Here is a 54,668-nt window from a genome sequence, read left to right as displayed (position 1 = left end):
CGAGTGGATCGTGAACAACCAGTTGCCCTTCACCAATCCCTACGACTCGTCGGGAAGGGGGCGTTTCTGGCCGCAATACACGGTGCGCCATTCGCTGCCGGAAAACCGCAAGAGCCAGTTCGTCTATCTCAGGCCCGATCTCGGCACCAAGGTCTATCCCTACAGCGGGCTCGGCACGCTCTATCAGGAGCTCGGCATTGCCGATCTGTTCCGCACCAACTCAACGCCGCCGTCACCGGCACCGCAACTAAGCGACGAGGCCAAGGACCACGTCAGGCGCTTCTTTGCGTGGGACTTCGCCGCGCTGCGCAACAACCGCATTTTGGGGCGCGTTGCATGATCTGCGAAAGCCTCGTCCAGGAGCGCGCAACGTCGATCTGGCTGGCCGCCCGCGAGGGCCGGCGCTGCGCCCGCAACGGCGTGCCGATAGCCGCTACGGCATGGATGGACGAGCTTCTGGACATCCGCGGCAAGGGGATCGCTAGGCGGTTGCCGTCGCTGCATCGCCTGCTCGAGGACGCGATCCGCGACATTTCCGAGATCCTCGGCATTCCGGTCGATGCGCATGCAACGGAGGTCAGGTGATGGGACTCAGTGACGGACAGGCGTGGGATGCGGAGTTCGGTTGGACGAACGATCGCCAGGAAGCCCGCAAAGAGCAACAGGAAGGTCGCAAACAGAGAGGCGCCCCGAAATCAGGCTGGACTCGCTATCTGCTCGATTTCGCCTGCCATGCCGCGACCAAGTCGAAGGACACGACCAAGGTCGGCGCAGTGCTCGTCGGTCCGGAAGGCGAGGTCAGGCTGACCAGTTATAACGGCCCGCCGCGTGGCGTGCAGGACCGTCCTGAGCGCTTCGAGCGCCCGGCGAAGTACCTTTATGCCTCGCATGCCGAAGCCAACCTCGTGGCCTTTGCCGCTCGCGAGGGCATCCGCACCAAGGGCTGTGCGGTCTACCAGACGCATCACCCATGCGCCGCCTGTTGTCGCACGCTGATCCAGGCAGGGATTTCGGCCGTCTACTATGACGCAAGCAGCGCGCTTGATCCGGCCAAATGGGGTGATGAGATGGAGGCCGCCGCGACGATGTTCCGTGAAGCCGGAATCGTCTGCGAAGGTATCGCCGAACCGCAGGCACCGCGTGAAAGGCAGAGCATCACGGAACAGGTACAGCGCGTCGCGCTCGACGGACTCTGGGAGATGCTTGGAGCCAAGAACCAGACGGAAGCAGTGATTGCCCTGCGATCGCTGCTCAATCGTGACCAGAGATTCAACCGTGAGGAAAGGTGATCAACCACAATGGGATATCGAGACAGGGACGATTTTATTGATGACGTGCGCGAGGACATCATGCGTGCCGAGTCAGCCGACCGCATCAGCATGGCCGATCTTGGCCTCGGCGAGCGGCCGACCAATCTCAACCAGTGGATCGACGACGAAGCCGCCGAGCTCGCCACGCGGCTCGCTTACCTCGAAAAGCCGATCCACGTCGGCACCGTCCAGAACATGATTGCCGAGCTTGCCCGCGGTGCCGTGCTCTACGTCATCAGCGACAAGGCATCGCTTATTACCAATCTCGCCAATGCGGTCCACAAGGGCAACGTTGAGCGTGGCTGGTGGAACGATCCTAAGACCGGCGAGGATCTGCACGGCAAGCGCAATTTCGGCGAACTCATGGCCCTCTGCCACAGCGAGTTGACGGAAGCGCTCGAGGCGCGCCGCAAGGGCGACAAACCCGACGACAAGCTGCCGCATCGACCTGGCTGGCGCGTCGAGTTGATCGACGAGATTATTCGCTGTCTCGACATCCTCGGCAGCGAGGGCAATGACGAACACCCTGCCGGCGTCATCTTCGTCGAGAAGGACGCCTACAACGCCACCAGGGCCGATCACAAACCAGAGAACCGGCTCAAGGAAGGCGGGAAGGCATTTTGATGCGCGGGTCAAGGGGACTTCATCTCGCCGCTCTTGGTGCCATGGCAGGCCTGCTTATTTCGGAACCACCGAGAAGGCCTGTCGCCACGTCGAACATCGATCCGGATGCGCCGCCGCGCCGGCTGCGGCTCAGCGATTCAACGCGCGACATCTGCAAGCGGGTCGGCGTTCGCTTCAACGGCATCGGCATGCCGGGCAACGTCTATGCCTATGACGTCGATGAGGATTGGATCGAACTTAAGGACGGTCGGCGTCTGCGCGGCTTGGTCGAGCCGTATTGGAAGCAGTCTACGCGTGTCGATCCGGCTCCCTCGATCATCGATCCACATCCCTCTTTCGTCGACCCGCCTGTGGCGGCGAACGTTGACCGACTTTCTGCAGCCGAAGAGAAGCGCGCCCGCAAGGCCGCAAAGCGGGCTGCATCGCTCCGATGAACTACGCAGTGCCTCTACTCACCTGGCTCGGCTTTCGAAGCTGGCAGGACGTCGATCACGACGGCGGCTGGACGCTGCAATGCTGTTCCTGGACGGGCAAATTTCGCACCGTCGTCTATGGCAGGAGCATTCGCCAACTCAAGCCCGGCCACGTGCCCTGGTGGGAATTGCCGGAACGGCAATCCTGAAATTCGGTCCTCCCAAGACCGCATCTTGCCCGGCCACCGTGCCGGGCTTCTTTTTTGTTGGAATCGCTGTTGACAAAATCAACCGACTGTTGATTATGAGAATAGATCGGTTGAATCGGAGGGAGCGGATATGTCGAAGAATATGGAAGGCATAAAGGGCGTCGCGGTCGGCCGTTCCGACACCTACCGCCTTGCGCCGGCAGACATCCACGTCAAGGACGGCTGGAACTGCCGCACCGAGAACTTCAATCCCGACGACCCTGACGACCTGGCGCTGGCGCAGTCGATCGCCGAGGTCGGCGTCAAGGCGAATCTCACCGTCTATTGGCTCGACGGCAAGGCCTTCGTCTCGGATGGTCATAGGCGCCTTTTCGCGACGCAGTACGCGATCGAGCATCTCGGCGCCGAGATCAAGTCGCTGCCGGTGCAGACCGAGGACCGTTACGCCAGCGAGGCCGACCGCGTCTTCTCGCAGATCGTGCGGAACTCCGGCAAACCGCTGCGGCCGATCGAGCAGGCGAAAGTGTTCAAGCGCCTCGTCGATCTCGGCTGGACGGAGTCCGACATCGCGCAGAAATCCGGCCTGACGCGCCAGTGGGTGGTCGACCTTCTCAATCTGCAGGCGGCACCCGAGACGATGACCCGAATGGTCAGGGACGGCTCTGTCTCGGCAACGCTCGCCGTCAACGCGCTCAAGCAGAGCGCTGGCGATGCAGCGGAGGCCACGAGCAAGCTCACCCAGGCCGTCGAGACGGCGCGGGCCGAGGGAAAGACACGCGCCACGGCCAAGCACATGGGCGGCGAGAAGAAATCCAGCCTGAAGCAGCAGTTGCAGGCGCTGTTCGGTGCCGCCGAGATCCGCGAGGCGAAGGACAACAGCGGACGCTACGTCGTCGTGCTGGTGCCCGACGCCTATGCCGAACTTCGTACGCTGGTTGGATTCTGAGCCATGAAGCCGCTCAGGAAGTCCCTTTCCGTGCTGCTCGAGGAAGCCAAGGCGCGCGTCGCCGCGATGTCGCCAGAGGAACGCGAAGCGATGTGGCAGGCCCAACGCGAAAGTTGGGTGCGCGGCGAGATGGCGATGGGTGAGAGCAGCGTCGTGATGAAGCCAACGCAGCCGGCCGCGCACCCGCTGACGGACGAACAGATCGCCGAATTCTGGCCCGACGCCGATCCGGTCGATATCCGGCGCCAGTTCGACAATCTCATCGCGCATCATCTCGCGACCCCAACCATCGATCTTCATGCCGCATTCTGGCACCAGATCATGGAAGCGGCTAAGCAATCGAACTGGATGCCGGCCGAATACACCATGAACGATTGGGTCAGCGACGTTTGCGCCTTCCTGCGCGAAGGGGGTGCTGCATGAGCGGTTTCAAGACCTGCCGGGAATGGCCAGCGTGCGCGTGCGGCCGAGGCGGTCCCGACTTTTGCAAGACCCCTGCGAAATCGGAAGGGTTGGAATTAACCGAGGCACAGGTGCTGTTGGCGGTCAAGCAGGCCTGCGCACCAAGGAGCGCCTATATTGGCGACGTCCTCTATCGTCGCTACGCCGACGCCGTGCGTAACGGTGCAGCGGGCTACCTGCCGACCCGAGCGCGCATCTTGCGGCGTCTTCGCTCGCTAGAAAAGAGCGGCTTGATCGCATGCGTCGGCGGGCCTGATGGTTTCTATGGGTACGAATGGCGCATCACCAAAGCAGGGCATCTCGCACTTGCCGAGATCGCGCCATGAACCGCCTGACGCTCCTCATCCTGTTGCTCCTGGCAGGCTGTGTCAGCACACCGGACATGCCGCGCGATACCGCCATCGGCATTACCGACACCCTACGGCGCGCCGTAGGTGGCGAATGAGCCTTCTGTTTTCCCAGGTGCCGGATAGTCCGTACTGGAAGCGGACGACAAGGGCGGGAGGGTGTTTCCAGGCCCTCTTAAACCGTTTTTCCGGCATCGCGGAAAGCAGAAGCCTCATTCGCCGCTCCGCACCACCTTGGCCTCTTTCGCGGCTGCCTCGAAGGCGGCGCGGCACTGGTCGACCGTGTGCGAGCCGTCCATCACGCCGTAGCAGATCGGGTAGGCCTCTTTCATCTTCTTGCCGACCTTCGGCCATGTCCGCATCTGCTCGATCGCCGCTTCGACCGACTTCACGCCGAGCGTTTGACCGGTCGACAATTCTCTCACGTAAACGGGCGGCCAAAACCACAGCATGCCTGAATATGTGTGCCCGCTAATGCATTTGGCAAGATCAGTTTTCAACCAGCAGAAGGAGACAAATTCCATGAACATGGGCAGGGTCATCACCATCGGAATCGCGGCTTTCGTCGGGCTCATCGGCACGCTTACGCTGTTCGGCAGCTTCTACACCGTCGACCAGGGACAGCGCGGCGTGCTGCTCACCAACGGCGCGTTCACGTCGATCGCCGAGCCCGGCCTGCATTTCAAGGCGCCGTTCTTCCAGTCGGTCGTGAAGCTCAGCACGCAGCAGCAGACGACCTATTGGGGCTTCAAGGACACCCGCGACGTCATGCAGGCCTATTCGAAGGATCAGCAGGCCGCCGACATGCGCGTCAGCGTCACCTACCACGTGTCGCCGGACCAGGTCGAAGACGTCTATGCGCAATACGGCTCGCTCGAAGTGCTCGAGGAGCGCACGGTTGCCCGCACCGCGCCGCAGACCATCAAGACCGTGTTCGGCCAATACGATGCCGTGTCAGTCATCCAGAGCCGCAACAAGTTCAACTCCGAGGTCTCCAGGGCGGTAATCGAAGCGGTGCGCGGGCCGATCGTCGTCGACTCCGTGCAGATCGAGAATATCGACTTCTCCGACGCCTACGAACAGGCCGTGGAGGCGCGCATGACGGCACAGGTCGAGGTCCAGAAGCAGGAACAGACCCTGCAGCAGGAGAAGATCAAGGCCGACATTGCCGTCACTCAGGCCAAGGGCCGCGCCGACAGCGTGAAGGCGGAAGCCGACGCCGAGGCCTATAAGGTCAAGGCCGAAGGCGAGGCACAGGCGGAAGCCATCCAGGCGCGTGCCGCGGCTCTCGGTTCCAACCCCACCCTGGTCGAACTGACCAAGGCCGAGCGGTGGGACGGCAAGCTTCCGACGTCGATGCTGCCGAGCGGCACGGTGCCGTTCCTCGAGGTCGGCCGACCCTGATTCCGCTTGACTTGAAATTCAACTTACTGTTGAACAGATCAACCATGGACGAGAGATCCTACACATTCAGCGACGCGGTTACTGGCCTGGACCTGAAGGCCATGCTTGGCGTCGAGCGTACCGGACACGCCGTCGCGTTCAGGCGCGACACGTCCGCGCTGCGCAGCCCCGCAACGAGAAAGGACAAGGACGATGGGCAAGAGCGTTGATGACGACCTGATGGGCGGCGACGGTCGCGGCGTGTCCAAGGAGGACAACATTACCGAGACCAGCCAAACCGTCGCGGCCGGCCAGTTGCGCGCTTTCATCGAAAGGGTGGAACGGCTCGAGGAGGAGAAAAAGACGATCTCCGACGACATCCGCGAGGTCTTCCAGGAGGCACGCGGGACCGGTTTCGACGTCAAGGCGATGCGCGCCATCATCCGCCTGCGCAAGAAGGACCAGGCCGAGCGGCAGGAAGAGGAGTCGATCCTCGATTTATACAAAGCCGCGCTCGGGATGGTGTGACGATGAGCATCATCGGCACGCTCGTTCTCGGGTCCTTTGTCGGCTGGATGATCAGCGACATGATTTCCGCTGCCCTGGAATTCGTCGTCAGCAGGATCGACCTCTGATGAGCACCGGTTCGCTGCTCGCGGAGATCAAGCGCCGCAAGCTGCTGGTGTCCAATTTATACGAAGGCGTGGACGGCCTTTGGCGCTGCTTTCTGCGCGACAAGCGCAACGAGATGCCATCGCCCTACCGCGGCGAAGGACCTACCGCCGAAGCGGCTTTGCGTGCCGCCATGCCGGTGGCTCATGCTCAGATACCGAAAACCGAATTTGCCGATCTCCTAGGATAGGACGACTGACATGAAACTAGGCGAACTGCGCGGCGCGATCCGCAAGACCAAGGGCAACCCCTGGTTCGACTGTTACCCCTTTCCGGGCACCGACAAGACCTTCCGCTTCTACTTGCAGAAGACGCCGCTGCTCGAGGAACTGGACAAGGCCTATCCGGGCGGCAAGGCGAGTGAGACCGGCCTGAGCTTCGACGTCGAGACTGGCCAGTTGAAGCCCGACAAGCACGATTTCCAGGGCATCGGCAAGGACAATCCGGCGATCAAGACGCCGGCACCGCCGCACGATGATACGCCAGCGCCGAAGGACGACTTCTCGGACCTGCTCTGATGACACCGTTCGAACGTTTCTTCGAGCAAGACTTCCAAGCGATGCTCGACAGCGTCAAGCACGAGCCCGGCCTGTTCACCAGTCCGACATTGCGTATCGAGGACGCCAGTTGGGACCGCAAGGCGGCGCTGCTCATCTGGCGGGCCGGCGAGCGTGAGGCGAAGAAACAGCGCGCCACGGTTTTCGAGGATCTGTTGGGATGAAGGCGATCACGCTTCATGAGGGCGACGCCCGCGCCGTGCTCAACGGTATGATCGAACGCGGGGAGCAGGTCGACTCGGTCTGCTCTGACCCGCCATACGGCCTCAAGAGCGTTGTCAAGCGGTTCGGCAAGGAGAATGCCAAGCCGGCCAAGCCCGGCCGCGACGGCGCCTTCCAGCGCCAGTCCAAGGGATTTATGGGCCGGACGTGGGACGGCACCGATATCGAGAACGATCCCGAGTTCTGGCATCTCGTTTTCCAGGTGCTCAAGCCTGGCGGCTACATCGTCGCCTTCTCCTCGAGCCGCACCTATCACCGCATGGCGACGGCGATCGAGGACGCCGGCTTCATCACCCATCCGATGATCGGCTGGTGCTTCGCCAGCGGATTTCCGAAAGCCCACAACGCCGCTGTTGCCGTCGACAAGGCGCTTGGCGTCAAGGGTAAGACAGTGCCGACCGGCGATCCTGTCCGTCGCATTCGGCCCGGCGCCGACCAGCACAAGGACGGCACGTGGGAGAAACTCGACAACCGCGAATACCAGCCGGGGCTCTACGAGCCGGGGACCGATGATGCCGCCGCGTGGCAAGGCTGGCATTATGGCGGCCAGGTGCGCAAACCAGCGCTGGAACCGATCTATGTCGGCCAGAAGCCATTCTCCGAGAAGAACGGTGCCCTGAACATCCTCAAGCATGGCGTCGGAGCCGTGAACATTGATGGTTGCCGCGTGCCCTTCCACGACGACGACGACGAGGCCGAGTCCAAGGGCAAAAACCGTCATGCGGATTTCGGCAGCGGGCCGATGCAGAACCAGATTTACGGCAAGTTCAGCAAAGACCGTGACAACTACGATCCGCCCGGCCGCTGGCCGGCGAACATCGCCCACGACGCGTCAGCGGAAGTTGCCGCGCTTTTTCCGTCGAATGCCGCCCGCTTCTTCGAAAGTTACCCGTTCGACGGCCAGCCGATCCTCTATCACGCCAAGGCATCGTCGAAGGACCGCATCAACAAATGCACCAGCTGCGGAACGCGTTTCATCGGCCGGCCAACCTGCGGCTGCGTCGGTGCGGACGGCAAGCGGGCGCCGATCGATGCTCATCCAACAGTGAAGCCGCCAGGCCTGATCAGGTCGCTGGTGCGCCACATCACGCCGAAGGGCGGCACGGTGCTCGACCCCTTCGCCGGCACCGGCACCACCGGCAAGGCCGCGCTCGATGAAGGCTGCAAAGCCGTGTTGATCGAAATGGAGGCCGAATATGCCGCCGACATCCGTTGCCGCCTCGGCCTGATCGCGCCGGCAGACAATTTCGATGACCTCCTCGGCGAGCCGGAATGCGATTACTGCGGCAACAGCGGCTGGTTCTACGGCGATGCCGACCTCGGCATGCCCTGCGGCTGCCCGCACGGCGACAGGCATGCCGTACCCGTGCACATCAATTCAACTGACAGTGGATTATTTGAGGAGTTGCTTGGATGAGCATGGTCGAAGAGTCGACGCCCCGTGAGCGTTCCATGGCGGTCCAACTGGCCAGGGCGTTGGAGCCGATCGTCAAAAGGCAGATCGCGGCGGCGACGCTGCCGCCGATCGTGCGCGTCAAGATACCGCTCGCCGCCGACGCCAGGCTGGTGCGCGACGCACGCGCCGTTGCCGAAGCTCTGACACGGCTCGACGGCGCCAAGTACACGAGCGACGAGCGTCCGGCGCGTCTGGCCCTGGAACGGGCTTGCAGGTCGCTGCGCGAGACCACCAGGAAGCACGGATACGTCGAGGCCCCAACTTCGATCGGGAAGAGCCAATGAGCATCACCAGGATCGGCTCAGAGCGCTGGCTGTGCTGCGACGAATGCGGCGACGACCAGGATGGGCAATACGAGAATGGCGATTTCACGGAGATGGTCGGCGACGCCAAGAACGCCGGCTGGCTGATCCGCAAGAACGGTCGCGATTACGAACACTTCTGCCCGACCTGCCGTGACAGTGCTCGACCTGTGGAACAAAAGAAGAGCTCCGGCTGGTCTCATGGCCTGAAGAAGAGACAGTTCGGCTGATGGGCCTATATAAGCAAACCGAAATAGAATCGGGTGCGGTGTTCGCCGCCGCAGCTTGGCTTGCGGGGATGCCGATCCCGGAGCTACTTCAGCATTTGCGGCGCGACTTCCAGCTAGCCATCCCCGTTATTTGGTTGCAGCAGTTCTATGACGGTATGGATAAGAAACTGCTAAAGATCGCCAGTGAAGGCGTTGCGAATCAAGGACTTCGCTTGTGGATAACCATGTCGAAGCAGCAAGGTCCGCGTGGCATTTGAGCACCGCGCTCAAGCATTCCTCACGATTATTTTACACCGCGATATATTCGCGCTTGATAACGACCGCACTTTGGTTATAGTCAACTAACCGTTGAATTTCTCCAGTGGAAGCACATAAGGAGGTCGGCGGGGTGGGGTTGGCGATCGGGGGTTTGTTTTCCAGTAGAACTGCGTTTGGACCTGCTAGGCGGTGTTTGATGTGGGTGGCAACCCCGCCGCGCCGACAGGATTCTTGCAGCGTAAAAAGGATTCCGATCCAAGCATTTGACCTACGAACGGCTGAACGCCGCATCGCGGGCTGAAGAATTCGCATGTCAGGCAACAACTTGAATCGGGATCTCAGACAGCAATGACAAAGTTAGGCGCACTACCCTTCATTGTCGTGGAAGGCAATGACAAGAAACTGTGGAATGTTCAGGCATCCGGCGACTGGTCGGCCGATACAGCCACGGGCCGAAAATACGCAGCCGAACTGCTCAATCACATGGCGGAAACAGACAATCCGGGTTTGCTCTATCACGTCGCCAAGGCGATGGGCGAGGGCGAAAAATTCACCGGAATCGAATGCGGGTTCTTCACCCATCTCGCCGCAGCGGCCCTCGCCGGTTGAATTCCGGTTCAGAACCGGCGCCGCAGCTTTCAACTGCCGGCGCCGGCCCGCTCCTTGTAAAGGGAGAGGATGTCAGAGCGCAGACCACGCACTTCATCAGCGACCACCTTCATTGAGGCGGTCATGCGCTCTTCGACAGCCTCGAGATGCGTCACCGAGACATAGTTCCTGGCCATTTCCAGCCTGAGACCTTCGAGCTCGCGTTGCTCGGCCTTGCGGGCAATCTCGACTTTGGCGTCGTCGAGCTCGCGTTGCGACGCTTTCAGCACCGCAGCGGTCTCGATTGCGTTGACGCGCTTGTCGAGCGCGGCGCGCAGTCGCCAGGCGCCGACCAGCAGCCCGCCGCCCATGCCGAGGATGGTCAGTATGTTGCCGACCGTGATGGTGTAGTCGATGGCGATCATTGTGTCCCCTTCAGGCGCTCGGCCTGCTTTTCCTTGAGGCGAGCGACCCATGCTTCGGCTTCATGCAGCAGATCCGCCTCGACCTGGCTGTGACGGCGGTTGTCGATCAGCATGCTGTGGGCTTCCGCGTCGATCAGGATGGCGGCGCAGGCGATGACGCCGCCGAGATTACTGACCTTGGTGTCGCGGGCCAGCGCCTCGCCGACCTTGTAGAGTTGCAGGTGGCGTTCGGCCGCGTTGACATAGGTCATGGCCTCGACCGGATTGTCGCGCCAGTTGTGCGGATCGTATTTCAGGGCACCGTCATAGAGCGCCTCGAGCCCGGCGAGCATTGCAGAGAGCGGGAAGTAGGACAGCGGCGGTTTCCGGTCACCATAGAGTTGCTTGGGATTAGCAGGCTTGACGGCCGGCGCGTCGGGCACGTTCTGGAACTGCTGTTCCTGGCGGAACTCCTCGATCAGGCGGGCGTCGTCCATCAGAACTTCTCCAGGCTGCGGTATTCGACCGGAATGCCGGCTGCCTTGGCCGCGGCAATGCCGTAGTCCATGCCCTTGGAAATGCCGTGGTCGACATAGACGACGCTCGCATCAGCCACCTTGCGCCAGGCAAGGCCAGCGTCGATGCCGTGCTGCCGTTCGGCTGGCACGGTGTCGTCCAGAATGCCCGGTTGCGTGTACAATAAGTGACTTGCGACGGGTGCCTCATTCCTGAGCAGCGAATCGCGGACACAGCGGCGGGCATAGGCGACATTCCGCTCGACCTCGCCCGCATACGGCGACTCCAAAATCACAAGACGCATGAGGGTCAGCCTTCCGTCTCGGCAAGAACGTCCTTGAAGACCTCGGCTTTCAGGGCCGCATAGAGCGCTCTGACCTGTTCAGGCTCCAACTGAACGGACACTGTCGTCGACAAGCCTCGGCTGCGTGCCATGACTTGCACCTGTCCGTTGTGCTCGTTGATCGAAAGGAATTCCGGCATGTCGCAGCCAGGCGCGGTGTAGGCGAAGATGTTACGCATCAGTGGGTTTCCTTTGCACTTGGCACTGCCACCCATCCATGGTTCTCGCGCGCCTTCAATTCATCAACGCGAACCGACCAGCGGGAGGTGATCATGCCTTTCTGGTGGACGAAGAAGAGCGATTGCGAGGGCTCGGACGGCACCGCGCGCAGGCTGTCCTTGGCGTATTCGTCGAAGCCCTTGAGCGCGTTGTTGACGATCGCCCGCGGCAGCCAGAGTTCCTGGTGCCAATGACCCATGATCAGGATGTCGAAAGGTCGGCCGAGAGACGACGCCTGACCGCGCGTCTTGATCTCGCCGCGCATGATCGGGCCGATCGAGCCAATGATACCGTCGCCGCCCTTGACGCCGAGCATGTCGCCGTGAACGAGCAGCGTGCGGAGCCCGAACACCGAGTAATAGGCCTCGTTCGACGGCTCGATCAGGAAGGTCAGGCGCTTATCGTTTTCGAAGTGCCGCCTGAGCAACTGATAGATCAGCCAATCGAAATTGTGATGCAGGTAGCCCTTGTACTCCGGTTTGGGCGTGTCGCGCCCATGGTTGCCGGATACACAAGGCACGAAGACCGATCCGAACTCGTCGGCAATCTGCTCGAGCGCCCACACCAGCACGTCGCGCACTTCCAGTGCTGCCGGAATGCGCGCCAGTTCGTCGCTCTTGGCGAGCTCCGGATGCAGGCCACCCGAGATGAAGTCGCCGATCAGATTGACGACGATGCCGGGATAATTGCCAGGCCCATGGTTGCGGCAGAGATCGATCGTGTTGGCGACGAGACGTCGCACGCGCTCCCTTGCGATCTCACGATTGAACTCGTTGAAGCCATTGACGGCACCAGGCCGGATGACCTCTCCCCAATGCCAGTCGCCCCAATTGGCAATCGGCACCTCGGGGTGCGATTTGCCGTTCTTGGCGCGGATCTCGTTGAGCCAGGTCGGCGGCGAGACCGCTGCCTTGCTGATGATGCCGATGAGGTTCAGGATGGCATCTTCTTCCGCGCCGGCACGATAGGCGGCCCTCAACTCGCTCTTGAGCCTGGCGATCTCGTCGCGAAGACCCTGAATGGTGGAGCGTTCCTGCGGCGTCGGCTCCGGTTGCGGATTCGGCTTCGCGCCGTCGAACTTGAATTCGTACTGCTGGCTCTTGAGGCGGCGGATCAAGCCCTGAACGGAGGCGCGCTTGATGCCTAGCCGGCGCGCCGTGGCGCTGATGTTGCCACTCGTCTCTTCGTAGATCGCGATGCGACGCTGGATTTCCTCCTCCGTCAGGCGCTCCGGAACCTCACCATTGTCAGCACGCTTCATTTGCCGGCCTTCTTCGGCTCGCGCGCCTCGCGCCATTTGTCGTACAGCGCTGCACAGGCGTCGGTCTGGTCGTTGGCGTCGCTAAGCGCTGAGTCCGCCTTGACGTTGGACACGTAGATCCCGTCGTCGAGCAGGATGCCGCTGTAATGGTGAAGCCGGCACTCGGGCGGCCAGACGGGTATCCTGCGGGCCTCCTGGACGCGTTTCTCGGCCTCAGTCAGTGCGATCTTCACCGCATCGGCCTTGGCCTTCTGCACGTAGGCTTGGTCGAAGAGTTGCTTATTTGTTGCGCAACCGCCCAAAAAGGAAATCATCAACAGCGCACTCAGGAGCGATGGCGCCCTTGCTGTCCTGTTGGCGCTTCGCTTCGCGCGCCTTGAGTTCGGCCAGTTCATCGGCAAGGCCCTTTCGCCTGCTGTCGGTGAGGGTGAGTTTGGTTTGCAGGTCGACGCGGGCTGACTGCTCCGCGTCGGCAATGCGAGCCTTTTCCTCGGCTTGGCTGTCGCTCCACTGACGGATGCGGCGTTCCTCGATCAGTTGCGCCTGCAGCGCTTCCAACTGCGCCCCGGCCACCATCTGCGTGACCGCCTTGTTGACCGCAGTGCGGACGGCCGAGTCCCTGTCGAACCACAGCCAGCCGCCAGCGGCGAGGAAGGCCCAGACGGGCAGGGGAATGGTGAAGGTGAGGACCGGCAGGAGCCAGGTGCGCAGGAAGCCGATGATGACCGCGCCGCCAAGCTGTGAGGCGACCAGTGCCAGAACACCGCCACCGCCGAGAACGAGAAGCAGCCACCAGGTCATCGCAGCACCAGATATGCGAGGAGCACGATCGCCGCGACGGCGCCGATCTTCAGGGCACTGGCGATGATCGGCGTGAAGACTGCCTGCAAGTTTTCCATCAGAGGCCGCTCACGCAAAGCTCGGCCTCGCCGAGGCGCTGCGCATCGCCCATCTCGCGCCGCTTCACTAGGCCGGGCACGATTTGGTGCTTGGCCTTGTTCCAGGCTGTCTGCGCCTCGCAGGCCTGGCGGTATTGACGCCTTGTGACGAACTTCGCGGCGCGGGAGCCCAACTGGCCGGCCGTGCCGAAATTGTAGGCGCCAGACAGCATCGAGGCCTGCACGGAGTCCGGCGCGTCGCCATAACCCTTCACGCCGTCGACCAGCGGCAGGTAATAGTCGTGGATGACGCGCCTGGTCAGCATAGCCTCGCATTCGGCGAGGGTCTTTTGCATGCCCTTATGCACGCCGAGCGTCTCGCCGTAGCAGATCGTCCAGACGCCGACCTGGTCCTGATAGGCGTAGAGCTTCAGCCCTTCCCAGGGCTTGATCAGCTTGTCGACGGCAAGCTCGACGGCGGGCGGGGTCAGCCCTTTGTCGATCGCCTGGTGAATGGCGACGACGGTCTGGTCCGGCCCGGAGGCCATGTAGGCGGTCCAGCCGCTGGTGACGGCGAAGGCGGCAGCCGCGAGAACGGCCTTCCTGCCGCGCAGGCTGGCCATGATCCTACCGATTGGCATTGGGGGCTCCGGAAATCGGGGGTTGAAGGACGAAGCGCGCATAGATCGCCGCGATGGCGAGCGCGCCGCCGAGCAGGCCGAAAACGATCGGCTGGAACGGCAGGTAATCGGCCGTGAACGGCCAGACGTAATCCAGCATGATCGCCAGCCAGCAGACGACCGAGCCGGCATTCAGGTGCAGGCTATAGGAGTGCCGCAGCACCGTGCGCCAGTTGGGCACGAAACGCGTGATCGCCAGCGGCGCGGAAGGGTCCGCCCAGCCGTTCCTGATCGCATGCCACTTGTCGAGTTGCAGCGCGCAGTGGTCTGGCTCGATCAGCCGCGACATCAGCCGGCAGAACAGGCATTGACTGCCGTAGCGCTCGGCCACGCGGGCGCAGAACGTCTGGTCCCCGCGTCCACCGCAGAGCCGGTTCAGGCAACCCGAAAGGCGATAGAAGTTCATAGCCGATCCACCCGCAGATAAGCTATTCATCTGATAGTTGAATCATGTAGCACGGCACCCGGATCGGGTAAAGGAAAATTCCACCGGTCGGACGCTAGGTAAGATTGACGAAAGATTTTGGCGGTAGGCTTAACCATCGTCGAATTGGAGGCTATAGAGATGACCGGGTTCTATTGGGGGAAGCCAGTCATATGGACAATAGCAGCACTGTGCCTGACGCTAGGCATTTGGGACGCGAGGTTGCGCCAAGCACCGAGGGAAGTGCAGATAGAAGGTCCGCTCGTCCCGATCTACGAGCAGAGACGCTTGAAACTTCAGGAGTGGCGCAAGCATCATCCCTGGCACCGCGCGATCAGCTAGGTCGCAGCATATTAGCAGTTGCTTTAATATATACGATCTGTATCGCAACCGTTTTTCCGGGTAGTTATTGGACATCGCTCTCGGCCTACACCGTCAGGCGCTTCCTGATTGCGATCCCACTGCTGCTCCTTGTCGGCTTGATTTCTGCCGCGATCGTCCGCAGCCCGAGGGCTCCGATGATGTTCCTCAGACGCAAGCTGCGCACTCGTCTGCCAGGTGCCGCCATCATTGTGATCGCTTTTGTTTTTACCGCGGCAGCCTTCACGGCGCTCAAGCATGAAATATCACTGGCCGTGCCGTTCTTCGCCGATGAGATCCTTGCCGATCTTGACCAGGGGCTCCATGGGGGCGACCCGTGGCAATTGCTTCGGGCGTTCGATAGTCCCACGTTCGACCGGATTTACTACTCCCTCTATTCTCAACTCTGGTTCGTCTGGACGATCGGGCTTTTCCTGGTTGTCGCATTCCTGGACCAGGCAAAGCTACGCAACAGGTATCTCGCAAGCTTTCTCGGGATCGCCGTCCTGCTTGGAGGCGTCGTCAGAACGATCGGGAACTCGGCCGGCCCGATCTTTTATGATCGCATTTTCGACAGTGATCGATTCGCCGGTCTTGATGCCGCTCTGGCGAGTAACTCTGGTGGTCGACTTACTTTGCAGATCACCGACTATCTCTGGCAGGCCTACGCCACCGACACGACACTTCTCGGAAGCGGCATTTCGGCAATGCCTAGCCTCCATGTCGCGTTCACCTGCCTGAACGCACTGTTCCTTGCGTCATGCCGCTGGTGGCTTGGCGTGATCGGCTGGACCTATCTCGCCATCATCGGATTCGGCTCGGTCTACTTCGGCTGGCACTATGCTGCTGACGCCTATGTCGCGATTGCGGGCACGCTGATCATCTGGTCGGTTGCTGGACGGCTTGCAAGGGTTCAGATGATGCCGCCGAAGCTTGGCGAAACGCTGGTGCTGGCGACCGACCGCAAAACCTCGATCACCACCTGACTGACGAGCGCATTTGTCGGACTGGAATAGGACAGCAGCGTCTCCTGGACGACCTGAGTGGCGCGTAACGTCGTAAGACTCGAATACGACAGCAAGGTCTCCTGGACGACCTGAGTTGAACGTTGCGCGGCCATCAGGAAACGACCTCGTAGCCGATCTTGCTGTTGTTGACGGCTGAGGCAGTGGCCCATGCCGCCGCCGTGTTCGGATCGGTGTCAAACTGGTCGCGAATCCACTTGTAGGTGGTGTCGAGCGTGGCCGTGGCGCCGTTGCTGACGGTGGTGCTCGACTTCAGCTTGTTGCGATACGTGCGCGCCGTCACATCGTCCTTGCGGGCGCGGCTTCGGATGGCCACGGAGAAGATCGTGACGGGCGTCGACGACAGCGCGCCGTGATTGAACAGATCGATATGGCCTGCCGTGGCATCAGAATTGTAGGTGGTGTCGTCGTCGACCTGAACTTCGTCGACATTGCTCGCATTGGTCGACGACAGCGGCGTCCACTGCACCGAATCGTTTGTGGTGACGAAGGCCGTTTCGACCCGGATGACGCCGAGAAAATCGGCGTAAGGAGCGCTGCCGCTCGTGTCTTCGATGTAAATGTCATCGATGTCGAACATGGTCATCGTGGTTGTGGCTGCGTTGGAAATCCAACGGATGCCGGATGCCTGGTTGTTGGCGGTGTTGCGGGTGTTGGCGCCGGAACCGGACATTTCCGAGGTGCCGCCAAGTCTGATTTCGTAGGCACCTGTCGTATTGTGGAAAGTGACTTTTGCCTCCAGGAAATACCACGAATTCGGCGAGAGGGTGGTGGTTCCGGTTGCGATCACGGTGGCATTTGTGCCGCGCCAGAAGATCAACTTGCCGACCGCGTTGATCGAGATGCCGCACTGGATCGAGGCGCCGTCGTAGAAAACTAGGATGTCCTGGACTGCCGAAGCCGCAACGCTGTTCGTCTGGAATCGCACGGCGGCGATCAAGGTCGAGTAGTTGACGCCTTTGTCCCAATGGAAATTTCGGGCAACGGAATTCGATCGCAATGATTTGCCGCCAAGCAGACCTGTTCCAGTGGTCCAGCCGCTGGCGGTTGACTGGCTGCAATTCGGGTAAAGCGCCGGGTCTGGCGCCGTGCTGGCCTGGAGATGATCAAAGCCGAAGAAATCGAGAAGTGCCATTTAGTTGATCCTTACCTTGATGGCGATCGTGACGCGCGTCAGCGTTGCTGCGCTGTCGACGTTGAAGCGCAGGATGTCGCCGGCCGCGATCGCCGTGGTCCAGCCCGTCAGCGTCGCGTCCTGCGCCTTGGCGGCGCTCGCCAGTGTCGGTTTGGCCGCAGCCGTGATGGTGTTGGCGACGGTCGGCGGAAAGTTGGCATAGGTGTTCTTCCAGATGTCGATGACGATCGAGCCCACCTGGTCGGCCAGCACATCCGCCTCGATGATGGTGCAGGCGAAGGGGATGGGCAGGTCGCCCTTGATACCCGTCGTGATCGCGGCGCCGCCGCCGTCGATGACATAGAAGATGTTGCGGGTGCGGGCATCGGTGTTGAGCGCCAGCGTTCTGTCGGACGACAGGTCGCCGCCGCCCGTCAGACCGGCGCCTGCAATGACCTGGCGCGTGTTGATGACTGCGCCGTCGAGATTGGTCTGGATGATCGACCAGGCCGATCCAACTGTCGCCTGGTTGCCGGCAGCAGTTCCATCCGTGATGCAAAGCATCATGTCGCCGACTTCGACGTTGACGCCGGACGCACCGCCGATCTTGCCGGCAACGCTGGCGCGATACTGGTGGCCTCTGTCAGCTGCCGGGTAGTTCGGATTGCTCGAGCAGTCGATGACGCCCTTGAAGACCATGGCGTCATTGGCGGCAATGAGAGCGTCGGCATATGTCTTGACGGCTTTTTGCGTCGGAACCTTGCTGTCGCTGTTGGCGGCAAGCGTTCCGTCCGTGTCGAGCATGCTCGGCAACAGCGCCAGGTCGGCCGTTGCGACCTTGCGGCTGTTGCCTGCCTGGACGACATCCAGAAGCTCGGTGCCAGCAAGTGGCAGACTTGCCGCTGGCAGATCGCCAATTTCCTTATCAGCCATTGCCTTCCCCTACGATCCTGAGATGAGAATGATGCCTGGTGCCTGGTCGCCGGACAGCGCGATATGGTCAGCGCCGTCCTGCTGGTCTCCCGAGAGCAACAGCGAACTCATGAGAACGACGCGGCGGCGCACGCCCTGCAGGGATTCCAGACCATCGCGCTCGCTTTTCACGACGATGTAGCCTGACGACAGGCTGCCGAAATCGGCAGGATCGACGTCGAAACTGGTGGCGGTGATCCCGCTGTAGGTGTGAACGACAGTGCCGGCGCTGTCGGTGAGATGGATGACCGTGGTCTGCCCCGTTTCCGGCGTCACAGTCGCCGCGTCCCAGGCCAGTACGATGCTGTCCTCGGTCAGCCGGTTGCGATCCGACCAGGTCACCGGGATCAGCGGCAGTGCCGTAGCGTCCACATCGCCGAAAGCGATTCCATCTACATGTACGTCAGCTGGCCGGAACGGCAGCCACGGGCGGCCGGTCAGCGTCGTCGAGATCCATGAAGCCGCGTCCTCGTCGAGCAGTCCGAGCGACGTGCGCGGCAGGATCTTGTAGTCGACGGTCTCGCCGTCCGAGCGCTGCTCGTTGTCGACGAAGTCGAGGCCGTCGCCGAGGAACCAGACCGGCGAGCCGCTCGGCCAGGCTTGCGGCACCGTGTCCAGAACACCGCGGCGGATCGTGTAGCCAGTGTCGTCGGCGACGGTCACCAGTCCAAACTCGACCTCGCTTTCCGCGCCGTCTCCGATGACCACGAAGCCACCGACCACAGGGCCGTCGCCGGTCGTCCGGCCGGGGAAGCTGGCGATAAGCGACTCGGCTTCCTCGGCGAGGTCGGCTGACAGCGTGGCGTGCGACGCGATCGATCGCGAGCCGATATCCTCCGACACCACATTGCCGAGCGTGTCGGTGGTCTTGCCGATCAGTTCGAATTCATGCGTGTCGCTGCCACTCTGGCCCGCAAGCACGCCTGCGAATACCACCGGATAGTCGATCCCCGCCGATGCGGCAGGATCAATTTCGTGCACTACCAAATAGTAGGGCAGCGTGAAGATGTAGGCGAACGCAGCCGGCGCCGGCTGCTCTGAGGAATCATCCGTCGCTGGCGGCGGTGGCAAGGAATACTCTGCCAGCGGCAGCGAGAAGATGTCCTCGACGAGCGAGGCCTTGATCTTGGAATCGCCCGGCTTGCCGTAGTCGATCGGGCCGACGCGCATGAAGATCGCCGCTATGCCGTCTTCTGGCGACACCAGCTTGATCACGTCGCCCGGCAGGAGGTCCCATGCTGTGCGGTCGCATTCCAGGTCGCACGAGGCGAGCGGCGCTGCCGCCACGCGCAGGTCGCGCTGCGCGGTGAAGGCCGCGAGATCGCTCCTGCGGATGCCGTAATAGTTGCGGCTGTCGGAAATGATCTTGCCATCCTGGACCGAGATGTTGGCAAGATCCTGCTGAGTGACGGTCTCTTCCTCCTCGTTTTCCGGGTTGGTCCACGTCACCACGATCTCGTTGATCGTCTCGCCCCATAGCTTGCGCGAGAAGTTGGTGACGACGCAGTTGTCCACGGTGAACACCGGCACAGTGTCCGGATCGTAGTCGCCGCGGATCAGCTTGATCGTCAGCAGGCCGGTCTTCGGGTTCAGGAAGATCGCCGCTTCGATGTGGTCCTGAATCTCCTTGACGAAATCCTCGACCGTCGACTGCCGGTTCCACAGCAGCGAAATGCCAAACCGCTCGTTGAAGAGCGTCAGCGCGGCAGCCTCGAACGACGCCTTGTCGGTGCCTGCCGAAGACCTGCCCCGGTCGGTGTAGGGCAGGAGCTCGTAGATCATGTGAGCTGGATTGCTGTCGAACGGGATCAGCGTTTGAGAGGGGTTGAGCCCCGATACCAGACCGTTCGATGTCGACGACATCAAAACAGGCATGCCGTCCTGAGCCGTGTTATCCAGCGTCCCGAGGAAGTTGGCCACCATGGTCGTGTCGCCAGCGCCCCATACCCGGAAACAATACACAGGTACGTCGTCGAGCGCGCTCTTTGCGGCACTTGCACCAATGATGTGGTCACCGCTCTGATCGGCGTTGTCGGAAATGAAGATGACAGCAGGGATCTTGCTGCCGGCACCGGCAAAGAACGTCGCTGCCTGGCTGGCGCCTTTGCTGAAGTCCGTGGATGTGCCGGCGCCGATCAGGTCGTCGATGAAGGTGTCCAGCGCATCAAAATCGGCCGATGACGCGTTTCGGAAGGTCACCGAGTTGACGACGTCAGTCGAGAAGGAAACGAAGCAGATGTCCTGGCTGCGGTCAGTGCGGGCGCGCAGATAGGCGACGGCGTCATGAAGGCATCTTTTCAATGCGTTTATGCGCACGCCCACGATGGACGAAGAGATATCGATGGCGAAATAGAGCGCCACATTCTCGGTCGTCGGATCTCGGAAAATGCGCGCATAGGCCGGCTCGAGCCCGATCGATGCGCGAGCCGCTTCCACCCAGACGCCGCGCAGATAGGGTGAGTTCGCCGTCCAGTAGAAACCCTTGCGATCCGAGCCTGCGAACGAGGAAAAGATGCCAGCAAGCCAATCGCGGATCTGGTCCAGGAATGTTCCCGATCCGGTCGATGATGGGCCTTCGGTGAAGAAGACCGACGACAGGCCACGATAGGCGGGCATCGTCGCTGCGGTCTTGCCATACTTTGCGGCAAGCGCTTCAGGCATGACCTGATCGACGTCACCCGGCAGATAGGTGACCGTTCCTGAGACGCCACCTTCTTTCTTGATGCCACCGAACAGATCTGGCTTGTTGACGCGGAAACCGGTCAGGGAGTCGACGCGTCCCTTCCAGGCTTCCTTTTCACCGATGACAATGCGCGAGATATAGTCGACGGCGCCTGCGCAGATGCCGAAGTGGATCGACATGCGGTATTCGGCGACCTGTTGTTTCGGCTTGGATTTACCCATCGTTGCCGAGCTTCCGCTTGTGCTCGACGACGGCCACACCTAGAGCGTCGCCGGAAGCAAGAAACGTCTCTTCGTCTATGCCGTTCTTGATGAAGTCTCGGAAATCGAGATTGTGGCGCTCAAACCACGCCTTGGCGCCCGATACGCAATGGCCGGCGCGGCGGATGTCCGAGATGGTCACCTTGTCGCTCACGCGTTCACCGAATAGGTGCGCGTGTTCTTGTCGGTGAACTTCAGGACGTTGAGACCCTTGATCATCACCGTGCCAAACAACCACGGCATCGGGCGTCCGGCGTCAGCGGTCGGATCGTCCATATCCTTGGCCGCTTCTGGCTTGGCCTGTTTCGGCCGCGGCATGATGAGATAGGCGACGATGTTGAGTGCCAGACCGATAAGCAGAAGCAGGAACCACGCGCCGCGCTCGTCACCTAGGAAGCGGAAAACAAGATCGCGAAACGTCTCATTGTCGTGCGCGGCAAGAAGCAGGCGGTTCACCCGCTTGGCCAGTTTCTTGCGGAGCGCGCCGTGCCTGAACACTTGTCCACCCATGGATGATTTAATCCACATTTAGTTGAATACACCGGCAAGCGCAAGCGGCTCAATAAAACTGGTTGACGAAGCCGATCGGGTTTTTCAGCGGAATGTCATCGCACCCGCCATAGTTCCAGATGTTGGGTTGGCCGGTCACCGATTCGGTGTGCGTAATGCAGTCGTCCTGCTGATGCGTGCAGCCGCGCGAGACCTTGATCTCCTGGCCGACAATGAGCCCACGAATGAGGCCGGAAATCGTCAGCGTCACGCCGTCGACTCCGACTGACAGTATCTCGCGGATTTCGGTGTTGCCGGCCGGCCCGACCCACTCGACCAACCCCTTGCGGTATTTGACCGGGTCGATCAGTCCGTTCCAGCCGGAGGGCAGCGCGACCGATGTGGTGCCGAGCGAGTCGACCGTTGTGACCACGGTAGCCAGTGCCTTGTCAGCGTTGCACATGCCCGGTCCCTGCACGTAGAGGGCCAGATTGCAGCCGCGCTGGTAGTTTCTCATCGGCATCGGCCGGCGCATGGAACTGGTGATGGGCTCGCAGCCGATCACAGCCTCGTTGCCCTCGCGACCGACCGACAGCACCTTGCCGGCATGCACGACTAGGAATTCGCCGTCCGGATCGTTGACGTGGCCTTCGCGAATCGTGACCGTGACCACCTGGCTCGGCGGGTAGACACGGAACAGTTCCACCAGTTCGATGTCGCGCCGGAACCGCAACTGCAGTGCCGTCTTGTCGAGGTTGCCGGACGCATTGATCGAGCCGCGCGTGACGGCCACTGGTTCATAGGTCACGGCGATCGGATCACCCGTGTCCGGATCGGTGAGGCTGTCGTGGGTAATTTCCTGCTCGGCATTTGTGTAGGCGAAATACGAGCCTGGTGCCTCACCGTAGACGAACAGGATCAGTTCGGCCGGACGGGCCTTGCGGCGGCTCTTTTCGAAAAGGGTGAACGCCATTTATCAATCCCCCGCCAGATCTTCGAGCGTCTTCATCGACAGCGTCGTCTGCGCCACGCTCTGCGTCAGGAATTCGAGCACCAGACCATCGGAGAGAAGGCGCCACACCGGCATCCACGACACCATGCGGATGGAGGTTAGGGGAATGTTCGATCCCCAAGTGCCGACACAGGTGATGACGGAATCGGAGCCAGCGACGGCTAGCGAGGACACCTTGCGGTATCGCACCGTTCCGTCGTTGAGGAAGACGGCAATCGCCTTGTGGACCGTATCGTTGTAGGCCGCGGCGAAGTCCGTGCCGGCGACGGTCATCGTCGTGCCGGCCGACGTCAGTGCGTTCTTTGGCACGATGTCGCGCATCCAGGTCGGCATGTAGAACTCGTCCTGCTGACCCATCATGCGCAGGAAGAAATGCCGGATGGCCTTGATCTCCTCGAGGCCTCGGCCGAGATAGGCCGCCTTGATCTGTTCTTCGGGGAACGCGCTCGGCAGGAAGTCCGCCGTGCGACCCATGTCGTAATCGACAGTCTCGCGACCCGAGACAAAGGTTAGGCCGAGCGGTTCGGCCCAATTCGGCTTGAGCTCGAAGACCTCGCGACCGTTAAAGACCGTGGTCGGCAAATCCGGGGTCTCGACGACCTCGGTGCCAGGCTCCACGTCGATCAAGACGGTTAGTTCGACGACGCTCGATCCGATGGCGCGGCTGTCGACCTGGGTCTGGACGTGCGAGAGCAGCGCGGGCACGATCTTCGCGCCGGGCAGCCACGCCTCGTCGAACATCTCCTCGAACACGATGTCGCTGCCGTCAACCGACGAGATGGTCTTCAGCACGAAGAGACCTGGCGTCATCAGGATCGCCTTAGTACCGGCGACGGCCCAAAACGGCGCTTCCTCAACGGTCAGACGATCGCCGGTAACCGGAGCGGCCGATGTCGTGTAGATGACCAACGACATGTCTGGCACGTAGAACTCGCCACCCTGGCCGGCGCTCATATGCTGCGCCAGAAGCAGGTAGCGTTCCTTCGGGCACGTCACCAGATGCGAGATCTGCTTGCGCGGCGTCTGCCGCCAGGCGCGCCGCTGCTCACGGCGACTGCGCGAAGTGATCGGCTCGGTCTTCAAGGTCAGGGTGACGCTGTAGCTCTCGCGCCAATTGACCGGCAGGTTCCATAGCCGCGGCATCTAGCCGTTCCCCGCCAGTGCTGCTTTGAACGCTGCCGGATTGGCGCTGACGAAGTTGAGCAGCGCCTTCTCGCCGACCTTCGACTTCAGGGCTTCCGAGAGGTAGCTGGCTGCATCGAACAGGTTGTAGACATTGGTGGCGCCGCCAGCCTTTCCGCCGTCACCGCCGCCGAACATCTTTGCGAAAATCGAGCCGTCGCCTGGATCGACGATTTCGCCCCGCTTCAAAATCGCTGGCATCTCGCCCGGTTTGAGGCCTACGGAGCCAACGCCCTGGTGGTAGCGCACGGCATTGGCGAACAGGGCCGGCGACACGCTGCGGGTCTGCGCGGACGTGCTGCCAACGGATGTCGATCCGGAATGGAAGAGGCTCGACAGAAGGCCACCACCGCCGCCGCCGAGGCCAGGAATGCCGAGACTCTGCAAAGCGTTCAGGATCGCCTGCTTGATGATCATCTGCGCGATCTGGCGCAGGAAGTCGGCGGCGAATTTCAGGAACGCGTCGCGTAGCGCCTCGGTCTTCGACTTGCCCTCGTCGAGGCCCTGGAAGAACGTGTCGAACATGCCGACAAAGCCATCGGCGAAACTGTTGGCAAGTTGCCCGATCTGCTGCGTCGACAGGCCGAGGAAGCTCAGGCCATTCGCCGCGGACGACGCCTTGATCTTGAGCGTATCGAGCTTGGTCAGCGCGACGTCGGCCTGCGGGCCACCGATCGCCTGCCACATGGCAATCGCCTTGTCGATCGCCTCCTGCAGTTGCGTGTTGACGCTCTGGATCTGTCCGTCCAGCGATGTCGCCTTGCTGGCATCGCCGGACTTCTGTGCCTGGTTGAACTGCTGTTGAAGCACGGCGCGCTGCTGCGACAGGGCAACGGCCTGTTGCAAAGCGGCATTGGCTTCCTGGATATCGGCCTTGCCCTCGCGCCTGGCCTGCTTGATGTCGTATTCCTTGCCGGCGAGTTCCTTGATCTTGGCAATCTGCTGATCGGTCAGCGTGACCTCGGCCTCGCGGGCGCGCTTCATTTCGGCGGCTAGCGCCTTCTGGACAAAACCCTCGCGCGAAAGCTGGCCATCATTGGCGACCTCGTCGGCCATCGTCGCCAGACGGGCTTCCAGGTCGGTGTTGTAGTCCTTCGCCTTCTGTGCCCGCTTGTTGTCAATCTCGGCGAGTTCTTTGTTGACGGCGACTTCTTCCTGAGAAAGTCCGACCTTGCGTTGCGCCCAGGCGATGACCTGATCGACGGTCTTGCCGCCGAGGATCGACTGGTTGGCCTGAATCTGCGCCGGCCCGAGTACGTCCTGGGTCTTGGTGCCCGCAGGCGCCTTGAGCAGCTTCGTCGCCCCGCCCGGCCCAAGGAAATGCGCCAGATAGAGGTTGGCGTCGGTAACCGCGACACCGGCCTTTTGCAGGATCTTTGCGTTCTCCTGGACGTAGAGCGCGATCATCTGGCGCGATACGGTCTCGTTCTTCCTGAGCTCGAGGATCGCTGCGTCGGTCAGCGACTGCGCGCGATCGGGGAAATACTGTTTGAACATCCGAAGCCAGGTGGACTCGATGAACTGGCCGAGCCCGGTGGCGGACGAATTCGGATTCTTGGCACTGGCGCTGCCGCCGCTCTCGATGCCGGCAATGGTGTTGACGATGTTGCTGTTGGCATTGAACGTCTTGTCGATAATGCCGTTCAGCGATGCCGCGTACTGCTCGTTGAGCCCGTTGATCTGGCTCATCGTCGTGGCGAGCTTCGCCGCCGCCTGATACTGCTTTTCCAGCGCGTCGATCTCGCCGAGGTTCTTCAGTTCCTTGCCGACATCCGGGATGAGCTTCTTCATCTGGGTCAGGATGTCGTCGAACTGCTTGGCCTTGTCGGCAGCCTTGCTCAGCGAATCGGCGGCGTCGTCGGTCTGGTCAGCCAGCTTCTCGATCGACGCACCGGTCTGCTTGACGATGTCGCCGGTCTCTTTCGATGCGTCGCCGAGCTTCTGAGCCGTCAGCGCTGCGTTGCCGAGATCCTTTTCGCTGTCCCTGGCGGCGCGACCACTGGCCAACAGGGTTTCTGCCCACTGCTTGAGCGTGTCGTCGTTGATCTTCCTGTACAGGACATCGACCTGATCGACGAAATCGGCCAGTGACAGCTTGCCGCCGTCGACCTCCTTCTTGAGGTCGCGCAGTTGCACGGCAATCGCCGCGTCGCCCGGATTGGCCCGCTGCAATCCGTTGAACGAGAAGAAGTCTGAAGCGTTGATCGCCTTCAGCTTCTGCCGGTTTTCGTCGAGCACCTCGCCCATCTTGCGCAGATTGGCGATGGCCTGGTCGAGCGTGACGTTGCGGACTTCCTGTCCCCAATCCTTGGCGGTGCCTTTGACCTTCTCGTAGGCGGCGATCACTTCGCCCATGATGCGCTTGTGCTCGTCGATCGCGGCAGTGGTGTCGTCGACCTGGGTGAGCCAGGAACCGAGCGCGAAGCTAATGCCGGTCAGGATCAGACCCGGCAGTCCACCGATCGCCGTCCACAGCAGCCGGAACGAGCCGGCGACCAACCCCGCAAGCGCGCGCAGGGCCGACAGGCCAGCCTGCATCGCGACAAACCGCGCGCCGGCAATGCCGCCAGCTGTCGCTGCGCCGAGAAGCTGTGCCCGCAGGCCGGCCAGCACGGCGCCAACCGGTCTGGCCGAGGCGCTGAAACGGATAATCGCGTTTTCGGCGGCCTTGAGGTTGCCGTTCCAGGTGAAGAAGGACGCTGCGGCGCCGCTCAGCGATCCCTGTGTCGTGCGAAGCGACACGATGAGACTGTTGAAAATGCCGGCCAGCTTGAACGCGACAAATGCCTCGATCGCAACCTTGATCTCGTCGAAATATTTCGGCACCTGGCCGAGCACGCTGACGAACTTGCCGAGCGCGGACCCGAGCGACAGGAAGAAATCGTGGCCCTCGCGGCTGCGGAAGAAGCTGTTCAGTTCGATCAGACCGTTCTTCAGGCCGTCGATGAAGCCGCCCTGCGCGACCTGCAACTGCGCCTCGAACAGGTTGTTCTGGAAGCGGTCGATCTCGGTCGTCACCGTGCGCAACGCGGCCGGCAGTTGCGAGCCGAAGCGCTTGTCTAGTTGATCGGCGAAGGCGACCAGTGTCGACTGGTTGGCGAGAACCTCGCCCTGCCGCATCATCTTGTCGAGTTGCGCCGTCGACACGCCGATCGCGTCGGCGAAGATGTTGAAGGCGCCGGGCAAGCGGTCGCCCAACTGGCGGCGCAGTTCTTCCGACGAGACCTTGCCCTTCGAGATCATCTGCGTCAACGCCAGGAAGACGCCCTGCATCTGGTCGATCGACAGCTTGTTGACGCGGCCGGCCTCGGCGACGGACAGGAAGATTTTCCTGGTAGCGCCAGCCGAGAAATTCGCGGCGTCGGCGGCGATGACGAACTTGCCGTATTCGTCGGCCAAGGTGCCGAACGAGATGCCGAGCCTGTCGGCTTCGCGGTGCAGGAAATCGAGTTCCTGACTGACCTTGCTGGTGTCCTGATTGAACACCGCGCCGAGACGGCTCTGCGCCGCTTCGAGTGTCTTGAACGAGTTGATGACGCCGCCGATCTGGTTGCCGGCCGCGTAGAGACCGACATAGGAAGCCGTCAGCGACAGCACCTCGCCGCGCAGGCGTTGCAGCAGCGACAGCGACTTGCGCGACTCGCCGTAGACGCCGGACAGCGCCGAACGCAGCCCGTTGGCACCGGTAGCAGCACCGCCCATCGCCGCGCCTGCGCCGTCCGCAGCCGGTTTGATGGCACGCAGCGCGCCGCCAGCCGACGCCGCCGACTGGTTGAAGGTCGAAAAGCTCGATCGGCCGGCCGCCGCCAGTTGTGCCAGCGCCGCCTGCTGCTGCGCATAGGCTTCCTTGGCCTGCCGCGCGCGCGCCTGCGCCTGGCCGAAGGCGGTGCCCAATTCGATCGTCGGCTGCTCGGCGTCGCGCATGGCAACCGCCAGGCGCTTGACCTCGGCCTGCGCCTCGACCCAATCGCGCTTGAGTTCCAGCAACTGCCGGCGCTGCTCGGTGAAGGTGCGCGTCGTGTCGGGCGTGGTCGGCGCCGTCGTCTGCGGCGTCTTCGCCAACGCGTCGATACGCGCCTTGGTGCGGGCAAGCTCGGCCGCGGTGCGGCTTGCGGCGGCGGCAACCTTGTCCTGATCGACCGCCATGCCGCCAAGCGCCTTGCTGGCCTCGCCAGCGGCGCCCTTGACCTCGGCAAGGCCGGTGCGCGCCTTTGTCAGGCTCTCGCGCTGACGATCGAGCGAGCCCACCGCCTTTTCCGTTTCGAGCGACAGCGTGCGTTCGTTCGATGCGGCAGCCGCGATTTCGGGCTTGAGCGCGGCGATTGCCGTCTTCGACCCGTTGACCTCGTTCTTGAGGCGGGCGACGTCGGCCGCAAGGCGTTCCTGCTGCACGCGCGCGGCGTCGAGATCGGCGGCGATGAAGGTGCCGGCCGACGCCACGGCCGGACTGCGCTTGACCTCTGGCGTCGCCTGGATCGACTTGTTGTAGCGATCCTGGTTGCGCTGCGCCTGCTGCAGAAGCCGGTTCGCTTCCGTGAGTTCCTTGCGGCTCTCACGGAATGCGGCGCTGTTCTGCTTGAGCGCCTTTTCTTCCGCCTCGAGCGTGCCGCGCAGCCGGTTGACGCCCTTCTCGGCTTCTGCCCGATCGCGGGCGACCTTGGCGAAGGCGTCGGCGGAATCGCGCAGGCCGGATTCGAGCCGGGTGACGGCGGCTTCGGTCTTGTCGAGTTCCGAGGCGATGCGGCCGAACGACGTCAGGTTCGAGGCATCGCGCTTGAGATTGGCGAGTTCCTGGCCGAGCTTGGAAAGCAGCGAGTCCGTCTTCTCGGCGCTCTTGCCAACGCTGTCCTGGGCGCCGGTCAGTTCCTTGAGCGCGGACTTGATGTCGTTGATGGCGGCACTGGCCGCGTCCTTGGCCTTGATGATGAGCTCAACATCACGACTCATCGCCGCTCAATCCCCTTATCAGTTCGGCGAATGCCTCGTTCGCGGAGGAGCCGCCGTCCTTGCTGAAGACCGCGGCCACAGCGGTCGTGATTGCCATCTTGAACACCGTGGCCTCCGTGGCGATCCGGTTGTTGATCCGGTCCACCACGAGTTGACTTTCCAGCCACATCTTTCCGACCGTGTAGTCACGGGCGTCAGGGTGGCCGTGGTCGAGGAGAAGGCTTACCTGGCCGTGGAGTCCGAGGAGCCATTCTCCAAAGGCAGGGGGGCCTTTATATTCTTGACGAGACCGCGGACCCTCCCTGCGATGCGCATCACGATCTCTAAGAAGTTTCCCAGGCCACCGCTCATCTGGAAGGTGAGAATGGATATCCTCTCCAGGGCGGCGATCTTCACGTCCAGCGGCAGTCTCGACACGATCGCGAACTGGTCGAGCGAGTCTGCCGCCATGGCGATGACGTGGTTGACGACGGCCGGAAAGGCGACGGAGATTTCCGCATAGATGGCTGTGACGTCATCCTGCGTGAAGGACTTCGGATCGCGGCCGACGACCTTGTCGTAGATCGTCGCAACCATGTCCTGGTTGACTTCGAAGAGTTGGGTAATGTCGGCGACGTCGAGACCGCGGACTTCGATAAAATCGTCGTCCCCGAAATCGATCCTGCCGTTCTGTGGTGTATACTTCAGGGCCATTTTTGTTCAACTCACATTAGAATGCGTCAGGGCATAGTTGAATATCAGGGCGTGAACGGAGTTCCGTTGACGTAGATGGCTTCGAGCGCGCCCTTGCGCAGGATCTGGAACTTGAAGGGCAGCTTCTGCCAGTCGTCGCCCTTCATGTTCAGGTCGCCGTTCGGGCTGACCTGCACCCACGGCAGCAGCCAGTTACGCGACGGGCCTGCCGGGTTGTAGGCGATGAACTTGAGCGCGCCCGCGATCGGCTCGCCGGCCGAGACGATGCGCTCGTAGTTGTAGGCAAGCTCGGTGTAACCGACCTTGATGTCCTGGCCTTCGGTGATGTCGCCGCCGCTCAGAGGCGTCAGCAGGCCGGAGGTCTCGTTCCAGACATAGTCGTCGCCAGCAACGTAGGTCGTGGAGCCGGCCGAATTCTTCACCGAGAACAGCGTTCCGCCCGTGCCCGGATAGGCGACCTTCAGCACGCCGATCGGATCGTTGTCGCTGACGCCAAGCGTGTAACCGCGATCGAGCACGACGCCTTCAATGATTTCGTCGACCACGGCACCGCCAGCGACGCTGGTCGTGTCGGAGTTGCCGAAGAGGAACAGTGCGAGGTTTTCGGCGAGGATTTCGTCGGTGACGATCTGACCCGAACGGGTCGTCTTGAGCGTCATCGAAGCGTCCATCTCGTTGATGAAGCGGTCGGAGTTGTAGTGCTCCAGCGCATCCGATTCGACGTTGAACGAGAGTTCCGGCGAATTGCCGAGGTAGCGGTAACCGCCAGGGGTCTGCGTGTCCGGCAGGAACTGCGCGAAATGCACTTCACCGCGGCCGAGCGTATATTTGGTGATCTTTCCCATGTTCCACTCCTAGTACGCCTGATCCACAGGCGGTTGAATTCCCTTTTACAGGAACGGTTGCGAAATGTCCTCAACAATCTTCATGCTGAGGCCGAGCCAGAAGAACGCCTTTGTGGAAACGCCAAGCTCTGGCGGGCGCACGACGCCAGGGCCAATCTTAAGTTCGGTGATCGAGTTGACGGCCTTGCCGTTGACGATCTGCCCTCTGCCCATGCCGAACGGGTCGCTCATGCCGGCGCTGCCGGGGATGAGCCTTGCCTTCTCCACGGCCAGTCGGCGCTTGACGTCGGCCATGAGCAGATGCGCCGGGTCGGTTGGGTTTTCGGGATCGTCCTTGACGAAACCCTGGAGGAGCAGGTCCCAATCGCCGCTTGATTCCGATGCCAGCGGCGGGCTTCGCAACTGGTCGATCGGCAACGGGGGTTCGAGGATCGACACCATGGGCAGTGGATCGCTCGCGTCGCCGAAAAGGTCGCGTCCGCGAAACACCTTGCCGGCCAGATCGAAATGGTAGCCACCGGTAATGCTGACGCTGCCGATGGCGGCGGCCAGGGCCTTCTGCACCCGCAGCCGGAAGGGATCGTCATAGATGATCGGATCGCTCATAGCCCAAGCTCCACAAGGCGCTCGAACTCGCGTTCCATGTAGGTTTCGAGCTCGTCGCCGACATATTCTCTGGTCTTCACGAAAACCTGGTCGACGGACGGGCCGTAGAGCAGATACAGACCCTTGCCGATCAACTTGGCGCCCATCGACGGCGGCCTGCCGCTTTTGGTCCTCAGCGCCAGACCGATGTTGCCGTTTTTCAACTGAAGCGCGAAGGCACCGGGCATGCGCTTGGCCTGACCGGGCTTGACCTCGACGGTGACGCCGCCAGAGCGCTTGCCAACAGTCTTGGCCGAGCCGCGCACGAAGCGCACCAGCGACGTCGGGCGGTCACGGCCCTTGATGCGGGCCTCGAGGTCGTTGGCAGAGGCAAACTTGCTGATCGTCAGACGTCCATCCTGGCCGGTGAGATAGCCGCGCGGGAAATTGACCTGGCGCTCCATCGAGCGCGCCGCCACAGGCACGCCGCGGCGTGCGGTCGCATTGACGGCCAGGCGCGCGGCCTTGAGCACGTTGTCGGGCAGATGATCGAAATCCGAGAGGCTCGACAAGCCCTCGACGGCGACACCGTAGATCTCGCTCGCCATCAGCCCGCCTCCGGCACTGGCAGGCCGTCCGCGTCCTCGGCATCAAGCTTGACGACATGCCATGTGATGGTGAGATCGTCTGTCGCCATGGCGCTGTCCAGGCGGTAGGCCTCACCGGGTTCGATCGAGAAGATGGCACCGCGCTTCGGCGATGGCAGGTCGGCGCGCATGAAGATGATGCGCGGCATGTTGTCGTCGAATTCCGCGTACTGCTGGTTGGTGCCCTTGATGTCCCCGAGCGCCTGGAACTTGTCGAAAATGCGCACGGTGACAGGAACGGGATCGGCACCCGTTGACTCGATATAGAGCGCCGGGACCTTCGCTCTGTCGTGAAGGTCCCGGCGCGCCTGACGCTTAATGTCCCGATGGGAACGCATGCCGCCTCAGATGTCGTCCGCGTTCTCGCCGCCCTGCCCGGCGTGCCCATCACCATCGGCACCAGCGCCGGCAGTCTCTTCGGTCTTTTCGGTCTTTTCCGGCTCGGCCGGCTCGGCCGGCTTGGCGGCCTTCTTGCCGACGACCTTCGCCGGCTTTCTCTCGGTCGTGGCTTCCGTGTTGCCCGCTGCGGCCTGAGCCGCCTGTGCCGCGAGAATGTCGGCGCCGTTGAGCCGCGCCTGCTCGGCTTCGTAAGCGGCGATCTCGTCGGCGGTCGCTGCACGGACGGCGCTGAGCTTCTTGAGCCGCTGATATTCGTCGGTGTCGAAGCGAAAGGCCGTCTTGGCGTTGACGACGTCGGGTGTCTTGCCCTTGCGATGAATGCGGTTGATCGCAATTGCAACGATGCTTGCAGTGGACATTCCTAATCTCCTGAGTGCTGTTGAACAGAATAGTGGAAGCCAGCGCTGCATCAGGGCTGAATTCCACAATTCCGTTCAACCGACAGAGCATGACGTGCCCTGTCGGTTGAATCGGAAGACCGAGGCTTAGCCGTCGAGGACGGTCGCCTTGAGCGCCTTGTTGGGCGTCAGGTTGACCGGCAGCGGCGCCGACTCGTGCATCAGCACATAATCGGCCGGATCATTCTCGAGCCACATCGACGGGAAGACGTCGGTCGACACCGCCTGGCCGCCCTGCATCGCCTTGGCGTTGTAGATCGCGCCGTAAGCCTGCACGCCGCGATAGCCGGGGGCGAGCAGCAGCACGTCCTTCGGATCGAGCAGTTCGACCAGAGTGCCGTCGCGGTCCTCGACCTGGTCGCGATAGGTCCAGATCTCGATCGACTGGCCAACGCCGCCGATTGTGGCAACGTAGGAGTACGGGGTGTCGACGTTGAGCAGGCCGAGCTTCATCTGCGTGCCTTCGCCGCCGCGGATCTGCGTCGAGAGCAGGGCGCGGATGCCGTTGTTCTTCTGGATGCACGGCACGACGTCGGCGCCGATGATCATGCGGTTCGGCCGGCCACCGAACTTGGTGGTGTACATCAGGTTGGACCAGTCGTTGAGGTCGCCGATGATGTCGTAGGCCGCATCGTCCCAGAACGTGGTGCTGAGCATCACGTTGAGGTTGGCATCGCGACCGTAGTCGATCGTGACTTCCGGATACTGCGAACCCTGGTCGCGGTCGTACTTGACCGTTACCTTGGCATCGATCGCTGCCTGCGCCGCCATGTAGGCATTGCGCATCTGGATCGCGCGGCGGTGATAGGCGGTGACCTCGGCCACGCGCGCATCGAAACGCTGCTCGATCGAAGGCGGGGTGCCGCCGTTGCGCAGGATCTCGGACGGCTTGATGGTGCGTGCGTCGACAGCGCGAACCGGGTCCTTGACCTTGACGTAGCCGGGCATGAAGGCGGTGACCGTCTCGCCCTTGTAGTTCATGATCGGCTTGCCCTGTTCGGTGGGCAGGACGAACGGTGCCAACTTGCGGTCGGCGGCCGGCAGTTCCGCGAATTTGATCTCGCGGTCGCCGGAATAGAAAGGCGTCGAGAAGAAGCTGTCGAGCCAGAAGCTCGGGATGGGGTCGCGGCGCTGATCCTCGAGAACCTCGTAGAGTTCTCCGGACGTCCAGAGTTCGATTGCCATGTTCCTTGTCCTTTCGAAATGGCTGTTGCGGTTGATCGTTGGGAAGCGAAGCCCTAGAGCTTCGCCCCATTCTGGACCTTGCGCAGGAGGATGCTGGTGGGAGACGGGGCACCGTCGAAGGCTACGGCCTTCTTGGCGTCGCTGTCGAACGAGGCATGCCAGATCAGGGCATCCGGGTTGATGCAGCCCTGGATGTAGATCGGGGCGCCGGACGTGTCGTCGGCATCGGTCACGACCTTGATGACGGAAACGCCCATCGCCTTCGCGCCGAACTGGTCCTCGCCGCCCGTGAGCGTGGCAGCACCGAACGACGTGTTGGTGCCGGCCTCGGTGCTGGCAAGCGCGTTGCCCGCCGTTCCGGGGGTCTTGGCGGTAATGCCAACGATGCCGGCGCCGAGCGATTCGGCCATGACGGTCGGATGCTCGGTGGTCAGCGAGCCATAGAGCGTGCCAGCGCCGGCACCGAGGTTGATGGCCGCTGCCAGGTTGGCGGCGGTCTCGGCTGCGGAGGCGCCGATCTTGACCTCGTTTGCGACGGTGGTTGGAGCCGCCCGCAGCGTGTAGGTACCCGCACCGATGGTGATCGTGTCGGCCGCGGTGCCAACACCGGAGAAGGTCAGCACGCCGGTCGCAGCCTTGGCCGCCTGGAAGAAGTTCGTCGCCGGGACGATCTTGTTCGAGGCATTGAGACCGACGACGGTTCGCGCCAGGATCGTCTGGCTGACCTCGTACTGATAGTCGCGCGTCACTTTCGGCGGCAGATCACCGGAAAACAGGTCGATGTCGGCCGGGTTGATGGAATCAGACCACTGATACGGAATGCCCGCATCCTGGGACTGGTAGGGAAGGTTCACAGCCATCGTTTTGCTCCTTGGCTAAATGGCATTCCGTTTCTGGTCTTGCCGGCTCAGCGCCGGCTACGCGGGCTCAGTTGACCTTGAAGCCCGCGGCGGCGTTGGCGCGCTTGGCGCGGCTGACAACCGGCTGCTCGCCGGCAGTACCGAGATCGGCGTTCTTGCCGCCGTCCATTGCCTGCTCGAACTGCGACCTGCCGCCAGCCTGCGGAGCCTCGGCCTTCTCCTCGGCCAGATCGGCGAGAACGGCCTGCGACTGCTCGACGTTCATGTCCGACTTGAGCGCGAAAGAAAGCGCGGCCTTCGGACGCTTCTTGCCTTCGTCCGAGCCGATGATTGCTGTGATGCGGACGCGCTCGGCAGTTGCGCCTTCCTTCACGCCCTCGGTCTTGCCTTCCGCCTTGCCGGCATTGAAGCCTTCGGTGCGGGCGGCGTTGATGGCAGCCTGATCGACTGCCGACTCTCCATTCTGTCCAGCCATTTGTTCATCCTCTTCGGTTAGGGACAGGTCGGCCGCGAATGCGGCCACGGCGTCGTCAAGCGAACCGATTGCATCGGCGAGCCCGTTCGACACGGCTTCCGTGGCAGTGAAACAAAGGGCCTCGGTGTCCCGAATTGCCTGTGCGTCCATGCCGCGATTTCGCGCCACTGAGGCGACGAAAACTTCGCCAAGCTCGTCGATGCGAGCCTGGATGCGTTTCTCCACGTCAGCAGGCAGCGGCTCGTAGGCGTTGCCGTCGACCTTGTGCTTGCCGAAGTGGATGAAGGTGATTTTCAAGCCCATCTTGTCGAGCGCCTTCGAGACGTCGACATGCATGGTGACAACGCCGATCGAGCCGACGCCGCCAGTGCGAGAGACGGTGATGGAGTCTGCGACAGAGGCAAGCGCGTAGCCAGCCGAATAGGCGGACTCCATGGCGAACGAGCGCAGCGGCTTGCGATTCTCAGTGGCGTAGATCCGGTCCACCAGATCGAAACAGCCAGCGACCATGCCGCCAGGTGTGTCTTCGACGAGCGCGATACCGCGCACATTGCCGTCCGCCTGGCCGCGCTTGAACGCCTGCCAGATATATTCGTAGCCCGTGGCCCACGCGCCGTACTGCCAAGGGAAATCGTGCAGCAGGACACCCTTGACCGGAATCTGCAACACGCCGTCAACAACGTTGTAAGGACGATACCGCGAGCGCCAGTCGTCGGAGGAGAACCAGAAATCGCTGCCTTCCATCATCCGCGGCTGGTCGCTCGCCGTCTCGACGCGTGACATGAAGGTCTCAGTCTTCGCGAGGCTGGCTTCGATAAGTGCGGCGGATTCACCGCGCACTAGCACCTGCTGAAGGTGAAGGCTGGCGAGCAGGGCGCTAGGCATCTTCACGCTCCTCAATGGCATCCATGTACAGATTTTCGAGCGTGCCGGTGCCGTCCGCGTTGTTGTCGGCGGCCTTCTTGTCGTTGTTGCCCTTGGTCTTATCCTTAGGCGTGCCCGAGGCGGCATTCATCATGTTGTTGGCAGCCGCTTCGTCGGCGGTCTCGATATCGAGATCCTTGCGAAGCTTCTTCTCGCGTTCGCGTTGGCGATAGACCCGGCGCCAGTCCTTGCCGAGCCGACCAAGCTCATCCTCGTCCGTGGTGAGGTTGAACTTGCCGCGCAAAACGGCAGCCTGCGTTTCCTTGAGCTCGTCGACCTGGCCTCTGCTGGCGCCAATCCAGTCGCACTGCGAGATCGCGTCGAGCATCTGCGGCTTGTAGAGCCAGTCCATGTTCGACGGATTGCGCATCGCCCGCGGCATGGATTCAATGGTCGCCTTGTTCAGCGCTTCCTCGAGCCAGAGGCGAAAGATGATCGTGGCGAAGCGGTCGGCAACCAGCGACTTGCGCGACTGCATGAACTTCCACGTCTCGCCCATGGCGGCGCGGTACGACGAATAGTTCGTCTTCGAGACGTCTTTCGACAACTGCTCGTAGGAGATGCCGAGGATGGCCGCGATATAGCGCAGCAACGACTGCTCGAACTCGTTGCCGAGCGGCCCGCCCTTGCCGGCCGGACGCATTTGCAGCTTCGAGCCTGGCGGCAGATGCGGAATGCGCACACCGCCGATCTGGAACTGGTTCGAGGCGCCGATGTACTTGGACACGGCGCCGAGATAGCCGCCGATGTAGTTCGAAACGGCCTCGTCGAATTCGTCCTCGCCGAGATTGCCGCCGCCGAGGCGCTGGAAAATCGCATTCGTGTCGAGATCGGACTCGATCGACGCGGCATAGGTGGCGTTGACCACCGCGTTCTGCAGCACGGTTTCGCGGAAAACCTTGGTCTGCCGAATTTCCTTGAGACCAGCGACGATGTCCGAGATGCCGCGCGTTTGATACGGGCGGACCTGCTCGTACATGTGGATCGCCTGTACGCGACCCCACGGCTTGGTGCGCGGCACATACTCCCATTGGTAGGCGTCCGGCGACATGTAGTCGGTCGGGTGCGCTTTACGAATGAAGTAGCCCTGCGGGATGTGGCGCCCGTCGACCTGCACGCCGCCGATAACGGTACGGTCGCTTGCCTTGTCGAACGGCGTCGACAGGCGATCGAGGTCGATCATGCGGATAGCGGTGTTGAATGGACGCATGAAGGCGTCCTCGCGCGCCCATTCGGCCACTGCGAGCACTTCGCCTGTCGCGACGTAGGAACCAACCGCCTGGCGCACCATTTGCGTCAGGCTCATGCGGCGCGCGGCATCAGACCAGTTGTCGGTCGACTCTGCCCAAAGGGTGAATTTGGCCTCGACCTCTTCCTGGAATTCACCTTCCCAGGTCGGGTCGTCCTTGCCCATGACAAGCTTTGTCAGCGGCTTGGCGTTCAGCGTGAAGGCGCCGCCGACGATGTTGTCCTGGTGGATGACCGAGCCGGCGCGGACATAGGCGTCATTGCGCAACGTGTCACGCACGCGGGCGTCCGACATCCGTTTCTGCGGCAGGATGTCGTTGTCAGCTGAACGCGAGGCGGGCTGCCACATCGCGAGCTCGCGGTTCATCGTGCTCGCGCCTTCGAAGGCATCGCCCGCGATAGCCATATCTCTGGTGCCCGCGCCCCCCAACGCCCTGAGATTGGGAGGCGCGGGCCTGCTCCTGCCCCGAGTTTCCACAGGGCCGAGCAGATCTTCGAACAGTGCTGGATGACCCATCATCGACCCCAAAACTGCATGGGAGCGCTCGGCCGACACGTGGTCGCAAGCTGATTTTCAAGGTCCTGGATATAGGCGGCAAGGCGAAAGGCGTTGGCCGCTTGATAGCGAACCGTCTCGCCGTTCTGGTCACGGAACTCGGCAACAGCGCGGCCGGTCATCAACTCGTGATAAGCCGCCTTCGCCTCTGCGAGACTTTCCTGGATGGTCATTTGTCCCCTTGCCGCTAGGGCTCAACGGGCATGGTATATTCCACAATCAGTTGAATTGCAACACTGACGATGGAATATCAGGCCAAGCTTTGAGCGAGCGCTGCCAGATCGCGTTTCTTGCCTTTGAGCTTCTGGAATGGCGGCTGCTCGGTCTCTCCGAAGACAAGTTCGTTCTTGTCCCACTCGTCCGCCCAGGTCGGTGGCTTCTGCCAGTCCATCTGCTCGATCCGGATCGGCGCATGGATGGCGACCGCCACGCAGTAATAGAGGAGGTCGAAGGCCTCGTTGCGCTTCTTGCCCGGTTTCTCCCAACCCTTGTCGGTGCGAAATTCCGAGGTCAACTGCGTGTAGAGCCAGTTTTCCGCCCAATGCGGATAGTGGATCTGGCCGAGCTTGGTCATCGCACGCTGGACAATATCGTCGCGTCCGAGCATGGCGGCGACCATATCCTTGACGGTGTTCGAGTTGATGAACAGCACAGGGACGTCGCCGCGGCTGCCGGCGTGTCGATCCTTGCGCTGCGAATCGGGATAGCCGAGCCGCACGCGCGGCGCCGACTTCGACGGCTCGCCCTTGACCAGTTGGAAGCGTTTCTCCAGGCCTTCGATCCAGCCGTCGCGGTCGGGGCCGTCCTTGGGCGGCCCGTCGCGCAGGTGACGCCAGAAATTATAGGCGTTGAAGGTCACGCCATCGGCACCGCCGAGGTCGCAACCGCTGATCTTGATCGCCATGCGTCGGCCTGAGCCGTCATTAAGCGGGTAGGTCTTCAGGATTACCTGCGGAATGATCAGGCGCCAGTCTTCCTCATAGGCGGCCGGATCGAGCAGTTCGCGCTCGCCGCTCGCGTCCAACCGCTCCGACTTGCGGATCTTGAACATGTCGACATGCCAGATGTCGCCGCCGACGCCGATGCCGTAGACATGCACGACGAAAGCCGAGCGCGAGCCGGCCTGAACGTCGATCGTGGCGATGAGGAAGCGCACGCCGTCCGGCACGACCGGCTCTTCCTTGGTGCCGCCCCAATTCTCGGCCCGGTTTTTCAGTTCGTCGGGCAGCCGGTTCGACTCGAGCGCCTTCGGCGTGTAGGGGTGGCCCTGGTCGGTGTTGATGGTCTTCTTGAGCGCACCTTCATCGCCCGTCATCTCGTACTCGCGGGTTGCGACGAGATAGTTGTAGACGATGGATTCCCAGGTCTGGAACGCCGCTGGCGGACCCTTCAGCCAGAACGAGGCGATATCGGTGCGCATGGGTTTTCCGACGATCGCGCCATTGTCATCCCAATGCAGGCCGTCCTTGATCCAGCGTGAATTCTTGATGTGCTCGAAAAGCTCCGTCTTCATCGACGGCTCATGGTCGAAGCCGCAATGCGGACAACGCAGCGTCACCATCTCGGCCGCTTCCATGAAGTCGTTGCTGGCCGGATAGTTGAAGTGCTGGAAATCGAACTCCGTCGCCGCGCGACAGTGTAGGCAGCGCGAATAATAGCGGCGCCGGTCGCCGCGGTTATAGAGTGCCAGGATGCCGGTCGTCGGCGGCGCTTCGTGCGGCGTGCCCGGAATGTGCTTTGGATCGGTGACCTCGCGACCGGGCGAGGACTCGGCCACCGTCATGCCGAAACGCTTGAAGGTCTGCGTGCGTTTGCGCCCAAGATCGAAGGGCGGACCTTCCTTGGCGATGTCGTCTTCCATGCGGTCATAGTCGGCGAACCAGACGAAGGGTAAGGTCTTGCCCGAAAGCTCCGTGATCACAGGCCACTTGATCAGCAGACGCATGCCGGACTTGAAGCGCTTGTCATGCACGTTGTCGTTCTGGCGACCGGGAATGAGCGCTTCACCGAGCATCTTTGTATGCCGTATGGCCTTGCCGAGATCGCCAATCGACCAGTCGCGCGCAACAGTCTGCGTCATCGCGACGAACATCATGTCGTGCGGATCGCAGCTGGCGGCATGCGTCAGCTTGTTGAAGAACATGTCCGACTTGCCGGTTCGCGCCGGGCCGACAAAGACTTCGCCTTGGAATTGCAGGCTTGTCATCTCGTCCATCGGCTCGACGAGATATGGCGTCTTCTCATTGCGCCAGGGGCCAACGTAGGAGCCGGGGTTGTCGAGATATCGGTATTTTGCCGCAGCCTGGGATATGGTGAGACGCTCGGGCGGTCGAACGGAAATCGCCGTCGCGACCATCATCTCCTCGATCGTCCTGAAGGATGCCGGATTAATCCGCTGCATCGCTCAACTCTTTCAGGAAGCTCTCGGTCTCGCTGCTCTTGGCCTGCGAGACGAGCGCCTTGTAGATGTCGTCCTGCAACCGATCGACAAGCGTCGCCAGAAGGTCACGCTGTTCGTCGGAAAGGCCGTTGGTCTCCTCGACCGTGTCGACCCACAACTGCGTGACCTTCTTGATCGTCTTGAACGTTTCTGCGAAGACCTCCATCACCGATTCGGTTGGCCACAACTCACCGGCCATGACGCGATATTTCGCTTCCTTGATCTTGGCGTTCCAGTAGGTCTCGCGCAGCTTCTCAGGCAACTTGTCAGGCTTGATCGTCGCCAGGAAAGCATCGAGATTGGTCACCGGATCGATCAGGTAACGCGCGGCAGTGGGCAAGTCATAAATCTTGCCGCCGTTCTGCGCCGTGCGCAGCACAGGGCATTCTTGCAACGCTATGCCGATCTTGTAGCGTGGAATGCGGAAGGCCTGTTCGAGCCACGTCGTCGAAACGCCTTTGGTGACATTGTGGACCTGCGTCATTTTGAGATGCAGGTCGTCACGATGCGCGTCTGTTTCAGGCTTCGGCTTGTTCAGACGACCCTTCGGCCGACCGCCCTTGTTGCGAACCGGGTCTTCTTCGCCGCCGAGGAGATCATCGAAACTCATCAGGCTTCCGGCAACGCTGCGAGGAATTTGGAGACTTCGGATTCCCGCCACACGGTCGCGTAGCCGAGCTTGCGCGCCTTCGGGAATTTTCCTTCGTCCATCCAGCGGTAGATCGTTGCGCGCGAAAGCGGCACACGGTCGAGGACATGTTTCAGGCGAAGATAACGTTCCTGCGCCTCGGCGGGCATGGGGCTCTCCAATCAACTGAGGGAACGATATTCCACTGACAGTTGAATTACAAGCCCACCTGTGCTCAACTCGTCTCGTGCCGCTTCGCCGCGGCTTTTCCAACTATGCGAGGAAATGATATGTCATGGAGTCTGAATAAAGTCGGCCGCGCTTCAAAATTGGCCGATGTCATCAAGCAGCATTTTATCGACACCCAGGGCTGCCCGAACGGCAGCGCCGAGCAAACTGCCAAGAACGAACTTGGTCAGGTCGCGGAGACGCTTTGCAAGAGCCTTGAAGGCGATCCGGTCGTGCGCATCGAAGCGCACGGCTCGGCATGGAACGTCGGCGACAAGGCCCGCAGCCAGTCGGCCTCGTTCAAGTTCGAGACGATCGGCGATTTCGTCGAATAGTCATCCGAGCAGATCATCGAAGTCGGCGGCTGCGGTCGCCGGCTTTTTCTTTCTCTTCATTGCCTTGAACGCGTCGATCAGGTCCGCCCAATCCTGCATGAGCTTCACGCGGCCGGGCCAGTAGCGCGCCCGATTGTAGATGCTGCGCACCTTCCCGCCGCCTTCGTAATGGGCCAGTGAGAATTCGATCAGTTCAGGATCATGCCGGCGCTCGTTCATGATGGTCGAGAAGGATGACCGGAAACCATGCGCGCAATGCTCCTCCTGACCATAGCCCATGCGCCGCAGCGCGGAGTTCATCGCGTTTTCACTAAGAGGACGCTCGTCGTTGCGGATCGACGGAAAGATGAGCTTGGCGTCGCCGCTGATCAGCCGCATCTCAGCGAGCACTGCCAACGCCTGGCGAGACAGCGGAACCTCGTGATCGCGGCGCATCTTCAACTTCCTGGCCGGAATTTTCCACGTTGAATTCTTGCTGTCGATCTCTAGCCACTCGGCTTGCCGCAGTGCATCCGGCCGGGCAACCGTCAGCGCCTCGAACAGGAGAGCTCCGCGCAAGGTCGGCCAGCCGTCGTAGACGTCGATGTCTTTCATCAATATGCCGAATGCCTTCTCGTCCGTGATCGCGGGGCGCGGCTTAGGCACTGGCATCGCCAGAGCCTTTCCCAAGGCCCATGTCGGATCGCTCTCCACCAGCAGGAGTGAGCCGGCCAGTTCGAACACATCGCTTATGACCGAACGCAGCCGCACTGCCGATTCCAGGCGCCCGCTCGCCTCGACCTTCTGCAACACCGCAAGCACGTCAGCCGGCGTGATCGTCTTGATTGGCTTCGGGAGCAGATCCTTGGCCAGTGTTTTCAGCAACCAGGTGTTCTTGCTGATCGTTCGCTGAGAGGCCGGGCCACCCTCGCGCCCGCCTTCCTTGGCCAACCGTTCAAGGTAGGTTTCCACGACTTCGCCGAAGGTCTTCCGTTGTGCCTCTTCGGCCTTCCGGTCGGCTTTCCGTTGTGCCGATGGATCAACGCCACCGTCGAGTTGCTTTTGCGCCCTCTCGACTTCAGTTCGAGCATGAGCGAGGGGAACCTTGGGGTAAATGCCGATCGCCAACGTCTTGCGGCGTCCGTTGTACCTGTAATCCATCCGCCACAGGCGAGAGCCCGAGGGCAGGACAAGCAAGTAGAGACCACTGCCGTCAGCGAGTTTGTAAGGCTTTTCCTTTGCCTTCGCCTGGCGGACCTGATCGTCACTGAGCTTGCCCATATGACGGTATCTCCTTTTGACCTTTTGCCCGGTGCCGTCAAAAATACCGACAAATGACGGTATCGGCAATGAGATGGTGTGAGACGACTTTAGACGTCAGTTCGATTAGTTGGGCGCATAAGTAGCCGAAAACACAGAGAAAATCGCGTTCTTCGAGACTGCATGAGACGGGGTGAGAAAAAATGTTGGTGCCCAGAGGCGGAATCCAAGCAGAGAAAATAGCACTTGGTTTCTCAATTGCATAGTTATGAAGCAGCAGCAGCGCTGACCAACAAAAATACCAACAAAATATTTCTGTGGATTGGTTCGGTTCCCGAACATTGCCTTTCGGTCCGACGCCGCCGCACCCTAGATGCAGTCGAGCATCGCAGCGACTTATCACCTATCCATCGACAATCAAGTCACATGTATTTGCCATGCGATGTTTGCAACTTGGACAGAGTGTCCCCTGCGGACAAAATTCCTGAACGACTGCTTCGCCCTCATCGCAGCCATTAAAGTGAGTTTTGGTCACCTGGACGCGGACACTTAGACCAAATTCGGCAATGGAGGGCTCTTACCTGGGATGTCGAAGTGCCTAACGCCTCACTCGAGCCGTACTTTCCCTGACGGTCAACCTGATCGCCAACTCGCATTGCGATGGTGATGTGATCGGCAGCAATTCGGCCCATGTCGCGTGCCGCACTGGACTCTGTTGCTGGGCCACAGACCCGATCGACACTCGGAGTATGACCGTTTTCTGTTCGACTACCATCAAATCACGGGCGAACTGCCAACCGCATGCTCGAACTGTTTGAACGCCACGGTCGCGTGACCAATCGTTTCTCGGTGCTAAGCACGGACGATCATAATCAGATACACGCGGCGTTTTCGCCCGAGGACCTGATGGGGTCGAATTCATCCTGCGGGGCAAGGACGGGCCGATCGCAAAGGCTTTCACCGGGCGCGCACGCGCGCGGAGGAGGGCGTCCGGCAAAGATGCCGCAATCGCCGTGCCGGAGGGCTGTCCCACGACTATCGCCTGTGTTTCTGGCTCTCTGGCAAATATGCGGCAGGGACGTTTACAACTGGTGACGCCGGTAACGAACGCTGGCCTCTCGGGTACCGAATAATGTCTCAACGTGTCTTCAGCACGCCCGACGAGTTCCGGGAGGGTCTCGATGGCATCGTCGACGAATATGCTCGAAAACCCGCCTCCCAACCGGCCAATTCGCTTCCGCGGAGACCTGCAACACGAGGCGGGGGACCACTGCTTCCATCTCCGCTCACGGAACATTCAGCATCGAGTGCTCGACGGGGTGGTTCCGATTTCCATTGTCATCTAATCGCGAGCGGGAACTGTACAGCCTCGGAGCTGATTATGGGGGTCACGGATGCAGCGAGCGTCCTTGCCATCGCCGACCTGCTCGATCAGCTATACGCGGCTGGGGTGATCGAAGAGGATCTCGACGACATTTCGCTTGGCAGAACGGGATGACGGGCGCGGGCCGCAGGCCGCGAGCTTTTTTGTCGCAACGCCACTGCCCTGCGTTCCACTCCGATAAAGCGGGCTATCGCGGCCGGTCCTCGACGAAATCGTGGTGCTCGCCGACGGCTTCGCCAATGACAATGGCGCCAAGCTTACCGGACCCCTCTATGCCGTGGGTTGGCATTGAAGTCATTGGCAAGCCAAGCCGGCGTGGCGTTTCCCCTCGCAGATCATCTGGTCGCACCGTCCGTTGCGCTGTCACGTCATGGTTATCGTGCGCGATGCCGTCCGGCGACAGGGGCAGACTATCTGCCAGGCCTTGCCGCGGGCTTCCAATTGTAGATCGTCGCTTCGGAGATCCCATGCTTGCGAGCCGGTCCAGCATGTCCGATCTATCCACATTACGAATGTAACCCGTTTCGACGTTGACCCTTCAGAACTTTGGATCTTCATTGCAGGACACGCTCCAATCGGCGCATTCGATGTTGAACGAAGGTCCATTTGCCGCTGGCAAAACTTACATCATCTAACTCGGGCTCAGTCAAAGTGGAAACAGCGTTCGGCTAAGCCGGAAACCGTCACATTTGATTCAACAATTCTTCGGTCAAAGGAGCAGCCATGGCTACCGTGAAAGTCGATATCGATAACTTCCAGTCGGAAGTTCTGGAATCCGCAGCACCCGTCGTCGTCGATTTCTGGGCCGAATGGTGCGATCCCTGCAAGATGATTGCTCCGAGCCTCGAGGAAATCTCCGTCGAGATGGAAGGCAAGATCAAGATCGCCAAGCTTAACATCGATGAAAACCCGGAACTCGCCGCCCAATTGGGCGTGCGCTCCATTCCGACGCTTGCGATCTTCAAAGGCGGCGAAGTGGCCGATTTCTCGGTCGGCGCCAAACCGAAGACAGCTCTTTTGAACTGGATTTCGAACGCTGCCTGATCGAGGTCGCTCAAATGAAGAAACCGTAGATCCGCCCCGTGGGTTCATAGTGATTTATTGGCATTTGTACAGGGCTCAGCCCTTTGTGCTTCCGCTTTATGCCGGAACGAACGAGTGGCGAGGAAGCTTTTCACTGGGGCGTTGTCGAGGCAGTTGCCGTTGCGTGAATGCCGCAGCTTTCACGCATGCCGTTGCAGGTTCGCGTGACCGCACTCAACCAATGACGCCCTGTTGTTGACAGGCTTAGGCGATGCGTCTTGCTGGATCGGAGAGGGAATATGGGCAGTACCGGAGAGTTGGTCGGACAAGCAGGGCGTCCTGATAGCGAAGAAGGCCCGCACCGCGTCTCCGACGCAATGTCGGACCAGCAGAAGACGCGCGAAGAGACGCTTGCCAGCGCCGGCGCGGTGGTTGCCCGCGACGGCAATCTCGACGGATTCTCTGATTCAGAATTGGCCAATCTGGTGAACGGTTTCGGCAAGTGGCCGGAAGAAGAAAAAGCACGCAAGGCGATCGTTGCCATCGCCAGCGAGCTCGGTTCCAAGGGCCGTCGCTTCAGTGCTTTCGGCACGCCCGCACTAGTCAGGATCGCCAATGGCCTGTCGCGGGGTATCGAGGCGGGAGAGACCGCCGGCGAGGTCGCCGAACCGGCCTTGCTGAAGGACCGGCTGCATCAGCTGGCGCACTACCTGCAATATGCCGAGGATCGGCTCCAGCAGGCCGATGTCCATGCCGTCGCGGGTATATTCAAGGCGTTGGGCAAGGCGCAGTTGTTGGATGATCTGGGTATGCTGGCACAGCCGGGGCTGGACAGGCTCGAGGTGTTACGTGCCGCTCCCGGGTTTAAGCTCGACAACAACCTCGAGACGATGGGCAATCTTTGCAGCTCCCTGCTGCCACTAGCTCGCAGCCCGAAGCCGGCGTTGCGCTGGCACCGCAAGTCGACGCTGAACCTGCTCAACGCCATCCAGCCGGTGGTGGAACACAAGATAGATGCCTATCTCGCAGCAGGCCAGGCCGAGCGTACCAGCGGCGCCAATGCAAGCCGCCGCCCGGCGCTTTCGATCCATCAGGTGCTCAAGACCCGGGCGGTGCTGGAGACGCTCTACCGGCGGCCCTATGTCGACGGCGACGAGCTCGCCTTGCGGGCCAGGCAGGAAGAGCTGCATGGCAAGACTAGGCAGATACTGAAGAGCGCCCGCACCCTCATCGACGCCGACCTTTCCTACAAGAGCTGGAACGTGATCGCCTCTATCGAGGCGAAGGAACCGCTCGAAGCGCTCGACACCTTCATGGCGCAGAACGCATCGATGATCCAGGCCCAGCATGCAGCCGCCAGCTTCGATGTTCATCGGGTGCTTCAGGCCATGGACCAAGAGCCGAGACCGCCGCAAGGCGATGCCGGACTAATGCGGCTGCCGGTGGTCGACATGCAAGGCCAGCCGCTGGCCAGCGAAGCCGAGTTGCGCTATTCCATTTTCCATCGCTTGACCTCGGGCGCGGTGAACGTGGTGGCGGTGCAGCTAAAGGGAACTCCGACTGGCGCCATGTTGACACGCACGGTGGCCGTGGAGGGCGTGCCCTACCGCATGGACCTGTTCGGCGGCAGCAAACTGAAGCCGCCGCAAAGGAGCCTTAACCAGCTTGCCTCTGACCTGCCCTTCACGGCCGCAGAGGCCCCAAGCGGCAAGCTTTTGGCGATCCCCTATGCCGAGACGGCTCCGGGTACGGCCTTTGAGCAGCTGTCGCGGGCCTGGGCGCCGTTCAAGGAAGCCTATTACTATACCCAGCGCCGCGGATTTGCCGCGCCGCCGGGCATCCCCGACGTTGGCCCGCATGATTATGCGCTGGAAGGGTGCTTCAAGCTGTCCCTTCTGCCCGACCGCCCCGCAGGCGCGGTGCATCCCTTCCGGTTCGAGGGGCGAGACGGCGAGATCGCCTTGCGGCCGCATGACGGCTGCGGCTTCATCAGGGCGTCGCTGGCCGAGCGCATGCCGTCCGTTGCCCGGGCTCGCCACGACGCTCCCGAGCGGATGCCTGCCTTTGCCGATAAAAGGCAATCGGCGGTACCGCCCACGGCGCTGCAACATTATCCGCGCAGCGTCGAGGTGGCACAGGAGACCCGCGAGAAGGCTCTGGCGTGGCTCGAAACCCATCAAAGCCTCACCACCGAGGAGCTGTTTCGGACGGTCACGGGCGGGCATATCGAGGGTTCGAACGCTATCGCCGTGCCGTCCAGTGACGAATGCCTGTATGTGCCGACGGGCAAGAGCAAGACCTTGACCCGTGACGCTGGCGTACTTGTCGGACGCTCCCCCTATGACAAGCCCAACCTGCGCCCGTTCGCCGCCGACCGGGTCAGGTCGGCGCGCGATGGCGACCGCACCGCGGCGTTCCTGGATCGGTGCGTGGCCTTCCAATACAGCTTCAACGTCGCGCACAGATCGGGGGCTAGGCTTGCCGCCGACGATCCGACCTTCTTTGCCAAAGGCGTCTTGATCGTTGTGCCCGACGAAATGTGGCCGGCGGACTTCGCCGACCGCGGGATGGTGATGTCTGCCGAGGACGTAAAGTGCCATTCGCGCTGGCTGGAGGAAAAGGACCGGGTTAAGACCGACACCGCGCTCGAGTGCGTCGGCATCCTGCAGGCGACGGAGGTGTTCGCGCCCGGCTCTTTGGTTGCGGTTCCGACCGTCCAACAAAAAATGCTCGACGGCGATTTTGATGGCGATGCCGTCATCATCATCGGCGACCAGCCTCGCCTTTACGAGCATGTGCGCCAGTTCGACGCGCAGCTGCAGGCGCGCGGCATCGCCTCGATGAAGCCGCCGAAGTCGCACACGCCGGCCATTGAGAAAGGCGGCTACCAGTTCAGCCGGTCCAAGCAGATCCTGTCGGCCACCGGGCTGGTGCTGGAGACCTACAGCTGCCTGCAGCGCAACGTGCTGGCGCAGCCGCTGGAGGCGCAACGCTGGTTTGCTGAGCGTGCCATCTTCGGCACCTACGAGGGCATTCATCAAGAGCTCAAGGCCGACATCCGTGCATTGTTGCAGGAAGATCGGCCGAATGGCCAGACCCTCCATGAGCTGATCGCCAGGGCGGGGGAAGACAGCAAGACCGCCCGGCATCCGGTGGCCTGCGAACTGGCCGCGTTGCTAGTGGCCGAGCTCCAGGACTGGAACCTGCAGCTCAATAGCGAGCCGGCTCATGAGCAGTCGGACGTCAAGCAGAAGTTTGCGCGATCCGTGGCCTCAACCGGCGCGAAGCCTGCCGTCAGCGCCGAGGCCGCCGCGCTCTTCCCGAAACTCAGCGAATCCTATCCGGCAACCGCTGATGCCAGGAAACGCGTCGACTTCCTGCTCAACCGCTATCAGGCGCGCATTGATCCGCGGCCCGACGGCTACAACCCGGTCGATCTGCATGAAAGCGCGATCAATCTGTTGAGCGTCGGCATCAAGGTCGGCACGGACGCCTACAAGTCCGAAACCGGTGCGCGAGTGTTCATGCAAAAAACCACCGAATTGCAGCGGCTCATAGAGCAGAGGCCGGGCTTCAAGTCGGCGCCCTATGTCAAGTCGCAGGCGGCAAAGCTCCAACAGGGCCGGTTCGACGTCGATGGCAGCCTGGCGGATCTGAAGGACAACCCCACGCTGGCGGCGTCGGTCATGGAGGCCTCGATCAGACTCGCCGTCGAAAACCGAATACTGCCCAGCGCCTTAGCAATTCCGGCCTACGACGACCCCGCCAGCAGGATAGCGCCGAACAGCGAACAGGCCCTGGAGCGCGCCAGGCTCGAAGCCGCCCTCGCCCAAGCGCAAGAAAGCGCGATTACCGAAACTGTGCATGCGGTTGCCGAGCTTTTGCGGCAGGACGGCATCGAGGTGCAGGTGCCGCATCTTGATCAACGGTCGCGTGGGCAGATCGGGACAGCCAACGAGTTGACCGGCCAGGGCGTGAGCGCGGCGCCGGATGCCCAACTGGTCACCAGTGCAGTGCGCCATGTCTTTGAGATCCCGGACGAGGCTTTTACGCGCGCCTTCAGGAAGGCGGCACTGGCCTTCGAGGAGCGTGACTGCAGCGAGGTCGAGACCACCAACTGGTTCATCAGGATGGACACGCAGGGGTTACGCGGCGTTCACACGGCGTTCAGAACCGCACAGAACTATCGCTTCGAGGTCGAGTTCCATACGCCGGCCAGTTACCGGGCCGAGCTCGCGCAGCGCGCGCAGAGCGAATGCGAGCTGGTCCCCATTCCCCGTGGTGCCTGGGACATATTACACTGGGGCTCGTCAGGAGAAAGCAGGTCGAGGGCGGCAGGGACCTCCAGGTCGCCCACCGTCGCAAGACAACAGAGTGCGGTCATTCTCTCGCCGCATGCCGGCAAGATCGTCGCGGCCCTCGGTACGAGGCCGGTCGTGCTCGTCGGCATGCCGGCGAGCGGCAAGTCGAGCATCGGCCCCCGCCTTGCCAGGGAGCTGGGGGTGGAGTTTGTCGACATCGATAAACTTATCATCAAAGGGCACGGCGATATTAAGGATATATTCGAGCGCCGTGGCGAGCCCTACTTCAGGGAGCTGGAGACTAGAGAGCTCGCCGAGCAGTTGAAGAAAGGCCCCATGGTCATCGCAACCGGCGGCGGCGGCTTTGTCAAGCAGCCCAATCGAGACCTGATCCGCGAGAAGGCGGTGTCAATCTGGCTCAACACCGACCTGGATGAGATCGGCAGGCGCCTCCACCTGCAGCAGCGCTCCACGGGCGACACCGGCCGGCCGCTGCTGCAAGGCCCCGACATCAAGCAGCAGCTCGAAAACATGTTAGAAAAGCGCGGGCCAGACTACCAACAGGCCGATATCAAGGTGGTCCCGACCTTTAGAAAAGACAAGAAGAACGCCGGCATTTGCGTGGAGGCGCTCCACGATTTTCTGTGCAGCAGGGAGAGAGAAGCCGCCCTGACGCCCGCTGCCGAGATGTCACATGTCTCCGGTGCTTCCGGCACAGTCGTGGAAACCATCCAGGCGCCGGCGGCACCAATGAGTCAAGGTGAACTGCCGCCTCTCGACACCCTCACCGCCGACCCGCAGCCTTTGCTGGCCGGCAATAACGCACGAGCGGATTTAGCATCTTCCATGAGAAGCAGAGAACGCTCAAGTCGATGACAACAAGCTTTAGGCGACAACGATCAGGTCCTTTCGCAGGTTTGGTGCAGGGGGCGGGTTCGCGCCGAATGCTAACAAAAGTGGGAATCGCATGCATAAAGTCGTCAGAAGCCTCTGGCCGAGTCGATCTGGTCCTAGATGACACAGGAGATTCGTTGACCGCCCAATGGCCCGCCCTTCACAGCAGTGATGCGGCAGCAGGGCTTCGTTCGCGGTCTGGCAAGGTCTCGAGATGACAGGCTGCTTGTGCTTGGGATCGAGGTCATGGCCGAGGGCGTGGAGACAGAGGCAGACCGACAAATTCTGCACAGCTTGGCTGCAGAACCGCTCAGGGCTTCCTGTCCCTATGCCCCAATCACTTGAATTTGCAGTAAAAGAGTACGCGAAAGAGTTGTGACCGGTACCAGCTGTTGCTGACTGCATCAAGAAGAGCGTCAAAGGACGAGATGGGTGCTGGAAATGGACATGAGGTAATAGGCGGTATCAAGCGGCCAGTACGACGATGTAGCTGTGGTTCCGCGAAGTTGTGCAAAAAAAGGGCGGCATCGCTGCCGCCCTTTCCGTATTGCGCAGGTAGCGTGGATTAGAAATCCATGCCGCCCATGCCGCCCATGCCGCCCATGCCGCCGCCGCCCATGCCGCCAGGCATGCCGCCGCCAGCCGACTCCTTCTTGGGAGCCTCCGCGATCATGGCTTCGGTGGTGACCAGCAGGCCGGCGACCGAGGCCGCGTCCTGAAGAGCCGTACGGACAACCTTGACCGGATCGACGATACCCATGGCGATCATGTCGCCATATTCGCCCGTCTGGGCGTTGTAGCCGAAGGTCGCGCCCTTGTTCTCAAGGATCTTGCCGGCAACGATCGAGGCTTCCGCACCGGCGTTGGCCGCGATCTGGCGGGCCGGAGCCTGCAGCGCGCGACGAACGATGTTGATGCCGGCGGCCTGGTCGGAGTTGACGCCGACAGCGTTGATGCTCAGCGAAGCGCGCAGCAGCGCGACGCCACCACCAGCAACGATGCCTTCTTCGACGGCCGCGCGGGTCGCGTTGAGGGCGTCATCGACGCGGTCCTTCTTTTCCTTGACTTCGACTTCCGTCGCACCGCCGACGCGGATCACCGCAACGCCGCCGGCGAGCTTCGCCAGACGTTCCTGCAGCTTCTCCTTGTCGTAGTCCGAAGTGGTCTCTTCGATCTGCTGCTTGATCTGGGCAACGCGGCCCTGGATCTCGGCCTTCTTGCCGGCGCCGTCGACGATGGTGGTGTTCTCCTTGGAGATCGACACCTTCTTGGCGCGGCCGAGCATGTTGAGGCCGACGTTCTCGAGCTTGATGCCGAGGTCTTCCGAGATGACCTGGCCACCGGTGAGGATGGCGATGTCTTCCAGCATGGCCTTGCGGCGATCACCAAAGCCCGGCGCCTTGACGGCAGCGATCTTCAGGCCGCCACGCAGCTTGTTGACGACCAGCGTGGCCAGGGCCTCGCCTTCGACGTCTTCCGAGATGATGAGCAGCGGCTTGGAGGTCTGCACGACGGCTTCGAGAACCGGCAGCATGGCCTGCAGGTTGGAGAGCTTCTTCTCGTGGAGCAGGATGTAGACGTCCTCGAGCTCGGCAACCATCTTGTCGGCGTTGGTGACGAAGTAGGGCGAGAGATAGCCGCGGTCGAACTGCATGCCTTCGACGACTTCGAGTTCGGTCTCGGCGGTCTTGGCTTCTTCAACCGTGATGACGCCTTCGTTGCCGACCTTCTGCATCGCTTCCGCGATCATCTTGCCGACCGACTCGTCGCCATTACCGGCGATCGTGCCGACCTGAGCAACTTCCTCGGAGGTCTTGATCTTCTTGGCGTTCTTGATCAGCGTCGCGACGACTTCGGTCACAGCCAGATCGATGCCGCGCTTCAGGTCCATCGGGTTCATGCCGGCGGCAACGGCCTTGTGGCCTTCCTGGACGATCGACTGCGCCAGAACCGTCGCGGTCGTGGTGCCGTCGCCGGCGATGTCGTTGGTCTTCGAAGCGACTTCGCGGACCATCTGCGCGCCCATGTTCTCGAACTTGTCTTCAAGCTCGATTTCCTTGGCGACGGTGACGCCGTCCTTGGTGATGCGCGGGGCGCCGAACGACTTGTCGATGACGACGTTGCGGCCCTTCGGGCCGAGCGTGACCTTCACCGCGTCGGCGAGGATGTTGACGCCGCGCAGCATGCGTTCGCGGGCATCACGGGAGAATTTGACGAGCTTCACAGCCATTTTTTTGCTCCTGGGCAATTCGGCCTAAATTCAGATTGGATGTGATGAAAGGCGACGGCGGTCAGCCGATGATGCCCATCACGTCGGATTCCTTCATGATCAGAAGGTCTTCGCCATTGAGCTTGACTTCGGTGCCCGACCACTTGCCGAACAGGATGCGGTCGCCAGCCTTGACGTCCAGCGGGACCAGCTTGCCGGTTTCGTCACGAGCACCGGAGCCGACAGCGATGATCTCGCCTTCCTGCGGCTTTTCCTTTGCCGTATCCGGGATGATGATCCCGCCCGCGGTCTTGGATTCGGATTCGACCCGCCGAACGACCACGCGGTCATGAAGCGGGCGGAACTTCGACTTTGCCATTTTTTCTTCCTCGGTGAGAGCGGTGAGAAACACCGTCCGGCCACGCCGGACAAACTGCAAAGCCCGGCTTTGCCGGACCGTTGTTAGCACTCACCGCGAGCGAGTGCTAACAACGGGAGGATTAAGGGGTAAGCCGGAGATAGTCAAGACGAAAGGGCAGGCGCATGAGCAAAATCTTGATCCAAAGCTCTCAGGCAAGGCGACCACTTTGAACACTCCTGCTGACTTCGTCATTTGGCATTCTCGGCAGCGCGTTTCGACAATTTATGTTCGCCTACCATTCCCAGCGGCTTTGGAGTGCTAAGAGCCTGTGAATTTCTTTGAAGATCCGTTGCAACGCCTGCGCGCTGCGGGGAGTGCTGATCAGGCAGCGAGACTTGCGAACTTCTTGTGCCAGGAGGCATTCGGATTGAAGGCCGTATCTCGCTTGTGGTTTGCTCAAACCCAGGACGCAGGGGTTGCTGCCGCTTACTTACATTTTGTCGGCCAGCCCGCTACGGCTGTCGCCGCATCACCGCACCTGCACACGGGTGCGCCTCGCGAGGAAGTTCATTCGGGAACAAACCCACTCGGAGTGCTGGTAGTCGGCAAGTGGTTTTGTTGCTGCCAAGCTCATCAGGTGCGCTCAATCCGCCGCGGCACCCCCCGTCTCACAATGGACTATGGCGCGTTTGATCCACACCAGAGCCGCCCCGGTAGGATCGGCTCCGTCGGTCAGACCAGACGGTGGCTGACTTTTCTAAACTCCAACCAATCAGGGGCGCCTCTAAACTCCAACCAATCAGGGGCGCCAGGAACAGGTCTGGGAGTGGGTCGCGAGTGACATCCGTACGCGAGGCAGCGCGCCTCCTCCAAGGGTGAAGATGCTCGCAGCCGAACTTGATCTGCCACATGCCGGCTTTGAAGTTCGTCGAAGCGAGAATAACCGTTGCTGGCGAAGTGACCCTGCATTACACCTGTGTAGCTTGGCATAGGTTGGGGACAGATTGTCTAAATAGTCCTGCGGGGCCGAGGGCCGACTTCCTCGAACCCGTCCGAGTAGAAATCGACGTGCGTTTCCATTTTGGTTGCGCGGGTGCTCCAACCTCAAGTCGCTTCCAACCACGAGCGCGGCTTTCCCGCACAGCGACCTCGAGCAGACAAGGGGCAATCATTGGAGCGCATCTCGGGTCGAACATACAGCTCCGAAATCTGGCCGGACTTGCCTCCTGCATAGATCGCCGTGCACTCATTCAGTACGACTATGCCGGCCGGCTCGCCACATTCATTTCGTTGGCAAGCACTGTCGCCGCGCTTTGTTTGACGAAGTCGGGCGTGGGCGCTTTCCCGCCAGAGAGTTCATCGAGTAGCGCGTGAATGAAACGGGCGCCCGTTTCTGCGTCCAATAAGTTGGCCCGTCCAGTAGATACGGAAGGCATGGTTTCTCCCCCTCCTAGGGGGCGGCGTCCCGATTCGTGCTGCCAATCGCAAGGTGCGCTGGCAAAAAATGGAACTGCGAATCCGGCTATGATGGAGGGCTGCTCTCCTGTATGCAAGCCATTCTTGGGATTTGCAAAAACCGTCGCCCGCTCGTCCAAGCCAGGGATCTCTACACCATCTGACCGCGCGCGAAGCAAGATTCTGCTTAGCTGCTAGCGAGGACCGAGCTTGCGGACCCCACAGACCCCATGGTCAGCGTCGGGCGATTTCCCCAATCAGCCGAACATATTCGCCTTCTGGTTGCCCATAGATACCAGCTGCTTGGGCAACGAGGCCTTGGCGGTCTCGAATGACGATTTCACCTCGTCGCGAACGGATGAGGCCACGGCCCTCGAGCACTTGGAGCCCAACGGTGACCCCCGGCCGCCTTACGCCGAGCATAACAGACAAAAACTCGTGAGTGATCGTAATGCGTTTGTCGTGCATCCGGTCGTCACACATCAACAGCCATCGCGCCAGACGCTCTTCAAGGCTCGCTCGTGCGTTCATTAGGGCCGTATACGTAGCCTGAATGTGGAGATAGTGGACATAGCGCAAAAGGAAGGGATGCAACGTAGGGCTGTCCA

At 61.5% G+C, this 54,668-nt stretch carries 62 protein-coding genes (2 of these 62 cut by a window edge); 25 read left to right on the top strand and 37 right to left on the bottom strand.

Translation table 11 applies throughout. The annotated features are described in order from the left end of the window. From FJ423_RS00825 to FJ423_RS34555, 10 genes are all read left to right on the top strand, one after another. Nucleotides 1-340, top strand: partial view of a hypothetical protein gene (locus tag FJ423_RS00825; protein ID WP_140838384.1) — the 3' portion only. It extends 305 nt beyond the left edge of the window; 340 of the gene's 645 nt are visible here — the last part of the coding sequence; its start codon lies off the left edge, out of view; its stop codon occupies nt 338-340. Continuing rightward, nucleotides 337-585: a hypothetical protein gene (locus FJ423_RS00820; protein ID WP_140838382.1), complete on the top strand. Its 249-nt coding sequence runs from the start codon at nt 337-339 to the stop codon at nt 583-585. Before FJ423_RS00825 ends, FJ423_RS00820 begins: the two co-directional genes overlap by 4 nt. Next, nucleotides 585-1,289: a deaminase gene (locus FJ423_RS00815; protein ID WP_140838380.1), complete on the top strand. Its 705-nt coding sequence runs from the start codon at nt 585-587 to the stop codon at nt 1,287-1,289. Before FJ423_RS00820 ends, FJ423_RS00815 begins: the two co-directional genes overlap by 1 nt. A gap of 60 nt (nt 1,290-1,349) precedes the next feature. After that, nucleotides 1,350-1,934, top strand: coding sequence for a hypothetical protein (locus FJ423_RS00810; RefSeq protein ID WP_246680053.1), 585 nt, complete (start codon nt 1,350-1,352; stop codon nt 1,932-1,934). Then, nucleotides 1,934-2,368: a hypothetical protein gene (locus tag FJ423_RS00805; RefSeq protein WP_140838378.1), complete on the top strand. Its 435-nt coding sequence runs from the start codon at nt 1,934-1,936 to the stop codon at nt 2,366-2,368. Before FJ423_RS00810 ends, FJ423_RS00805 begins: the two co-directional genes overlap by 1 nt. Further along, nucleotides 2,365-2,556, top strand: coding sequence for a hypothetical protein (locus tag FJ423_RS00800; protein WP_140838376.1), 192 nt, complete (start codon nt 2,365-2,367; stop codon nt 2,554-2,556). Before FJ423_RS00805 ends, FJ423_RS00800 begins: the two co-directional genes overlap by 4 nt. Before the next feature lie 130 nt (nt 2,557-2,686). Then, nucleotides 2,687-3,502, top strand: a complete 816-nt coding sequence (locus FJ423_RS00795) for a hypothetical protein (RefSeq protein WP_140838374.1) — start codon at nt 2,687-2,689, stop codon at nt 3,500-3,502. Between the two features lie 3 nt (nt 3,503-3,505). After that, complete coding sequence (locus FJ423_RS00790) at nt 3,506-3,925, top strand: hypothetical protein (RefSeq protein WP_140838372.1); 420 nt, start codon at nt 3,506-3,508, stop codon at nt 3,923-3,925. Continuing rightward, the gene (locus FJ423_RS00785) at nt 3,922-4,290 is read left to right on the top strand and encodes a hypothetical protein (protein ID WP_140838370.1); all 369 of its coding nucleotides are present in this window, start codon (nt 3,922-3,924) and stop codon (nt 4,288-4,290) included. The genes FJ423_RS00790 and FJ423_RS00785 overlap by 4 nt, the downstream gene beginning before the upstream one ends. Next, nucleotides 4,287-4,409 (top strand): hypothetical protein, encoded by a 123-nt coding sequence (locus FJ423_RS34555; RefSeq protein WP_281408939.1) that lies wholly within the window; start codon nt 4,287-4,289, stop codon nt 4,407-4,409. The genes FJ423_RS00785 and FJ423_RS34555 overlap by 4 nt, the downstream gene beginning before the upstream one ends. 114 nt (nt 4,410-4,523) lie before the next feature. Here FJ423_RS34555 and FJ423_RS33425 read toward each other — a convergent pair whose 3' ends face one another. After that, the gene (locus tag FJ423_RS33425) at nt 4,524-4,763 is read right to left on the bottom strand and encodes a DUF982 domain-containing protein (RefSeq protein WP_281408938.1); all 240 of its coding nucleotides are present in this window, start codon (nt 4,761-4,763) and stop codon (nt 4,524-4,526) included. A gap of 70 nt (nt 4,764-4,833) precedes the next feature. Here FJ423_RS33425 and FJ423_RS00775 point away from each other — a divergent pair, with 70 nt between their 5' ends. The 11 genes from FJ423_RS00775 (at nt 4,834) to FJ423_RS00730 (ending at nt 10,000) form a co-directional block, all read left to right on the top strand. Continuing rightward, nucleotides 4,834-5,715: a prohibitin family protein gene (locus tag FJ423_RS00775; RefSeq protein WP_348642869.1), complete on the top strand. Its 882-nt coding sequence runs from the start codon at nt 4,834-4,836 to the stop codon at nt 5,713-5,715. A 44-nt stretch (nt 5,716-5,759) separates the two neighbouring features. Further along, entirely contained in the window at nt 5,760-5,924 is a 165-nt protein-coding gene (locus FJ423_RS33420) for a hypothetical protein (RefSeq protein WP_181174683.1), read from the top strand. 10 nt (nt 5,925-5,934) lie between these two features. Next, complete coding sequence (locus FJ423_RS00770) at nt 5,935-6,222, top strand: DUF2312 domain-containing protein (RefSeq protein WP_140838830.1); 288 nt, start codon at nt 5,935-5,937, stop codon at nt 6,220-6,222. A 106-nt stretch (nt 6,223-6,328) separates the two neighbouring features. Continuing rightward, nucleotides 6,329-6,556: a hypothetical protein gene (locus tag FJ423_RS00765; protein ID WP_140838364.1), complete on the top strand. Its 228-nt coding sequence runs from the start codon at nt 6,329-6,331 to the stop codon at nt 6,554-6,556. A gap of 10 nt (nt 6,557-6,566) precedes the next feature. After that, a complete protein-coding gene (locus FJ423_RS00760) occupies nt 6,567-6,884 on the top strand; it encodes a hypothetical protein (protein ID WP_140838362.1) in 318 nt (105 codons plus the stop codon). Further along, nucleotides 6,884-7,087 carry a hypothetical protein gene (locus tag FJ423_RS00755; RefSeq protein WP_140838360.1) on the top strand — a complete coding sequence of 68 codons (204 nt, stop codon included), beginning with the start codon at nt 6,884-6,886 and terminating at the stop codon, nt 7,085-7,087. Before FJ423_RS00760 ends, FJ423_RS00755 begins: the two co-directional genes overlap by 1 nt. Further along, entirely contained in the window at nt 7,084-8,562 is a 1,479-nt protein-coding gene (locus tag FJ423_RS00750; RefSeq protein WP_140838358.1) for a site-specific DNA-methyltransferase, read from the top strand. Before FJ423_RS00755 ends, FJ423_RS00750 begins: the two co-directional genes overlap by 4 nt. After that, the gene (locus FJ423_RS00745) at nt 8,559-8,885 is read left to right on the top strand and encodes a hypothetical protein (protein ID WP_140838356.1); all 327 of its coding nucleotides are present in this window, start codon (nt 8,559-8,561) and stop codon (nt 8,883-8,885) included. Before FJ423_RS00750 ends, FJ423_RS00745 begins: the two co-directional genes overlap by 4 nt. Beyond that, nucleotides 8,882-9,133, top strand: coding sequence for a hypothetical protein (locus tag FJ423_RS00740; RefSeq protein WP_140838354.1), 252 nt, complete (start codon nt 8,882-8,884; stop codon nt 9,131-9,133). The genes FJ423_RS00745 and FJ423_RS00740 overlap by 4 nt, the downstream gene beginning before the upstream one ends. After that, on the top strand, nt 9,133-9,390 hold the full coding sequence (locus tag FJ423_RS00735; RefSeq protein ID WP_140838352.1) for a hypothetical protein: 258 nt from the start codon (nt 9,133-9,135) through the stop codon (nt 9,388-9,390). Before FJ423_RS00740 ends, FJ423_RS00735 begins: the two co-directional genes overlap by 1 nt. 349 nt (nt 9,391-9,739) lie before the next feature. Next, a complete protein-coding gene (locus FJ423_RS00730; RefSeq protein WP_140838350.1) occupies nt 9,740-10,000 on the top strand; it encodes a hypothetical protein in 261 nt (86 codons plus the stop codon). 29 nt (nt 10,001-10,029) lie between these two features. Here FJ423_RS00730 and FJ423_RS00725 read toward each other — a convergent pair whose 3' ends face one another. The 9 genes from FJ423_RS00725 to FJ423_RS00685 form a co-directional block, all read right to left on the bottom strand. Then, on the bottom strand, nt 10,030-10,404 hold the full coding sequence (locus tag FJ423_RS00725) for a hypothetical protein (RefSeq protein WP_140838348.1): 375 nt from the start codon (nt 10,402-10,404) through the stop codon (nt 10,030-10,032). After that, on the bottom strand, nt 10,401-10,880 hold the full coding sequence (locus FJ423_RS00720) for a dATP/dGTP diphosphohydrolase domain-containing protein (RefSeq protein WP_140838346.1): 480 nt from the start codon (nt 10,878-10,880) through the stop codon (nt 10,401-10,403). Before FJ423_RS00720 ends, FJ423_RS00725 begins: the two co-directional genes overlap by 4 nt. Further along, nucleotides 10,880-11,203, bottom strand: a complete 324-nt coding sequence (locus tag FJ423_RS00715; RefSeq protein ID WP_140838344.1) for a hypothetical protein — start codon at nt 11,201-11,203, stop codon at nt 10,880-10,882. Before FJ423_RS00715 ends, FJ423_RS00720 begins: the two co-directional genes overlap by 1 nt. Before the next feature lie 5 nt (nt 11,204-11,208). Further along, nucleotides 11,209-11,421, bottom strand: coding sequence for a hypothetical protein (locus FJ423_RS00710; protein WP_140838342.1), 213 nt, complete (start codon nt 11,419-11,421; stop codon nt 11,209-11,211). Then, complete coding sequence (locus FJ423_RS00705) at nt 11,421-12,722, bottom strand: hypothetical protein (protein WP_140838340.1); 1,302 nt, start codon at nt 12,720-12,722, stop codon at nt 11,421-11,423. Before FJ423_RS00705 ends, FJ423_RS00710 begins: the two co-directional genes overlap by 1 nt. Continuing rightward, a complete protein-coding gene (locus tag FJ423_RS00700) occupies nt 12,719-13,039 on the bottom strand; it encodes a hypothetical protein (RefSeq protein ID WP_140838338.1) in 321 nt (106 codons plus the stop codon). The genes FJ423_RS00705 and FJ423_RS00700 overlap by 4 nt, the downstream gene beginning before the upstream one ends. Next, entirely contained in the window at nt 13,002-13,523 is a 522-nt protein-coding gene (locus FJ423_RS00695; RefSeq protein ID WP_140838336.1) for a hypothetical protein, read from the bottom strand. Before FJ423_RS00695 ends, FJ423_RS00700 begins: the two co-directional genes overlap by 38 nt. A gap of 97 nt (nt 13,524-13,620) precedes the next feature. After that, nucleotides 13,621-14,241, bottom strand: coding sequence for a lysozyme (locus FJ423_RS00690; RefSeq protein ID WP_140838334.1), 621 nt, complete (start codon nt 14,239-14,241; stop codon nt 13,621-13,623). Beyond that, nucleotides 14,228-14,686, bottom strand: a complete 459-nt coding sequence (locus tag FJ423_RS00685) for a hypothetical protein (protein WP_140838332.1) — start codon at nt 14,684-14,686, stop codon at nt 14,228-14,230. Before FJ423_RS00685 ends, FJ423_RS00690 begins: the two co-directional genes overlap by 14 nt. Before the next feature lie 320 nt (nt 14,687-15,006). Between FJ423_RS00685 and FJ423_RS00680 the strand changes: the two genes are divergently transcribed. After that, nucleotides 15,007-16,050 carry a phosphatase PAP2 family protein gene (locus FJ423_RS00680; RefSeq protein ID WP_181174682.1) on the top strand — a complete coding sequence of 348 codons (1,044 nt, stop codon included), beginning with the start codon at nt 15,007-15,009 and terminating at the stop codon, nt 16,048-16,050. 133 nt (nt 16,051-16,183) lie between these two features. Here FJ423_RS00680 and FJ423_RS00675 read toward each other — a convergent pair whose 3' ends face one another. The 23 genes from FJ423_RS00675 to FJ423_RS00565 form a co-directional block, all read right to left on the bottom strand. After that, nucleotides 16,184-17,224 carry a hypothetical protein gene (locus tag FJ423_RS00675; protein ID WP_140838328.1) on the bottom strand — a complete coding sequence of 347 codons (1,041 nt, stop codon included), beginning with the start codon at nt 17,222-17,224 and terminating at the stop codon, nt 16,184-16,186. Continuing rightward, nucleotides 17,225-18,136, bottom strand: coding sequence for a hypothetical protein (locus FJ423_RS00670; protein ID WP_140838326.1), 912 nt, complete (start codon nt 18,134-18,136; stop codon nt 17,225-17,227). A gap of 9 nt (nt 18,137-18,145) precedes the next feature. Continuing rightward, the gene (locus tag FJ423_RS00665) at nt 18,146-21,079 is read right to left on the bottom strand and encodes a phage tail protein (RefSeq protein WP_140838324.1); all 2,934 of its coding nucleotides are present in this window, start codon (nt 21,077-21,079) and stop codon (nt 18,146-18,148) included. Beyond that, entirely contained in the window at nt 21,072-21,272 is a 201-nt protein-coding gene (locus tag FJ423_RS00660; RefSeq protein WP_140838322.1) for a hypothetical protein, read from the bottom strand. The genes FJ423_RS00665 and FJ423_RS00660 overlap by 8 nt, the downstream gene beginning before the upstream one ends. After that, nucleotides 21,269-21,628 carry a hypothetical protein gene (locus FJ423_RS33860; RefSeq protein WP_210239526.1) on the bottom strand — a complete coding sequence of 120 codons (360 nt, stop codon included), beginning with the start codon at nt 21,626-21,628 and terminating at the stop codon, nt 21,269-21,271. The genes FJ423_RS00660 and FJ423_RS33860 overlap by 4 nt, the downstream gene beginning before the upstream one ends. Nucleotides 21,629-21,677: 49 nt before the next feature. Further along, nucleotides 21,678-22,580, bottom strand: a complete 903-nt coding sequence (locus FJ423_RS00650) for a phage BR0599 family protein (RefSeq protein WP_140838319.1) — start codon at nt 22,578-22,580, stop codon at nt 21,678-21,680. A gap of 3 nt (nt 22,581-22,583) precedes the next feature. After that, nucleotides 22,584-23,762 carry a ribosomal protein L32 gene (locus FJ423_RS00645; RefSeq protein ID WP_140838313.1) on the bottom strand — a complete coding sequence of 393 codons (1,179 nt, stop codon included), beginning with the start codon at nt 23,760-23,762 and terminating at the stop codon, nt 22,584-22,586. After that, the gene (locus tag FJ423_RS00640; RefSeq protein ID WP_140838306.1) at nt 23,763-28,748 is read right to left on the bottom strand and encodes a tape measure protein; all 4,986 of its coding nucleotides are present in this window, start codon (nt 28,746-28,748) and stop codon (nt 23,763-23,765) included. Beyond that, nucleotides 28,738-28,917: a hypothetical protein gene (locus FJ423_RS00635; RefSeq protein ID WP_140838301.1), complete on the bottom strand. Its 180-nt coding sequence runs from the start codon at nt 28,915-28,917 to the stop codon at nt 28,738-28,740. The genes FJ423_RS00640 and FJ423_RS00635 overlap by 11 nt, the downstream gene beginning before the upstream one ends. 53 nt (nt 28,918-28,970) lie before the next feature. Next, a complete protein-coding gene (locus FJ423_RS00630) occupies nt 28,971-29,441 on the bottom strand; it encodes a hypothetical protein (protein ID WP_140838295.1) in 471 nt (156 codons plus the stop codon). Nucleotides 29,442-29,485: 44 nt separating this feature from the next. Further along, complete coding sequence (locus tag FJ423_RS00625; protein ID WP_140838289.1) at nt 29,486-30,286, bottom strand: hypothetical protein; 801 nt, start codon at nt 30,284-30,286, stop codon at nt 29,486-29,488. A 45-nt stretch (nt 30,287-30,331) separates the two neighbouring features. Continuing rightward, complete coding sequence (locus FJ423_RS00620; RefSeq protein WP_140838284.1) at nt 30,332-30,892, bottom strand: hypothetical protein; 561 nt, start codon at nt 30,890-30,892, stop codon at nt 30,332-30,334. Beyond that, a complete protein-coding gene (locus FJ423_RS00615; protein ID WP_140838278.1) occupies nt 30,889-31,479 on the bottom strand; it encodes a phage tail protein in 591 nt (196 codons plus the stop codon). Before FJ423_RS00615 ends, FJ423_RS00620 begins: the two co-directional genes overlap by 4 nt. After that, the gene (locus FJ423_RS00610) at nt 31,479-31,856 is read right to left on the bottom strand and encodes a hypothetical protein (RefSeq protein WP_140838276.1); all 378 of its coding nucleotides are present in this window, start codon (nt 31,854-31,856) and stop codon (nt 31,479-31,481) included. The genes FJ423_RS00615 and FJ423_RS00610 overlap by 1 nt, the downstream gene beginning before the upstream one ends. A gap of 6 nt (nt 31,857-31,862) precedes the next feature. After that, nucleotides 31,863-32,276, bottom strand: a complete 414-nt coding sequence (locus tag FJ423_RS00605; RefSeq protein WP_140838274.1) for a hypothetical protein — start codon at nt 32,274-32,276, stop codon at nt 31,863-31,865. Nucleotides 32,277-32,402: 126 nt separating this feature from the next. Continuing rightward, nucleotides 32,403-33,500 carry a major capsid protein gene (locus FJ423_RS00600; protein ID WP_140838272.1) on the bottom strand — a complete coding sequence of 366 codons (1,098 nt, stop codon included), beginning with the start codon at nt 33,498-33,500 and terminating at the stop codon, nt 32,403-32,405. A gap of 53 nt (nt 33,501-33,553) precedes the next feature. Next, complete coding sequence (locus tag FJ423_RS00595; RefSeq protein ID WP_140838270.1) at nt 33,554-34,360, bottom strand: hypothetical protein; 807 nt, start codon at nt 34,358-34,360, stop codon at nt 33,554-33,556. A gap of 67 nt (nt 34,361-34,427) precedes the next feature. Beyond that, the gene (locus FJ423_RS00590) at nt 34,428-35,720 is read right to left on the bottom strand and encodes a S49 family peptidase (RefSeq protein ID WP_140838268.1); all 1,293 of its coding nucleotides are present in this window, start codon (nt 35,718-35,720) and stop codon (nt 34,428-34,430) included. Beyond that, nucleotides 35,713-37,413: a phage portal protein gene (locus FJ423_RS00585; protein WP_181174681.1), complete on the bottom strand. Its 1,701-nt coding sequence runs from the start codon at nt 37,411-37,413 to the stop codon at nt 35,713-35,715. The genes FJ423_RS00590 and FJ423_RS00585 overlap by 8 nt, the downstream gene beginning before the upstream one ends. 110 nt (nt 37,414-37,523) lie before the next feature. Further along, nucleotides 37,524-37,736 (bottom strand): gpW family head-tail joining protein, encoded by a 213-nt coding sequence (gpW, locus tag FJ423_RS00580; protein WP_140838264.1) that lies wholly within the window; start codon nt 37,734-37,736, stop codon nt 37,524-37,526. A gap of 77 nt (nt 37,737-37,813) precedes the next feature. Next, complete coding sequence (locus tag FJ423_RS00575; protein ID WP_140838261.1) at nt 37,814-39,964, bottom strand: terminase gpA endonuclease subunit; 2,151 nt, start codon at nt 39,962-39,964, stop codon at nt 37,814-37,816. Further along, nucleotides 39,951-40,613, bottom strand: a complete 663-nt coding sequence (locus tag FJ423_RS00570) for a DUF1441 family protein (protein WP_140838258.1) — start codon at nt 40,611-40,613, stop codon at nt 39,951-39,953. Before FJ423_RS00570 ends, FJ423_RS00575 begins: the two co-directional genes overlap by 14 nt. After that, entirely contained in the window at nt 40,613-40,801 is a 189-nt protein-coding gene (locus tag FJ423_RS00565; protein WP_140838255.1) for an AlpA family phage regulatory protein, read from the bottom strand. The genes FJ423_RS00570 and FJ423_RS00565 overlap by 1 nt, the downstream gene beginning before the upstream one ends. A 159-nt stretch (nt 40,802-40,960) precedes the next feature. Between FJ423_RS00565 and FJ423_RS00560 the strand changes: the two genes are divergently transcribed. After that, nucleotides 40,961-41,194, top strand: a complete 234-nt coding sequence (locus FJ423_RS00560; RefSeq protein WP_140838253.1) for a hypothetical protein — start codon at nt 40,961-40,963, stop codon at nt 41,192-41,194. Here FJ423_RS00560 and FJ423_RS00555 read toward each other — a convergent pair whose 3' ends face one another. Then, nucleotides 41,195-42,454, bottom strand: a complete 1,260-nt coding sequence (locus FJ423_RS00555; RefSeq protein ID WP_140838251.1) for an integrase arm-type DNA-binding domain-containing protein — start codon at nt 42,452-42,454, stop codon at nt 41,195-41,197. A 2,086-nt stretch (nt 42,455-44,540) separates the two neighbouring features. On the opposite strand from FJ423_RS00555, the gene trxA reads away from it, so the two are divergent. Further along, entirely contained in the window at nt 44,541-44,861 is a 321-nt protein-coding gene (gene trxA, locus FJ423_RS00545) for a thioredoxin (protein ID WP_064995677.1), read from the top strand. Nucleotides 44,862-45,139: 278 nt separating this feature from the next. Continuing rightward, nucleotides 45,140-50,017 carry a shikimate kinase gene (locus FJ423_RS00540; protein ID WP_140787262.1) on the top strand — a complete coding sequence of 1,626 codons (4,878 nt, stop codon included), beginning with the start codon at nt 45,140-45,142 and terminating at the stop codon, nt 50,015-50,017. A 583-nt stretch (nt 50,018-50,600) separates the two neighbouring features. Here the strand turns inward: FJ423_RS00540 and groL are convergent. The 3 genes from groL to FJ423_RS00515 form a co-directional block, all read right to left on the bottom strand. Continuing rightward, on the bottom strand, nt 50,601-52,265 hold the full coding sequence (gene groL, locus FJ423_RS00530) for a chaperonin GroEL (RefSeq protein WP_086081374.1): 1,665 nt from the start codon (nt 52,263-52,265) through the stop codon (nt 50,601-50,603). 61 nt (nt 52,266-52,326) lie between these two features. Then, the gene (gene groES / locus FJ423_RS00525) at nt 52,327-52,623 is read right to left on the bottom strand and encodes a co-chaperone GroES (protein WP_064994876.1); all 297 of its coding nucleotides are present in this window, start codon (nt 52,621-52,623) and stop codon (nt 52,327-52,329) included. A 1,671-nt stretch (nt 52,624-54,294) separates the two neighbouring features. After that, on the bottom strand, nt 54,295-54,668 hold the 3' portion of the coding sequence (locus FJ423_RS00515) for a Crp/Fnr family transcriptional regulator (protein WP_064994871.1). 349 nt of this gene lie beyond the right edge of the window; 374 of the gene's 723 nt are visible here — the last part of the coding sequence; its start codon lies off the right edge, out of view; its stop codon occupies nt 54,295-54,297.

This window comes from Mesorhizobium sp. B2-8-9, from assembly GCF_006439475.1.
Classification (GTDB): domain Bacteria; phylum Pseudomonadota; class Alphaproteobacteria; order Rhizobiales; family Rhizobiaceae; genus Mesorhizobium.
The sequence above is the reverse complement of the archived record's forward strand: the minus strand, read 5'-3'. Positions and strand labels throughout refer to the sequence as shown.

Excerpts from the sequence above, each read along its gene's own strand:
- FJ423_RS00620 (WP_140838284.1), bottom strand. The coding sequence starts at position 30,892 with ATGAGCGATCCGATCATCTATGACGATCCCTTCCGGCTGCGGGTGCAG.
- FJ423_RS00695 (WP_140838336.1), bottom strand. The coding sequence starts at position 13,523 with ATGACCTGGTGGCTGCTTCTCGTTCTCGGCGGTGGCGGTGTTCTGGCA.
- FJ423_RS00540 (WP_140787262.1), top strand. The coding sequence starts at position 45,140 with ATGGGCAGTACCGGAGAGTTGGTCGGACAAGCAGGGCGTCCTGATAGC.
- FJ423_RS00755 (WP_140838360.1), top strand. The coding sequence starts at position 6,884 with ATGACACCGTTCGAACGTTTCTTCGAGCAAGACTTCCAAGCGATGCTC.
- gpW (WP_140838264.1), bottom strand. The coding sequence starts at position 37,736 with ATGACCATCCAGGAAAGTCTCGCAGAGGCGAAGGCGGCTTATCACGAG.
- FJ423_RS00565 (WP_140838255.1), bottom strand. The coding sequence starts at position 40,801 with ATGCCCGCCGAGGCGCAGGAACGTTATCTTCGCCTGAAACATGTCCTC.
- FJ423_RS00590 (WP_140838268.1), bottom strand. The coding sequence starts at position 35,720 with ATGCCTAGCGCCCTGCTCGCCAGCCTTCACCTTCAGCAGGTGCTAGTG.
- FJ423_RS00815 (WP_140838380.1), top strand. The coding sequence starts at position 585 with ATGGGACTCAGTGACGGACAGGCGTGGGATGCGGAGTTCGGTTGGACG.
- FJ423_RS00820 (WP_140838382.1), top strand. The coding sequence starts at position 337 with ATGATCTGCGAAAGCCTCGTCCAGGAGCGCGCAACGTCGATCTGGCTG.
- FJ423_RS00610 (WP_140838276.1), bottom strand. The coding sequence starts at position 31,856 with ATGCGTTCCCATCGGGACATTAAGCGTCAGGCGCGCCGGGACCTTCAC.
- FJ423_RS00730 (WP_140838350.1), top strand. The coding sequence starts at position 9,740 with ATGACAAAGTTAGGCGCACTACCCTTCATTGTCGTGGAAGGCAATGAC.
- FJ423_RS00805 (WP_140838378.1), top strand. The coding sequence starts at position 1,934 with ATGCGCGGGTCAAGGGGACTTCATCTCGCCGCTCTTGGTGCCATGGCA.
- FJ423_RS00595 (WP_140838270.1), bottom strand. The coding sequence starts at position 34,360 with ATGGCTGTGAACCTTCCCTACCAGTCCCAGGATGCGGGCATTCCGTAT.
- FJ423_RS00765 (WP_140838364.1), top strand. The coding sequence starts at position 6,329 with ATGAGCACCGGTTCGCTGCTCGCGGAGATCAAGCGCCGCAAGCTGCTG.
- FJ423_RS00600 (WP_140838272.1), bottom strand. The coding sequence starts at position 33,500 with ATGGCAATCGAACTCTGGACGTCCGGAGAACTCTACGAGGTTCTCGAG.
- FJ423_RS00625 (WP_140838289.1), bottom strand. The coding sequence starts at position 30,286 with ATGGGAAAGATCACCAAATATACGCTCGGCCGCGGTGAAGTGCATTTC.
- FJ423_RS00650 (WP_140838319.1), bottom strand. The coding sequence starts at position 22,580 with ATGGCGTTCACCCTTTTCGAAAAGAGCCGCCGCAAGGCCCGTCCGGCC.
- FJ423_RS00795 (WP_140838374.1), top strand. The coding sequence starts at position 2,687 with ATGTCGAAGAATATGGAAGGCATAAAGGGCGTCGCGGTCGGCCGTTCC.
- groL (WP_086081374.1), bottom strand. The coding sequence starts at position 52,265 with ATGGCTGTGAAGCTCGTCAAATTCTCCCGTGATGCCCGCGAACGCATG.
- FJ423_RS00645 (WP_140838313.1), bottom strand. The coding sequence starts at position 23,762 with ATGCCGCGGCTATGGAACCTGCCGGTCAATTGGCGCGAGAGCTACAGC.
- FJ423_RS00675 (WP_140838328.1), bottom strand. The coding sequence starts at position 17,224 with ATGGCACTTCTCGATTTCTTCGGCTTTGATCATCTCCAGGCCAGCACG.
- FJ423_RS00705 (WP_140838340.1), bottom strand. The coding sequence starts at position 12,722 with ATGAAGCGTGCTGACAATGGTGAGGTTCCGGAGCGCCTGACGGAGGAG.
- FJ423_RS00745 (WP_140838356.1), top strand. The coding sequence starts at position 8,559 with ATGAGCATGGTCGAAGAGTCGACGCCCCGTGAGCGTTCCATGGCGGTC.
- FJ423_RS00640 (WP_140838306.1), bottom strand. The coding sequence starts at position 28,748 with ATGAGTCGTGATGTTGAGCTCATCATCAAGGCCAAGGACGCGGCCAGT.
- groES (WP_064994876.1), bottom strand. The coding sequence starts at position 52,623 with ATGGCAAAGTCGAAGTTCCGCCCGCTTCATGACCGCGTGGTCGTTCGG.
- FJ423_RS00575 (WP_140838261.1), bottom strand. The coding sequence starts at position 39,964 with ATGCAGCGGATTAATCCGGCATCCTTCAGGACGATCGAGGAGATGATG.
- FJ423_RS00585 (WP_181174681.1), bottom strand. The coding sequence starts at position 37,413 with ATGGCTATCGCGGGCGATGCCTTCGAAGGCGCGAGCACGATGAACCGC.
- FJ423_RS00770 (WP_140838830.1), top strand. The coding sequence starts at position 5,935 with ATGGGCGGCGACGGTCGCGGCGTGTCCAAGGAGGACAACATTACCGAG.
- FJ423_RS00630 (WP_140838295.1), bottom strand. The coding sequence starts at position 29,441 with ATGGCCCTGAAGTATACACCACAGAACGGCAGGATCGATTTCGGGGAC.
- FJ423_RS00615 (WP_140838278.1), bottom strand. The coding sequence starts at position 31,479 with ATGGCGAGCGAGATCTACGGTGTCGCCGTCGAGGGCTTGTCGAGCCTC.
- FJ423_RS00665 (WP_140838324.1), bottom strand. The coding sequence starts at position 21,079 with ATGGGTAAATCCAAGCCGAAACAACAGGTCGCCGAATACCGCATGTCG.
- FJ423_RS00710 (WP_140838342.1), bottom strand. The coding sequence starts at position 11,421 with ATGCGTAACATCTTCGCCTACACCGCGCCTGGCTGCGACATGCCGGAA.
- FJ423_RS33420 (WP_181174683.1), top strand. The coding sequence starts at position 5,760 with ATGGACGAGAGATCCTACACATTCAGCGACGCGGTTACTGGCCTGGAC.
- FJ423_RS00690 (WP_140838334.1), bottom strand. The coding sequence starts at position 14,241 with ATGCCAATCGGTAGGATCATGGCCAGCCTGCGCGGCAGGAAGGCCGTT.
- FJ423_RS00810 (WP_246680053.1), top strand. The coding sequence starts at position 1,350 with ATGCGTGCCGAGTCAGCCGACCGCATCAGCATGGCCGATCTTGGCCTC.
- FJ423_RS00570 (WP_140838258.1), bottom strand. The coding sequence starts at position 40,613 with ATGAGTTTCGATGATCTCCTCGGCGGCGAAGAAGACCCGGTTCGCAAC.
- FJ423_RS00715 (WP_140838344.1), bottom strand. The coding sequence starts at position 11,203 with ATGCGTCTTGTGATTTTGGAGTCGCCGTATGCGGGCGAGGTCGAGCGG.
- FJ423_RS00670 (WP_140838326.1), bottom strand. The coding sequence starts at position 18,136 with ATGGCTGATAAGGAAATTGGCGATCTGCCAGCGGCAAGTCTGCCACTT.
- FJ423_RS34555 (WP_281408939.1), top strand. The coding sequence starts at position 4,287 with ATGAACCGCCTGACGCTCCTCATCCTGTTGCTCCTGGCAGGCTGTGTC.
- FJ423_RS33425 (WP_281408938.1), bottom strand. The coding sequence starts at position 4,763 with ATGCTGTGGTTTTGGCCGCCCGTTTACGTGAGAGAATTGTCGACCGGT.
- FJ423_RS00775 (WP_348642869.1), top strand. The coding sequence starts at position 4,834 with ATGAACATGGGCAGGGTCATCACCATCGGAATCGCGGCTTTCGTCGGG.
- FJ423_RS00685 (WP_140838332.1), bottom strand. The coding sequence starts at position 14,686 with ATGAACTTCTATCGCCTTTCGGGTTGCCTGAACCGGCTCTGCGGTGGA.
- FJ423_RS00720 (WP_140838346.1), bottom strand. The coding sequence starts at position 10,880 with ATGGACGACGCCCGCCTGATCGAGGAGTTCCGCCAGGAACAGCAGTTC.
- FJ423_RS00605 (WP_140838274.1), bottom strand. The coding sequence starts at position 32,276 with ATGTCCACTGCAAGCATCGTTGCAATTGCGATCAACCGCATTCATCGC.
- FJ423_RS00555 (WP_140838251.1), bottom strand. The coding sequence starts at position 42,454 with ATGGGCAAGCTCAGTGACGATCAGGTCCGCCAGGCGAAGGCAAAGGAA.
- FJ423_RS00740 (WP_140838354.1), top strand. The coding sequence starts at position 8,882 with ATGAGCATCACCAGGATCGGCTCAGAGCGCTGGCTGTGCTGCGACGAA.
- FJ423_RS00725 (WP_140838348.1), bottom strand. The coding sequence starts at position 10,404 with ATGATCGCCATCGACTACACCATCACGGTCGGCAACATACTGACCATC.
- FJ423_RS00735 (WP_140838352.1), top strand. The coding sequence starts at position 9,133 with ATGGGCCTATATAAGCAAACCGAAATAGAATCGGGTGCGGTGTTCGCC.
- FJ423_RS00750 (WP_140838358.1), top strand. The coding sequence starts at position 7,084 with ATGAAGGCGATCACGCTTCATGAGGGCGACGCCCGCGCCGTGCTCAAC.
- trxA (WP_064995677.1), top strand. The coding sequence starts at position 44,541 with ATGGCTACCGTGAAAGTCGATATCGATAACTTCCAGTCGGAAGTTCTG.
- FJ423_RS00800 (WP_140838376.1), top strand. The coding sequence starts at position 2,365 with ATGAACTACGCAGTGCCTCTACTCACCTGGCTCGGCTTTCGAAGCTGG.
- FJ423_RS33860 (WP_210239526.1), bottom strand. The coding sequence starts at position 21,628 with ATGGGTGGACAAGTGTTCAGGCACGGCGCGCTCCGCAAGAAACTGGCC.
- FJ423_RS00785 (WP_140838370.1), top strand. The coding sequence starts at position 3,922 with ATGAGCGGTTTCAAGACCTGCCGGGAATGGCCAGCGTGCGCGTGCGGC.
- FJ423_RS00635 (WP_140838301.1), bottom strand. The coding sequence starts at position 28,917 with ATGTGGCTGGAAAGTCAACTCGTGGTGGACCGGATCAACAACCGGATC.
- FJ423_RS00790 (WP_140838372.1), top strand. The coding sequence starts at position 3,506 with ATGAAGCCGCTCAGGAAGTCCCTTTCCGTGCTGCTCGAGGAAGCCAAG.
- FJ423_RS00760 (WP_140838362.1), top strand. The coding sequence starts at position 6,567 with ATGAAACTAGGCGAACTGCGCGGCGCGATCCGCAAGACCAAGGGCAAC.